Source organism: Streptomyces sp. NPDC006174, from assembly GCF_040614075.1.
Lineage (GTDB): Bacteria > Actinomycetota > Actinomycetes > Streptomycetales > Streptomycetaceae > Streptomyces.
The window spans coordinates 60,643-116,900 of the sequence record NZ_JBEXTJ010000019.1 but is presented as its reverse complement, the minus strand read 5'-3'; the positions used below and the strand labels follow the sequence as shown (position 1 = coordinate 116,900).

At 70.6% G+C, this 56,258-nt stretch carries 53 protein-coding genes, 1 tRNA gene, 1 other RNA gene and 2 pseudogenes (1 of these 57 running past the window's edge); 17 read left to right on the top strand and 40 right to left on the bottom strand.

What is annotated here, in order from left to right:
- On the bottom strand, nt 1-220 hold the 5' end (the start) of the coding sequence (locus tag ABZ267_RS31840; protein ID WP_356754067.1) for an FAD-linked oxidase C-terminal domain-containing protein. It extends 1,148 nt beyond the left edge of the window; only the first 220 of its 1,368 coding nucleotides appear in the window; the start codon lies at nt 218-220; the stop codon falls past the left edge of the window.
- A 98-nt stretch (nt 221-318) separates the two neighbouring features.
- Between ABZ267_RS31840 and ABZ267_RS31835 the strand changes: the two genes are divergently transcribed.
- On the top strand, nt 319-2,010 hold the full coding sequence (locus tag ABZ267_RS31835; protein ID WP_356754065.1) for a tetratricopeptide repeat protein: 1,692 nt from the start codon (nt 319-321) through the stop codon (nt 2,008-2,010).
- A 117-nt stretch (nt 2,011-2,127) separates the two neighbouring features.
- Here the strand turns inward: ABZ267_RS31835 and hppD are convergent, their stop codons facing one another.
- A complete protein-coding gene (hppD, locus tag ABZ267_RS31830) occupies nt 2,128-3,273 on the bottom strand; it encodes a 4-hydroxyphenylpyruvate dioxygenase (RefSeq protein WP_356754063.1) in 1,146 nt (381 codons plus the stop codon).
- A gap of 122 nt (nt 3,274-3,395) precedes the next feature.
- On the opposite strand from hppD, the gene ABZ267_RS31825 reads away from it, so the two are divergent.
- The 8 genes from ABZ267_RS31825 (at nt 3,396) to ABZ267_RS31790 (ending at nt 9,932) form a co-directional block, all read left to right on the top strand.
- Nucleotides 3,396-3,869 carry an Lrp/AsnC family transcriptional regulator gene (locus ABZ267_RS31825; protein ID WP_356754061.1) on the top strand — a complete coding sequence of 158 codons (474 nt, stop codon included), beginning with the start codon at nt 3,396-3,398 and terminating at the stop codon, nt 3,867-3,869.
- 66 nt (nt 3,870-3,935) lie between these two features.
- Nucleotides 3,936-4,583: an ABC transporter permease gene (locus ABZ267_RS31820; protein ID WP_356754059.1), complete on the top strand. Its 648-nt coding sequence runs from the start codon at nt 3,936-3,938 to the stop codon at nt 4,581-4,583.
- Nucleotides 4,576-5,835, top strand: a complete 1,260-nt coding sequence (locus ABZ267_RS31815) for a betaine/proline/choline family ABC transporter ATP-binding protein (protein ID WP_356754057.1) — start codon at nt 4,576-4,578, stop codon at nt 5,833-5,835. Before ABZ267_RS31820 ends, ABZ267_RS31815 begins: the two co-directional genes overlap by 8 nt.
- Nucleotides 5,832-6,701 carry an ABC transporter permease gene (locus ABZ267_RS31810; RefSeq protein WP_356754055.1) on the top strand — a complete coding sequence of 290 codons (870 nt, stop codon included), beginning with the start codon at nt 5,832-5,834 and terminating at the stop codon, nt 6,699-6,701. Before ABZ267_RS31815 ends, ABZ267_RS31810 begins: the two co-directional genes overlap by 4 nt.
- An 86-nt stretch (nt 6,702-6,787) precedes the next feature.
- Entirely contained in the window at nt 6,788-7,678 is an 891-nt protein-coding gene (locus ABZ267_RS31805; protein WP_356754137.1) for a glycine betaine ABC transporter substrate-binding protein, read from the top strand.
- 71 nt (nt 7,679-7,749) lie between these two features.
- Nucleotides 7,750-8,355 (top strand): metalloregulator ArsR/SmtB family transcription factor, encoded by a 606-nt coding sequence (locus ABZ267_RS31800; protein WP_356754053.1) that lies wholly within the window; start codon nt 7,750-7,752, stop codon nt 8,353-8,355.
- Complete coding sequence (locus ABZ267_RS31795) at nt 8,352-8,585, top strand: hypothetical protein (protein WP_356754051.1); 234 nt, start codon at nt 8,352-8,354, stop codon at nt 8,583-8,585. Before ABZ267_RS31800 ends, ABZ267_RS31795 begins: the two co-directional genes overlap by 4 nt.
- A 27-nt stretch (nt 8,586-8,612) precedes the next feature.
- Nucleotides 8,613-9,932 carry an MFS transporter gene (locus tag ABZ267_RS31790; protein WP_356754049.1) on the top strand — a complete coding sequence of 440 codons (1,320 nt, stop codon included), beginning with the start codon at nt 8,613-8,615 and terminating at the stop codon, nt 9,930-9,932.
- On the opposite strand, the gene ABZ267_RS31785 is transcribed toward ABZ267_RS31790, so the two are convergent.
- From ABZ267_RS31785 to ABZ267_RS31760, 6 genes are all read right to left on the bottom strand, one after another.
- Nucleotides 9,892-10,680 (bottom strand): S16 family serine protease, encoded by a 789-nt coding sequence (locus ABZ267_RS31785; protein ID WP_356754048.1) that lies wholly within the window; start codon nt 10,678-10,680, stop codon nt 9,892-9,894. The two genes, ABZ267_RS31790 and ABZ267_RS31785, sit on opposite strands and share 41 nt — an antisense overlap.
- Before the next feature lie 155 nt (nt 10,681-10,835).
- Nucleotides 10,836-11,480 (bottom strand): helix-turn-helix domain-containing protein, encoded by a 645-nt coding sequence (locus ABZ267_RS31780; protein WP_356754046.1) that lies wholly within the window; start codon nt 11,478-11,480, stop codon nt 10,836-10,838.
- Between the two features lie 464 nt (nt 11,481-11,944).
- On the bottom strand, nt 11,945-13,729 hold the full coding sequence (locus tag ABZ267_RS31775; protein ID WP_356754044.1) for a DEAD/DEAH box helicase: 1,785 nt from the start codon (nt 13,727-13,729) through the stop codon (nt 11,945-11,947).
- Nucleotides 13,730-13,884: 155 nt separating this feature from the next.
- Nucleotides 13,885-14,274 carry a type II toxin-antitoxin system death-on-curing family toxin gene (locus ABZ267_RS31770; RefSeq protein ID WP_356754042.1) on the bottom strand — a complete coding sequence of 130 codons (390 nt, stop codon included), beginning with the start codon at nt 14,272-14,274 and terminating at the stop codon, nt 13,885-13,887.
- Nucleotides 14,271-14,471, bottom strand: a complete 201-nt coding sequence (locus ABZ267_RS31765) for a ribbon-helix-helix protein, CopG family (RefSeq protein ID WP_026290595.1) — start codon at nt 14,469-14,471, stop codon at nt 14,271-14,273. Before ABZ267_RS31765 ends, ABZ267_RS31770 begins: the two co-directional genes overlap by 4 nt.
- Nucleotides 14,472-14,509: 38 nt before the next feature.
- Complete coding sequence (locus ABZ267_RS31760) at nt 14,510-15,955, bottom strand: MFS transporter (protein ID WP_356754135.1); 1,446 nt, start codon at nt 15,953-15,955, stop codon at nt 14,510-14,512.
- Between the two features lie 400 nt (nt 15,956-16,355).
- On the opposite strand from ABZ267_RS31760, the gene ABZ267_RS31755 reads away from it, so the two are divergent.
- Nucleotides 16,356-16,430: transfer RNA gene (locus ABZ267_RS31755), tRNA-Cys, on the top strand.
- Between the two features lie 68 nt (nt 16,431-16,498).
- On the opposite strand, the gene ABZ267_RS31750 is transcribed toward ABZ267_RS31755, so the two are convergent.
- From ABZ267_RS31750 to ABZ267_RS31685, 14 genes are all read right to left on the bottom strand, one after another.
- The gene (locus tag ABZ267_RS31750; RefSeq protein WP_356754040.1) at nt 16,499-17,023 is read right to left on the bottom strand and encodes a hypothetical protein; all 525 of its coding nucleotides are present in this window, start codon (nt 17,021-17,023) and stop codon (nt 16,499-16,501) included.
- Nucleotides 17,024-17,304: 281 nt separating this feature from the next.
- Nucleotides 17,305-17,961, bottom strand: a complete 657-nt coding sequence (locus tag ABZ267_RS31745; RefSeq protein WP_356754038.1) for a hypothetical protein — start codon at nt 17,959-17,961, stop codon at nt 17,305-17,307.
- Nucleotides 17,958-20,276, bottom strand: coding sequence for a hypothetical protein (locus ABZ267_RS31740; protein WP_356754036.1), 2,319 nt, complete (start codon nt 20,274-20,276; stop codon nt 17,958-17,960). The genes ABZ267_RS31745 and ABZ267_RS31740 overlap by 4 nt, the downstream gene beginning before the upstream one ends.
- 18 nt (nt 20,277-20,294) lie before the next feature.
- A complete protein-coding gene (locus ABZ267_RS31735; RefSeq protein WP_356754034.1) occupies nt 20,295-20,714 on the bottom strand; it encodes a hypothetical protein in 420 nt (139 codons plus the stop codon).
- 41 nt (nt 20,715-20,755) lie between these two features.
- Complete coding sequence (locus ABZ267_RS31730) at nt 20,756-21,514, bottom strand: hypothetical protein (RefSeq protein ID WP_356754032.1); 759 nt, start codon at nt 21,512-21,514, stop codon at nt 20,756-20,758.
- A 49-nt stretch (nt 21,515-21,563) separates the two neighbouring features.
- Complete coding sequence (locus tag ABZ267_RS31725; protein WP_356754030.1) at nt 21,564-23,915, bottom strand: molybdopterin cofactor-binding domain-containing protein; 2,352 nt, start codon at nt 23,913-23,915, stop codon at nt 21,564-21,566.
- 109 nt (nt 23,916-24,024) lie between these two features.
- Entirely contained in the window at nt 24,025-25,818 is a 1,794-nt protein-coding gene (locus ABZ267_RS31720; protein ID WP_356754028.1) for a 2Fe-2S iron-sulfur cluster-binding protein, read from the bottom strand.
- Nucleotides 25,815-26,711 (bottom strand): FAD binding domain-containing protein, encoded by an 897-nt coding sequence (locus ABZ267_RS31715; protein WP_356754026.1) that lies wholly within the window; start codon nt 26,709-26,711, stop codon nt 25,815-25,817. Before ABZ267_RS31715 ends, ABZ267_RS31720 begins: the two co-directional genes overlap by 4 nt.
- 299 nt (nt 26,712-27,010) lie before the next feature.
- Nucleotides 27,011-28,660, bottom strand: coding sequence for a beta-N-acetylhexosaminidase (locus ABZ267_RS31710; protein ID WP_356754024.1), 1,650 nt, complete (start codon nt 28,658-28,660; stop codon nt 27,011-27,013).
- Nucleotides 28,661-28,666: 6 nt separating this feature from the next.
- On the bottom strand, nt 28,667-29,500 hold the full coding sequence (locus ABZ267_RS31705; protein ID WP_356754133.1) for a carbohydrate ABC transporter permease: 834 nt from the start codon (nt 29,498-29,500) through the stop codon (nt 28,667-28,669).
- 74 nt (nt 29,501-29,574) lie between these two features.
- Nucleotides 29,575-30,561, bottom strand: coding sequence for a sugar ABC transporter permease (locus ABZ267_RS31700; RefSeq protein WP_356754022.1), 987 nt, complete (start codon nt 30,559-30,561; stop codon nt 29,575-29,577).
- Between the two features lie 2 nt (nt 30,562-30,563).
- Nucleotides 30,564-31,868, bottom strand: a complete 1,305-nt coding sequence (locus ABZ267_RS31695; RefSeq protein ID WP_356754020.1) for an extracellular solute-binding protein — start codon at nt 31,866-31,868, stop codon at nt 30,564-30,566.
- 270 nt (nt 31,869-32,138) lie between these two features.
- Nucleotides 32,139-32,432, bottom strand: coding sequence for a DUF3039 domain-containing protein (locus tag ABZ267_RS31690; protein ID WP_356754018.1), 294 nt, complete (start codon nt 32,430-32,432; stop codon nt 32,139-32,141).
- Nucleotides 32,433-32,462: 30 nt separating this feature from the next.
- The gene (locus tag ABZ267_RS31685; RefSeq protein ID WP_018512335.1) at nt 32,463-33,023 is read right to left on the bottom strand and encodes a YqgE/AlgH family protein; all 561 of its coding nucleotides are present in this window, start codon (nt 33,021-33,023) and stop codon (nt 32,463-32,465) included.
- Between the two features lie 286 nt (nt 33,024-33,309).
- Between ABZ267_RS31685 and murA the strand changes: the two genes are divergently transcribed.
- Complete coding sequence (murA, locus tag ABZ267_RS31680) at nt 33,310-34,650, top strand: UDP-N-acetylglucosamine 1-carboxyvinyltransferase (protein WP_007450559.1); 1,341 nt, start codon at nt 33,310-33,312, stop codon at nt 34,648-34,650.
- A 51-nt stretch (nt 34,651-34,701) separates the two neighbouring features.
- On the opposite strand, the gene ABZ267_RS31675 is transcribed toward murA, so the two are convergent.
- Nucleotides 34,702-35,571, bottom strand: a complete 870-nt coding sequence (locus tag ABZ267_RS31675; RefSeq protein WP_356754131.1) for an AraC family transcriptional regulator — start codon at nt 35,569-35,571, stop codon at nt 34,702-34,704.
- A 55-nt stretch (nt 35,572-35,626) separates the two neighbouring features.
- Here ABZ267_RS31675 and ABZ267_RS31670 point away from each other — a divergent pair, with 55 nt between their 5' ends.
- Entirely contained in the window at nt 35,627-36,058 is a 432-nt protein-coding gene (locus ABZ267_RS31670) for a DUF2000 domain-containing protein (RefSeq protein WP_356754015.1), read from the top strand.
- 83 nt (nt 36,059-36,141) lie between these two features.
- Here the strand turns inward: ABZ267_RS31670 and ABZ267_RS31665 are convergent, their stop codons facing one another.
- The 6 genes from ABZ267_RS31665 to ABZ267_RS31640 form a co-directional block, all read right to left on the bottom strand.
- A complete protein-coding gene (locus tag ABZ267_RS31665; RefSeq protein ID WP_003968811.1) occupies nt 36,142-36,423 on the bottom strand; it encodes an HU family DNA-binding protein in 282 nt (93 codons plus the stop codon).
- A gap of 377 nt (nt 36,424-36,800) precedes the next feature.
- A complete protein-coding gene (locus tag ABZ267_RS31660; protein ID WP_356754013.1) occupies nt 36,801-38,237 on the bottom strand; it encodes an NAD-dependent malic enzyme in 1,437 nt (478 codons plus the stop codon).
- Nucleotides 38,238-38,654: 417 nt separating this feature from the next.
- Complete coding sequence (locus ABZ267_RS31655; protein ID WP_356754012.1) at nt 38,655-41,030, bottom strand: UvrD-helicase domain-containing protein; 2,376 nt, start codon at nt 41,028-41,030, stop codon at nt 38,655-38,657.
- Nucleotides 41,031-41,149: 119 nt separating this feature from the next.
- On the bottom strand, nt 41,150-42,112 hold the full coding sequence (locus ABZ267_RS31650) for a zf-HC2 domain-containing protein (protein WP_356754010.1): 963 nt from the start codon (nt 42,110-42,112) through the stop codon (nt 41,150-41,152).
- Complete coding sequence (locus ABZ267_RS31645; RefSeq protein ID WP_076966337.1) at nt 42,109-42,696, bottom strand: sigma-70 family RNA polymerase sigma factor; 588 nt, start codon at nt 42,694-42,696, stop codon at nt 42,109-42,111. The genes ABZ267_RS31650 and ABZ267_RS31645 overlap by 4 nt, the downstream gene beginning before the upstream one ends.
- Nucleotides 42,697-42,776: 80 nt before the next feature.
- Entirely contained in the window at nt 42,777-43,463 is a 687-nt protein-coding gene (locus tag ABZ267_RS31640) for a CGNR zinc finger domain-containing protein (protein WP_356754008.1), read from the bottom strand.
- A 92-nt stretch (nt 43,464-43,555) separates the two neighbouring features.
- On the opposite strand from ABZ267_RS31640, the pseudogene ABZ267_RS31635 reads away from it, so the two are divergent.
- Nucleotides 43,556-44,116, top strand: a pseudogene (locus ABZ267_RS31635) (GNAT family N-acetyltransferase); the annotation flags it as partial.
- A gap of 155 nt (nt 44,117-44,271) precedes the next feature.
- Here the strand turns inward: ABZ267_RS31635 and ABZ267_RS31630 are convergent.
- From ABZ267_RS31630 to ABZ267_RS31620, 3 genes are all read right to left on the bottom strand, one after another.
- The gene (locus tag ABZ267_RS31630; protein WP_356754006.1) at nt 44,272-45,423 is read right to left on the bottom strand and encodes a uroporphyrinogen-III synthase; all 1,152 of its coding nucleotides are present in this window, start codon (nt 45,421-45,423) and stop codon (nt 44,272-44,274) included.
- A gap of 143 nt (nt 45,424-45,566) precedes the next feature.
- Nucleotides 45,567-46,898 carry a nitrate/nitrite transporter gene (locus ABZ267_RS31625; RefSeq protein WP_356754004.1) on the bottom strand — a complete coding sequence of 444 codons (1,332 nt, stop codon included), beginning with the start codon at nt 46,896-46,898 and terminating at the stop codon, nt 45,567-45,569.
- A gap of 157 nt (nt 46,899-47,055) precedes the next feature.
- On the bottom strand, nt 47,056-48,027 hold the full coding sequence (locus tag ABZ267_RS31620; protein WP_356754002.1) for a LysR family transcriptional regulator: 972 nt from the start codon (nt 48,025-48,027) through the stop codon (nt 47,056-47,058).
- 102 nt (nt 48,028-48,129) lie between these two features.
- On the opposite strand from ABZ267_RS31620, the gene ABZ267_RS31615 reads away from it, so the two are divergent.
- Nucleotides 48,130-49,422 carry an MFS transporter gene (locus ABZ267_RS31615; protein WP_356754000.1) on the top strand — a complete coding sequence of 431 codons (1,293 nt, stop codon included), beginning with the start codon at nt 48,130-48,132 and terminating at the stop codon, nt 49,420-49,422.
- On the opposite strand, the gene ABZ267_RS31610 is transcribed toward ABZ267_RS31615, so the two are convergent.
- Complete coding sequence (locus ABZ267_RS31610) at nt 49,400-49,747, bottom strand: VOC family protein (RefSeq protein ID WP_356753998.1); 348 nt, start codon at nt 49,745-49,747, stop codon at nt 49,400-49,402. The two genes, ABZ267_RS31615 and ABZ267_RS31610, sit on opposite strands and share 23 nt — an antisense overlap.
- Before the next feature lie 76 nt (nt 49,748-49,823).
- Nucleotides 49,824-50,033 carry a hypothetical protein gene (locus ABZ267_RS31605; protein ID WP_356753996.1) on the bottom strand — a complete coding sequence of 70 codons (210 nt, stop codon included), beginning with the start codon at nt 50,031-50,033 and terminating at the stop codon, nt 49,824-49,826.
- Between the two features lie 70 nt (nt 50,034-50,103).
- On the opposite strand from ABZ267_RS31605, the gene ABZ267_RS31600 reads away from it, so the two are divergent.
- Nucleotides 50,104-50,718 (top strand): DUF5753 domain-containing protein, encoded by a 615-nt coding sequence (locus ABZ267_RS31600; RefSeq protein ID WP_356754129.1) that lies wholly within the window; start codon nt 50,104-50,106, stop codon nt 50,716-50,718.
- The gene (locus tag ABZ267_RS31595; protein WP_356753994.1) at nt 50,715-50,924 is read left to right on the top strand and encodes a DUF397 domain-containing protein; all 210 of its coding nucleotides are present in this window, start codon (nt 50,715-50,717) and stop codon (nt 50,922-50,924) included. The genes ABZ267_RS31600 and ABZ267_RS31595 overlap by 4 nt, the downstream gene beginning before the upstream one ends.
- A 73-nt stretch (nt 50,925-50,997) precedes the next feature.
- Here the strand turns inward: ABZ267_RS31595 and ssrA are convergent.
- The 5 genes from ssrA to ftsE all read right to left on the bottom strand — a co-directional run bounded on the left by ssrA (nt 50,998) and on the right by ftsE (nt 54,937).
- Nucleotides 50,998-51,385: a transfer-messenger RNA gene (gene ssrA, locus ABZ267_RS31590) on the bottom strand.
- A gap of 121 nt (nt 51,386-51,506) precedes the next feature.
- The gene (gene smpB, locus ABZ267_RS31585) at nt 51,507-51,995 is read right to left on the bottom strand and encodes an SsrA-binding protein SmpB (protein WP_356753992.1); all 489 of its coding nucleotides are present in this window, start codon (nt 51,993-51,995) and stop codon (nt 51,507-51,509) included.
- A gap of 18 nt (nt 51,996-52,013) precedes the next feature.
- Nucleotides 52,014-53,201, bottom strand: a complete 1,188-nt coding sequence (locus tag ABZ267_RS31580; RefSeq protein ID WP_356753990.1) for a S41 family peptidase — start codon at nt 53,199-53,201, stop codon at nt 52,014-52,016.
- Nucleotides 53,202-53,269: 68 nt separating this feature from the next.
- Nucleotides 53,270-54,190, bottom strand: coding sequence for a permease-like cell division protein FtsX (gene ftsX, locus ABZ267_RS31575; RefSeq protein WP_018512317.1), 921 nt, complete (start codon nt 54,188-54,190; stop codon nt 53,270-53,272).
- A 57-nt stretch (nt 54,191-54,247) separates the two neighbouring features.
- Nucleotides 54,248-54,937: a cell division ATP-binding protein FtsE gene (gene ftsE / locus ABZ267_RS31570; RefSeq protein WP_015608884.1), complete on the bottom strand. Its 690-nt coding sequence runs from the start codon at nt 54,935-54,937 to the stop codon at nt 54,248-54,250.
- 259 nt (nt 54,938-55,196) lie between these two features.
- Here ftsE and ABZ267_RS31565 point away from each other — a divergent pair, with 259 nt between their 5' ends.
- Nucleotides 55,197-55,397, top strand: coding sequence for a hypothetical protein (locus tag ABZ267_RS31565; protein WP_356753987.1), 201 nt, complete (start codon nt 55,197-55,199; stop codon nt 55,395-55,397).
- A 199-nt stretch (nt 55,398-55,596) separates the two neighbouring features.
- Here the strand turns inward: ABZ267_RS31565 and ABZ267_RS31560 are convergent.
- Nucleotides 55,597-56,258 (bottom strand): annotated as a pseudogene (locus ABZ267_RS31560) (hypothetical protein); the annotation flags it as partial.

Here is a 56,258-nt window from a genome sequence, read left to right as displayed (position 1 = left end):
CGGTCCGGGCGCCTTGCGGGACGACCGGGACGCGCAGTTCGGTGGCGGTGCGCATCACGTGCTGGACCTGCTCGACCGTGCGCGGGAGCACGACGACGGCCGGGGTGCCGGCCTCGCAGAAGCTCGCCATGTCGTGGGCGTAGGACGCGGTGACGTCCGGATCGGTGATCAGGGCCTCGGCCGGAAGCCCGGTGCGCAGGCGTTCGAGAAGATCGCTCATGGTTCCAGCGTGGCACTCGGGGGCCAATGGTGTGAACCCGTCGGCGGGAGTGATCCCAAGGCGCGGTGTGCTCGTATGACTGACGCACAGTGATGGCCATGGATGTCATGCCCCAGCAGGATCCCGAGTCCCGCCGGCCGCCCGAGCCGTCCCCGCAGGACCCGCACGACCCCTACGTGATGCCCGCCGAAGGCGCCACCGCCGTACCTCCTCCGCCGCCGACGCTGCGGACGACCCTGCGCCGGGCCGCGTTCGGGGCGCTGGCGGCGGGTGTGCTGCTGGCCGGTGCGGTGGTGGCCGTGCCGGACGGGAAGGACGACCGGGCGAAGGAGCCAGGTCCGGTGGAGCGGGCCGAGGCGGCGGCGACCGCGGGCTCTCCTGCCTCGCTCTCCGACCTGACCGCGCTGATCGGGGACCGGCAGAAGTGGGTGGAGGCGCATCCGGAGGACGCGCCGTCGTGGGCGACGCTCGGTTCGGCGTACGTGGAGTGGGGGCGGCGCTCGGCGGACGCGGCGTACTTCGGGCGCGCGGAGGAGGCGCTGAAGCGGTCGCTGGCGGCGGAGCCGGGTGAGCGCGGCAACGGCGAGGCGTGGGTCGGGATGGCGGCGCTGGCCAACGCGCGGCACGACTTCCTGGCGGCGAAGCGGTGGGGCGAGACGGTACAGAAGCAGGAGCCGAAGGCCTGGCGCGTGTATCCGGTCCTCATCGACGCGTACACCGGTCTCGGGGACGTCAAGGCGGCGACCGAGGCGACGGAGAAGTTCGGCGAGCTGCGCAAGGGCGTGCCGGCGCTGGCCCGGACCGCCGACCTCTACCGGGGCCAGGGCTGGCGCGAGGACGCGCTGGCCACCGCCCGCGAGGCCGCCGACCGGGCGGTGACGCCGGCCGAGAAGGCCGAGGCGCTGCACCGGCTCGGTGAGCTGGCCTGGGAGCGTGGTGAGGCGGAGGAGGCGGTGGCGCAGTTCGACGCGGCGCTGCGCACGGACGCCGGCCACCACGCCTCGCTCGCCGGCAAGGCCCGGGCCCTGGTGGCGCTGGACCGCACGGACGAGGCGGTGGCCGCGTACCAGAGCGCCGTCACCAAGCTCCCGCGCCCGGCGTACGTCCTCGAACTCGGCGAGCTGTACGCGTCGCTGGAGCTCGACGGCGACGCGAAGAGCCAGTACGAGGAGCTGGCCGAGCTGCTGGAGCGGGCGAAGGCGGCCGGGGTCGACGAGTCCGTGATCCAGGCCCGGTACGAGAGCGACCACGGCGACCCGGCGGTGGCGGTGGAGCTGCTGCGTGGCCAGTGGAGGAAGCAGCACCGCAACGCGGCGGTGGCGGACGCGCTGGGCTGGGCGCTGCACCGGTCGGGGCGGTCGGAGGAAGGGCTGACGTACGCGCGGCAGGCGGTGGAGACCGGTGTGCGGAACGCCTCGTACGCGTACCACCTCGGCGTGATCGAACGGGAGCTGGCACAGTACGGTCCGGCCCGCCGCCACCTTCAGGAGGCGCTGCGCACCAACCCGGCCTTCTCGCCGCTGGACGCGCCGAAGGCCCGGGAGGCGCTGGAGACGCTCGGTGAGCCGCCGCCGGGCGGGCCTGGGGACATGCAGCCGCCACCTCCGGCGCCTGAGCCGAGGCGGGAGGCCGAGCCGGAGCCGAAGCCCGAACCGAAGAAGGAGCCGAAGCGGGAGTCACCGAAGCCCGAGGCTCCGGCGCCCGCTCCTTCGCAGTCGGTTCCGGCACCGTCGAAGGCGGCCCCGAGCAGCCCGGCGGCGGTGGAGGCCGACGCGGCGAAGTCTCCGTAACCTTTCGCCGGAAACGGCGTACGCCACCGCGGTCCGGGGTGCTGCCCCGGGCCGCGGTGGCGTGTGTATCCGTGAAAAGACCGGGCTCAGAGGTCTGTACCCGTGGGAAGGCCGGGCTCAGAGGTTGCCGCGCTTCTCCTGCTCGCGCTCGATCGCCTCGAAGAGGGCCTTGAAGTTGCCCTTGCCGAAGCCCATGGAGCCGTGGCGCTCGATCATCTCGAAGAAGACGGTCGGGCGGTCCTGGACCGGCTTGGTGAAGATCTGCAGCAGGTAGCCGTCCTCGTCGCGGTCGACCAGGATCTTCAGCTCGCGCAGCGTCTCGACCGGCACGCGGGTCTCGCCGGCCCACTCGCCGAGCGTGTCGTAGTACGAGTCGGGGGTGTCCAGGAACTGCACACCGGCCGCGCGCATCGAGCGGACCGTGGCGACGATGTCGTTGGTGGCGAGCGCGATGTGCTGGACGCCGGCGCCGCCGTAGAACTCCAGGTACTCGTCGATCTGCGACTTCTTCTTCGCGATCGCCGGCTCGTTGATCGGGAACTTCACCTTCAGCGTGCCGTCGGCGACGACCTTCGACATGAGGGCGGAGTACTCGGTGGCGATGTCGTCGCCGACGAACTCCTTCATGTTGGTGAAGCCCATAACCTCGTTGTAGAAGCCGACCCACTCGTTCATCCGGCCGAGCTCGACGTTGCCGACGCAGTGGTCGATGGCCTGGAAGGTCCGCTTGGCCGGCGGCTCCACGATCGGCTTGGCGGCGGCGAAGCCGGGAAGGTACGGGCCGTCGTAGCCGGAGCGCTCCACCAGGGTGTGGCGGGTCTTGCCGTAGGTGGCGATGGCGGCGAGGACGACCGTGCCGTGCTCGTCCTTGACCTCGTGCGGCTCGGTGAGGCCACGGGCGCCGTGCTCGACGGCGTACGCGTAGGCGGCGCGGGCGTCCGGGACCTCGATGGCGAGGTCGACGACGCCGTCACCGTGCTCGGCGACATGGTCGGCGAGGAAGGTGCCCCGCTCGGTGGAGGCCTTGATCACGGAGGTGAAGACGAAGCGGGCGGCGCCGTTGGTGAGGACGTAACTCGCGGTCTCGCGGCTGCCGTTCTCCGGTCCGGAGTAGGCCACCAGTTTCATGCCGAAGGCGGTCGAGTAGTAGTGCGCGGCCTGCTTGGCGTTGCCCACGGCGAAGACGACCGCGTCCATTCCCTTGACCGGGAAGCGGTCGGCCTGCGCGGCGGTGTCAGGGCTGGTGTGCAGAGTCTCAGTCATGTTCGAAGGCTCTCCCCGCATCGCAAGGTGCGCAATAGTTTGCGCATTCACTGGTCAATGTGTGCAGCAGATCGCCATGATGGCCGGACTATCTGTACAGGGTGACCACCGGAGGCGGGCTCATGGCGATCGATCATCTGGACGGCCGGCTCATCGTGCTGCTCGCGCGTGAGCCGCGGATCGGCGTCCTCGAAGCATCCCGGCGGCTCGGCGTGGCGCGCGGGACCGTACAGGCGCGGCTGGACCGCCTTCAGTCGAATGGCGTCATCCGCGGGTTCGGCCCGGACGTGGACCCGGCAGCGCTCGGCTATCCGGTCACCGCGTTCGCGACGCTGGAGATCAAGCAGGGCCAAGGCGCCGACGTACGGGCCCACTTGGGCGGCGTACCGGAGGTGCTGGAGCTGCACACCACCACCGGGCACGGCGACATGTTCTGCCGGCTGGTGGCCCGTTCCAACGCCGATCTCCAGCGGGTGATCGACCGGGTTGTCGGATTTGATGGCATCGTCCGGGCCTCCACGGCGATCGTCATGGAGAACCCGGTTCCGCTGCGGATCATCCCGCTGGTGGAACAGGCGGCCCAGGACAGCGACTGAGCCAGATGAATCCGGGCAGTGGACGATCCGGAAAGACCGACCGCCGACTGAACCGAGGGAGTGCGTGTGAGCTTCTGGGAGTATCTGAACACTCGCCACCAGCAGCTCCTCACGGACGCGTTCCAGCACGTCAGCGCGGTCTTCCAGTGCATGGTCATCGCCACCGTGCTGGGTGTGGTGATCGGCGTGGTGAGCTACCGCAGCGGCTGGGGCGGCTCGCTGGCGATCACCTCCACGGCGACGGTCCTCACCATCCCGTCGCTCGCCGCGATCGGTCTGCTGATCCCGCTGGTCGGCCTCGGTGTGGCGCCGACCGTGATCACGCTGACGCTGTACGGGCTGCTGCCGATCGTCCGGAACTCCATCGTGGGACTGCGCGGCGTCGATCCGGCGCTGGTCGACGCGGCGACGGGCATCGGGATGTCACGGGTGGCGCGGCTCTGCCGGGTGGAGCTGCCGCTGGCCTGGCCGCCGATCCTGACCGGCATCCGGGTCTCCACCCAGATGCTGATGGGGATCGCCGCCATCGCCGCGTACGCCTCCGGGCCCGGCCTCGGCAACGAGATCTTCCGGGGCATCGCCTCGCTGGGCAGCGCCAACGCGATCAACCAGGTCCTCGCGGGCACGCTCGGCATCGTCGTGCTCGCTCTGCTCTTCGACGCCGCGTACGTCCTGCTGGGACGGCTGACCATCCCGAGGGGGATCCGTGCCTGAGACCGAGACCGTTCCGGCGAGCGGGAGCACCGCCACCTCCGGGGCCACGATCCAGCTGGAGAACCTGACCAAGAAGTACCAGGGCAGCCCGAACCCGGCCGTCGACAACGTCTCGATGGAGATCAAGGCCGGTGAGACGGTGATCTTCGTCGGCCCGTCCGGCTGCGGGAAGTCCACCACGCTGAAGATGATCAACCGGCTGATCGAGCCGACCTCGGGCCGGATCCGGATCGGCGACGAGGACGTCACCGACATCGACCCGGTGAAGCTGCGCCGCAAGATCGGTTACGCGATCCAGTCCTCCGGCCTCTTCCCGCACATGACGGTCGCCGACAACATCGCGCTGGTGCCGAAGATGGTCGGCTGGTCCAAGTCCCGGGTGAAGGACCGGGTCGAGGAGATGCTGGACCTGGTGGGCCTGGACCCGCGCGAGTTCCACGGCCGCTATCCGCGCCAGCTCTCCGGCGGCCAGCAGCAGCGGGTGGGCGTGGCGCGGGCGCTGGCCGCCGATCCTCCCGTACTCCTGATGGACGAGCCGTTCGGAGCGGTCGACCCGATCACCCGCGACCACCTCCAGGACGAGCTGATCCGGCTCCAGCACGAGCTGCACAAGACGATCGTGTTCGTCACGCACGACTTCGACGAGGCGATCAAGCTCGGCGACCGGATCGCCGTACTGCGGGAGCGGTCGCACATCGCGCAGTTCGACACACCCGAGGCGATCCTCACCAACCCGACGGACGACTTCGTCTCCGGTTTCGTTGGCGCGGGCGCGGCGCTCAAGCGGCTCAACCTCACTCGCGTACGGGATGTGGGCATCGCGGACTTCCCGACGGTGACGGTCGAGGACCCGCTCCAGACGATCTTCAACAAGCTGCGCAACGGCCCGCACAACGAGCTGCTGATGCTGGACCGGCAGAACCGCCCGTACAAGTGGCTGCGGCGCGGCGACCTGATGCGGGCGCGCGGTTCGCTGGCGCGGGCCGGGCAGCTGGTCCACGACACGGTGACCCGGGACGCGACACTGCACGACGCGCTGGAGGCGGTGCTCACCGACAGCGGCGGGCGGGTCGCGGTGACCGGGCGGCGCGGCGAGTTCATCGGGGTCGTCGACATGAAGACGCTGATGGACAACGTGCAGGAGCTGCTGGAGGCCGACCGGCTGACCGCGATGGAGCACCAGCACGAGCTGGCGGAGCAGCGCTTCCACCGGACCGAACAGGAGCTGGAGGGAGGTGGCGGCGGAGTATGAGCCCCAGCCACCGGTCCGGCTCCTCCAAAGGCCCGGCGACTCCGACCCGGCCGCCGGGCGAGCACGACGTCAAGGGCCACGCCTTCCACGACGAGGAGAGCGACCCCTCCCCCGCTCCGGCCGCTCCGGCGCGCCGGATCACCTGGCGCAAACTGATCGTCCTGCCGGCGGTGCTGGTGGTCGTCCTGGTCATCACGTACGTGTGGATCACCAACATCCACCTGGACTCGATCGCGGAGAACTCGCTGACCGGCGGCAATGTGCAGCTGCGCTGGTGGCAGCATGTGCGGCTGACGGCGATCTCCACGTTCTGGGTGCTGATCATCGCGATCCCGCTCGGCATCGCGCTGACCCGGCGGCGGCTGCGGAAGGCGGCTCCGGCGTTCACGGCGCTGGCCAACATCGGCCAGGCGACGCCGGCGATCGGCCTGCTGGCGCTGCTGGTGATCTGGCTCGGCATCGGGCCGCGGACCGCGATCATCGGCATCGTGATCTACGCGGTGCTGCCGGTGCTCTCCAACACGGTGGCGGGTCTGCGCGCGATCGAGCCGAACATGATCGAGGCGGCGCGCGGGATGGGGATGTCCGGGCGGGGCGTGCTGCTGAAGGTGGAGCTGCCGCTGGCGGTGCCGCTGATCCTGGCGGGTGTACGGACGGCACTGGTCCTGAACGTCGGTGCGGCGACGCTGGCCACGTTCGGCGGAGGCGGCGGGCTCGGCGACCTGATCACCTCGGGGATCCAGACGCAGCGGATGCCGGTGCTGATCATCGGCTCGGTGCTGACGGTGGTGCTGGCGCTGCTGGTGGACTGGCTGGCCTCGCTGGCCGAACTGGCGCTGACGCCGCGCGGGTTGGAGGAACGGTGAGGTCGGTGACGTACGGTATCCGGGTCCTGGCGGCCGCGTCCTTGGTGCTGCTGGTGGGCGGCTGCGGGCTCAAGAGCGGTTCGCCGATGGTGGACGACGTGTCGCCGGGCTCGGTCGGGCAGGGCGAGCCGCTCAAGGGCGCGACGCTGACGGTGACGTCGAAGAACTTCAGCGAGAACATCATCCTCGGCCAGATGACCGGCCTGGTCTTCAAGGCAGCCGGCGCGGAGGTGCTGGACCGTACGAACCTGCCGGGCTCGATCAGCGCCCGCGAGGCCATCATCAACGGCGACGCCGACGCGCAGTGGGACTACACCGGCACCGGCTGGATCACCTTCCTCGGCCACGCCGACCCGATCGTCGACCCGCAGAAGCAGTACGAGGCGGTACGGGACGAGGACCGCGGCAACGGGGTCGTCTGGCTGCCGCCGGCCCCGCTCGACAACACGTACGCGCTGGCCATCAGCAAGAAGAACAACGCCCGGTACAAGCTCAAGACCTTGTCGGACGTGGCGGCGCTGGCGAAGAAGGACCCGTCCGCGGTGACGATCTGCGTGGAGAACGAGTTCGCCTCGCGGGACGACGGGCTGCCCGGCATGGAGAAGCGGTACGGGATGAAGATCCCGGCCGCCAACATCCAGAAGATGGACGCCGGGATCATCTACACGCAGGTCTCCGAGTCCGACTCCTGCCTGCTCGGCGAGGTGTTCACCACCGACGGCCGGATCGAGGCGATGGACCTGGACGTGCTGCAGGACGACAAGGACTTCTTCCCCAACTACAACGCCTCCCCGGTCGTCCACCTGGCCACCTTCGAGAAGTACCCGGTGATCGCGGAGCTGCTGGACCCGCTGGCGAAGAAGCTGACGACCGAGGTCGCGCGGACGCTGAACGCCAAGGTGGACGTGGACGGCGAGGACCCGCACGAGGTGGCGAAGGAGTGGCTGGTGGCGGAGGGGTTCATCGAGGAGGGGTGAGGGGCCGGGGGCCGGGGCGCGTTGCAAAGGTTCCGTTGCAAAGAAAGCTTTGCAATACTACGGTCATGAACATGACGGAGAGCGAGCCCGGCGCCGCCCCGGCCGGCACCCGAAACATCCACAACATCAACGCCCGCACGCTGCGCACCCTCGGGCACCCGTTGCGCATCCAACTGCTCAGCGCCCTGCGGGAGTTCGGCCCCGCCACCGCCTCCGGGCTCGGCGAGCGGCTGGGCGAGTCGAGCGGCGCGACCAGCTACCACCTGCGCCAACTGGCGGAGGGCGGCCTGGTCGAGGACGCGCCGGATCTGGGCAAGGGCCGCGAGCGCTGGTGGCGGGCGGTGCACGACGGGACGATGTTCGAGGCCTCCGAATTCCGGACGCACGCCGACCCGGTGGTACGCGGAGCGATCGACGTCGTCCTGCACGAGACGGCCACGACCCACGCCCAGGAGCTGAACACCTGGCTCGGCACGATGGGCGGGTGGCCGGAGGAGTGGCAACGGGGCTGGGACTTGAGCGACTTCAAGATCCGGCTCACTCCCGAGCTGGCCCAGGAGCTGTACAAGGAGCTCCACGCCGTCGTGGAGAGCTACCGCGACCGCGTCCCGGAGGACACCGAGGGATCGGCGGCCGTACGGACCCATCTGCACGTGTTCCCGAGGCCCTCCGAATGATCAGCGCATCCCGACACTTGACGCCACGAAGGGAATTACTCAAGCACGCCGACATCCATCTGGCCCTGCACGCCACCCGCACTGCCGAACTGCGGTATGAGGCACGTGAGTTCAGCCTCCCGCGGCCCAGCCTCCGCACCCGGATCGGTTGGACGATGGTCGAGATCGGTCTCCGGCTGGCCCGGAGCGGCCCGACGACGGCCGGCGCCCGCCCGTTCCGTACCGCTTAGCCGGCCGCCTCCGGGGGAAGCACGGCCATGCAACGCCACCGCCTACCGCTCGCCGCCACGCTCGCGGCCAACTCCGTCTCCACCGCCGGCACTTCGCTCACACTGATCGGCGTCCCGTGGTTCGTCCTGGAGACCACCGGCAGCGCGGGCCGGGCGGGCGTCGTCGCCTTCTGCGCCACCTTGCCGATCGTCCTCGCCGCGCTGATCGGCGGGCCGTTCATCGACCGGATCGGCCGTCGCCGGGTCGCCGTCGCCTCGGACACGGTCTGCGGCCTCGCCATCGCCGCGATCCCGCTGCTGCACCACGTGGCCGCGCTGGAGTTCTGGATGCTCTGCGCGCTGATGGCGCTGAACGGCTTCGCACACACACCGGGCAACACCGCCCGGTACGTGCTGATCCCGGACCTCGCCGAGCACGCCGGCACCACGCTCCCGCGCGCCGCCAGCCTCTTCGACGCGGTCTCGCGCGGGGCCAGGATGGTCGGCGCGGCGCTGGCCGGCGTGCTCATCGCCTTCGCGGGCTCGGAGACCGTACTCCTCCTGGACGCAGCGACGTTCGGGCTGTCCGTGCTGCTGGTCGCCGTCGGGATACGGGGATTGGGCTCGGCCGAGCCGCGCAAGGGCGGCGCGCCCGTCTCACTGCGGACGTACGGCACCGAACTCCGCGAAGGCTACGGCTACTTGCTCGGCAACCGGCTGCTGCTGGCGGTCGTGGTGATGGTGATGTTCATGAACGGCACCGACCAGGGCTGGAACGCCGTCCTGCTCCCGGTGCACGCCGAGACGGAGTTGGGCGGTGCGCGGGACATCGGGCTGCTCACCGCGCTGTTCGGAGCGGGCGGGCTGACGGGGGCGCTGCTGTACGGGGCGGTGGGGCACCGGTTCTCGCGGCGGGCGGTGTTCACGGTGTGCGTGATCCTGTGCGGCGCGCCGCGGTTCCTGGTGGCGGCGGTGACCGGGACGGTGCTGCCGCTGGCGGTGACCATGCTGCTCGGCGGGATCGCGGGCGGGGTGCTGAACCCGATCCTGACGACGGTGATCTACGAGCGGGTCCCGGACCGGCTGCGCAGCCGGGTGTCGGGGGCGCTGACGGCCGGGTGCGAGTTCGCGATGCCGCTGGGCGGTCTGGCGGCCGGGCTGCTGGTGGAGGGGATGGGCTCGTCGGGGGCGCTGCTGGCGATGGGCGGGGTGTACTTCCTGGCGACGCTGAGCCCGCTGGTGCTCCCGTCGTGGCGGACGATGGAGGGACCGGCGAAGGAGATGGACGCGGAGCCGGTCCGGGAGGAGGCCGTACCGTCGCGGGAGCTCAGCAGCTCGGAACCTTCCCGCCGTGCTCCAGCGCCTTGAGCGCGTCCACCGCGCCGCCGAGGGTGGTGACCGGGATCAGCCGCAGCCCGTCGGGCCGCTCGGCCTCCGCCTCGCGGCACTCGGCCTTCGGGACGAGGAAGACGGTGGCCCCGTCGCGGTGGGCGGCCTGGGTCTTCATGGAGACGCCGCCGACCGCGCCGACCTTGCCGTCCGCGCCGATCGTTCCCGTACCGGCGATGGTGCGGCCGCCGGTGAGGTCGCCGCCTCTGCCGTCGCCGTCGAGCTTGTCGATGATGCCGAGCGAGAGGAAGAGGCCGGCGCTGGGCCCGCCGATGTCGCCGAGGTCCACGTTCACGCGCATCGAGCCGGGCTCGCGCCTCAGCTGGTTGAGGGCCGCGTCGACGGCGACGTTCTGGGACTGCTTCATGTCGTTCAGGTTGTGCCGCTCGATCTCCTGCTCGGAGCCGCCGGTCGGGTAGACGGAGTCGCGGGGCATGACCGCCCGGTCCGTACGGAACCAGCCGTCCAGCACGCTGCCGATCCGGATGTCCGCCGTGGGGCCGGTGGCGACGATGGTGGTCATCCGCAGCTGGCCGTCGGTGGGCCGGGTCTCCGCGCCGGTGATGGTGATCACCGGCTTGCCGCGGTCCTCGCCGAGCACATCGGCGGTCACGCCGGGCTGCGCCACGGTGAACGGGAGCGGCGCGAGGGCCGCCGTACCGAACAGGGCGAGGACGGGCAGCGCGCAGAGGGCGAGCGCGCGGGGGCGCGAGAGACGAGTGAGCACGCGTCCAATCTAACCGCCGCGCGGAAACGGGAACGCGCCAGGCGTACGCCCCCGACGTACCACTGCCGCAGGGGCGCCGCCGGCGCGAAGGCCGGAACCCGCGCCCCGGCCTCCCGTTCCCGCCGCGCCCCGCGTACGTACGGAACAGGCGCCGCCTACCGCAGCGCGTCCGCCACTTCCCGGGCGGCGTCGAGCACGCGCGGCCCGACCCGCTCCGGTACGGCGTCGGCGAGCATGACCACGCCGACGCTCCCCTCCACCCCCGACACCCCGACCAGCGGCGCGGCCGCCCCACTGGCACCGGCTTCGAGCTCGCCGTGGGTGAGGGTGTAGCCAGGATGTCCGGCGGTGGTGTGCTGGCGGGCGGAGAGGATGGCCCGCCCGGCGGCACCGCGGTCCAGCGGGTGCCGGAAACCGGCCCGGTAGGCCACGTGGTAGTCGGTCCAGGTCGGCTCGACGACGGCGACCGCGAGGGCGTCATGGCCGTCGACGAGCGTGAGGTGGGCGGTGGCCCCTATGTCCTCGGCCAGCGAGCGCAGCGCGGGCAGCGCGGCCTCCCGGACGAGCGGGTGCACCTGACGGCCCAGGCGCAGCACACCGAGTCCGACCCGGGCGCGGCCGCCCAGATCACGGCGGACCAGGGCGTGCTGCTCCAGGGTGGCGAGCAGCCGGTAGACGACGGTCCGGTTGACGCCGAGTTTGTTGGACAACTCGGTGACGGTCAGACCGTGGTCGGTATCGGCGAGCAGTTTGAGGACGCGCAGTCCTCGGTCGAGCGTCTGGGAAGTCTCCGCTGTCACGACGCCCTCTCCTCTTCGGGTGAGCGACGGCGGCCCTGCTCCGGGGGTTGCGGCACCGGTCCCAGCGGCGACGCACGGAGAGGCCGCCGGTCTGGCCATAGGCACCGGCTGCGCTCCGCGGCGGCTCTGCCACGGGGCGTTCATATGGCGGGGACAGTAGCGAGCCAGTCCGCTCAGCGGAAGCCCTCGTCCAGAATCCGGGCGCTCACCGGAGCCGGCGCTCGACCGTACGGCATAACCGCCGGTCAGCGCGGTGGCGTCCGGAACGCGAACATCTACGCGCGTCCAGGTCGGCAGACGCCGGAGGTGACCCTTCGTGTACCTCGTGTGAACTGGCGTTAACTCATCGTGAATTGGAGCGTGCACAATTTTCCGGCCGGACGGCGGAGCATGGCCGGAAACGGGCGTGCGGCCCGTCCCGGACGGACCGGAACGAGCCGCACGGAGTACAGGGAGGCCTCGCCTCACGTCATGCGGGTGGCCCACTCCTGGACCTTGGCGATCCGCGTCTGGATCTGGTGGGCCGTCGCCTCGGCGCTCGGCGGGCCGCCGCAGACGCGGCGCAGTTCGTTGTGGATCACGCCGTGGGGCTTGCCGCTCTGGTGGGTGTAGGCGGAGACCATCGTGTTGAGCTGCTTGCGCAGGCTCAGCAGCTGCTTGTGCGTGACGACGGGCCGCGCGTCGGCGGGCTTCTCCAGGAGGTCGGCCTCATCGGCCGGCTTCTGGCGGCTGTGCGCGATCTGGCGGCTCTGGCGCTTCTGGAGGAGGAGCTGGACCTGGTCGGGTTCGAGGAGGCCCGGGATGCCGAGGTAGTCCTGCTCCTCCTCGGAGCCGGGGTGGGCCTGCATGCCGAACTCGGCGCCGTCGTACAGCACCCGGTCGAAGACCGCGTCCGACTCCAGCGCCTCCCACGGCAGTTGGTCCTCGGTCTCCTCGTCCTCCAGCCGCTCGGCGTCGGCGAGGAGCTGGTCCTCCTCCGCGAACGGGTTCTCCTCGTCGCTGCCCTTCTTCGGCTTGTCGAGGACGTGGTCGCGCTCGACCTCCATCTCGTTGGCGAAGTCGAGGAGCATCGGGATCGTCGGTACGAAGACGGAGGCCGTCTCACCGCGCCTGCGGGAACGCACGAAGCGGCCGACGGCCTGGGCGAAGAAGAGAGGCGTCGAGATGGTGGTCGCGTACACGCCGACGGCGAGCCGCGGCACGTCGACGCCTTCCGACACCATGCGGACCGCGACCATCCAGCGCGACTCGTCCGCGCTGAACTTGTCGATCTTCTTCGAGGCCGCCTTCTCGTCGGAGAGGACGACGGTCGGCGTCTCGCCGGTGACCTTCTTCAGGATCTTGGCGTACGCGCGGGCCGAGTCCTGGTCCGTCGCGATGACGAGCCCGCCGGCGTCCGGGATGCCCTTGCGGACCTCGGTGAGCCGCTTGTCGGCGGCGCTCAGCACGTTGGGGATCCACTCGCCGGTGGGCGCGAGCGCGGTGCGCCAGGCCTGGCCGATGGCGTCCTTGGTCATCGGCTCGCCGAGCCGGGCCGCGATCTCGTCGCCGGCCTTGGTGCGCCAGCGCATGTTGCCGCTGTAGCTGAGGAAGATGACCGGCCGGACGACGCCGTCGGCGAGCGCGTTGCCGTAGCCGTAGGTGTAGTCGGCGGAGGAGCGGCGGATGCCGTCGTTGCCCTCCTCGTACTGGACGAAGGGGATCGGGTTGGTGTCCGACCGGAACGGCGTGCCGGTCAGCGCGAGCCGCCGGGTCGCCGGGTCGAACGCCTCCTGGCAGGCCTCGCCCCACGACTTGGAGTCACCGGCGTGGTGGATCTCGTCGAGGATGACCAGGGTCTTGCGCTGCTCGCACCGGTTGCGGTGCAGCATGGGCCGGACGCCGACACCGGCGTACGTCACGGCGACGCCGTGGTACTCCTTGCTCAGCGGACCGGCGCTGTACTCCGGGTCGAGCTTGATCCCTATCCGGGCGGCCGCCTCCGCCCACTGCTTCTTGAGGTGCTCGGTCGGGGCGACCACGGTGATCTGCTGGACGACGTGGTGGTGCAGCAGCCACGACGCGAGGGTCAGCGCGAAGGTGGTCTTGCCGGCGCCGGGCGTGGCGACGGCGAGGAAGTCGCGCGGCTGCTCCTGGATGTACCTCTCCATGGCCCCCTGCTGCCAGGCTCGCAGCTTGTTGGCGGTGCCCCAGGGGGCGCGGCCGGGAAAGGCGGGAGAGAGGTGGTGGGAGGCGGTGGTAGTAGTCACGGTCTCCGGTTCGGGGCGCTCGGGTACGTGGATCGCTGCCGCTACCGCACCGGCCGGAAGGACCCGGCCCGCGATACGACAACCGGGCCACCCTACCGGGGGCCCGGTGGAAACCCGGTACGAACGAGCCGCGCCGAGAGCCGACGAGACCGTGCTCACACCTCGCCGTCGACCAGGTCCCGCAGCCCCTGGGAGATGACCTCGATCTCGTCCGTCGCACCCGTGGCGACGTCGATGACCAGGCGTTCCGCCGCGTCGATGTCCGGGCGCAGGTCGACGCCGTTCATGGCCAGGAAGGTGACGCAGGAGAGCCAGGCCGTCCTTTTGTTGCCGTCGAAGAGAGGATGGTTGACCGCCAGGGACTGGAGGAGCGCCGCCGTCTTGTCGATCTGGTCGGGGTAGGCCTCCTCGCCGAACATGGCGGCCGAAGGGCGATGGACCGCCGACTCCAGGAGACCGGCGTCCCGGACGACGATCTGCATGTCGTCGCAGGCGTGCTCGGCGATCACGAGCACGTCCTCGGAGCTCAGATAGACACAGCTCACTTCAGCCGCTCCATCAGCTCACTCCACTTGGCCGCCTGCTCCTTCGCCGTCTTGCGGACGATGGCCTGCTGCGCCGTTCTGGCGAGGTAGTCGTCCACGGCCTGGAGCAGTATGGCGTGCATGCTGGTGCCCTCCTGCTCGGCACGCTGCTTGAGGGCCTCGGTCTGGTCGTCGCGGAGACGCAGGTTCATAGCCATACCAGAACGGTACCACCGTGGGGCCAGAGTGGTACTGCCTACTTCTCCCGCACCCGCGTGGCCACCCAAGCCCCCACCACAGCCACCACCGCCATCGGCACGAACACCGCCGCGAAGGCCGCCGGGTGCGAGCTGGTGGCCGCGCCGGCCACCGTGCCGTGCGCCGCCGCGCCCAGGGCTTCGCCGCCGAGGGCCGCGAAGGCCGCGCCGCCGATGGCCAGCAGCAGGACGTTGGAGAGGCCGTCGGAGATCTGGAGCGCTGCGGAGTTGGAGCCCGCCTCCTCCGGGGCCGAGAGCTTCAGGAGCAGGACGCTGGTGGAGGCGATCACCATGCCCATGCCGAAGCAACCGAAGGCCCAGGCCACGGCGACGATCCAGACCGGGACGGCCGGGACGAGGACGGTCGGGGCGAGAGCGATGGACGCGGCCACGAGCACCATCCCGCTCACCATCAGCCTCTCCCGGTACGGCTCCAGGCGCGGCCGGGACTGGACGTACGAGCCGAGCGCCCAGGTCGCGCCGCCCACCGCCAGGGAGAGGCCCGCCATGGTCGGGGTCAGGCCGCGCTGGGTGACCAGCATCAGCGGTACGAAGGACTCCGCGGCGATGAACGAACCGGCTGCCACTCCGCGCAGCAGGATCACCGACGGCAGCCCGCGCGCCGCCCGTACGGTGCCGGTGGGCAGCAGGCCCCGTACGGCGGGCACCAGCAGCGCGACGCCCGCGGCGGCGGGGAGCACGGCGAGCCAGTTCAGCTCCTGGCCCGCGTACTGGAGCAGCCCGGCACCCGCCGAGATTCCCAGCGCGAGCCGGATGCGCCGGCGGTCGTACGGCGGCGCCGGCGCGTCCGGGTCCGCCGGGCCCGAGGCCATCCGGCGGATCTGCGGGAGGGCCAGGGCCAGCGGGATCACGATCAGTGCGGGGATGCCGACGAAGACCCAGCGCCAGCCGAGGTGCTCGGTCACCGTGCCGGCGGCCAGCGGCCCGACCACGGACGGGATCACCCAGCTCGCGGCGAAGGCGGCCATGATGGCGGGCCGGATGCGTTCGGGATAGGCGCGCCCGATGACCACGTACAGCGCGACGATCACCAGCCCGCCGCCGAGCCCCTGGACCGCCCGGCCCGCGATGAAGACCCACATGGAGCCCGCCGCTCCGGAGAGCAGCAGTCCCGCGCCGAAGGCGGTGATCCCGGTGGCGAGCGGCTGGAGCGGTCCGCGCCGGTCGGCCCACTGGCCGGAGAGCACCATGGCGAAGAGGCTGGTGGTGAAGTACGCGGAGAAGGCGAACGCGTAGAGCGGAATGCCGTGGAGTTCACGTGCGGCGACCGGCATCGCCGTACCGACCGCCGTCGCCTCGAACGCGATGAGGAACACCACGGAGACGATGCCGATGCTCAGCGCCCGGAAGGTACGCCCGAGCACTCCCTCGGCGGCCGCCTCGGTGACCGCCCCGGCCAGATCGTCGGGCAGCGCGTCCGGCATCCCCGGCCGAAGGTCCCCGGGTATGCCGGTCTTCAGGTCGGTGGGAAGATCCGCCGGCAGCCCGGTCGCCGGATCGGTGGGCCCGCCCGGCAGCTCCTGCGGCCGGTGGGCCCCGCGGCGGTCGTGAGGCAGGCCGGCCTGGCGGTGGTCGAACGGCGGATCGGTCGGCGCGGGGCGCGCGGCGTCGGTGCCGTCGCGCTGTTCGGGGGCGGTCATGGCCCCAGAGTAAGGGGCGTGGAGCGGTTTGAGCCCTGTCCCCGGACCTGCCCGGGGTCGTCCCTTGGTCGTAGGCCGCAGGGCCGGGCGTGAACGGCGTATGGCAGTCGTATTGCGTACCGGCCGCCGCCCTTGTGACCGGTACGCCGCGCCCCTAACGTCAAGGGCACAGCAACAAACGCACGGCCGTGTGCCCGAGAGGCTCAGGGGCTCGACTGCAACTCGAGTTACACCGGTTCGATTCCGGTCACGGCCTCCAGAGGAAGCAAGCTCACCGGAAGGGCCGCCCCCGCAGAACGGGGGCGGCCCTTCCGCGTACGTCCGGAATCACCGGGGCACCGGGTCCAGCGACGGCCGGGATTCCAGCCCTGCGTCGTCCTCACAGCCCAGCTCCCCCGCCATGGTCAGCGCGAAGGAATGGGCCACGGTCGCGTAGGCGTCCTTCAACTCATCGGGGTCGCCCTCCGGTGTCGTCGGCGTGCCACCAGGCTCCACACCGATGTCGACGTGGGCCGGTCCGGCGCCAGTCAGTTTCCCGCTCCGGCAGGCGAACCGGAGGAACGCACCGTCCGTAGCCGTCAGGGCCCGCTCCCCCATCGGGAGCACGGTGAACTTCGGGGCCGGGTCGCTCGGTGGCACACTGCCGGACCGCCGCCAGGTGATCCTCAGCTCGGCTTCCGCCGTACCGTCAGGTGTGTAGATACGGCAGACATCTCCGTCACCCGTGCCTGAGGCCCCGGCGCCCTCGCTCAGGTCCTGAGCAGCACGGGCGACGGTGGACTTCTCGCCCGATGCCTCCAACCGCGACGATCCCATGAGTACCTGCAGCGCCTGAGCAGCACCCTCGGTCACGGCATCACCTCCGCACAGCTGCGTCCCCGCCACTGTCGTATCGCTCGGCTTTCCGGCCTCGTCACCCCCGCCTCCACAGCCGGTGGCCCCGAGAACGAGTGAGCCGTCACGGCCACACCGAGGTATCCACCGTGACGCACCTGACGGCTGATCTCCATTCACTTTCCTTTACTGGGACTGTTCCAAGACATCCCCGATGACCTGCTTCGCAGGCAGAGAGGCGATACCGGCCACGCTCCTCGCCGCCGCAGGCCGATCGCTCCGGTGGCGGACGACGCCGTCTACCCGGCAGCGGGCAGCGCGGCGGGGATCACAGGCGGCTCCGCGCAATCCATCTCTGCCACGACTGACCGAGCGAACGCACTGAGCAGCTCCCACCGAAGCTCGGTTCCCAGACTCACTCCGGCAACGTCGAACTGGAGCGGCAGATCGGACGGCTGGGAGGCGATGGTGCCGGGTACGGCGCATGCCGCGATCAACCGCATTCGGGCTGGGCCAGGTTCCGGTTCCACGTACACCGATTCGTTCGCCTGACGCCATGCCCGTCTGTTCTCCGGGCTGTCCATCACCCCTAGTGAGAGGACGGACCACTTCACCGACACATCGACAGTGCCGCTGATCCGGTCGTCCTCGAAAGCGTCCATTCTGCAACCGGTGTAGCGGGAGTGCTGCAGATCCGACTCCTGCCACTGCTTCGCCTCCCGCACGAGGCGATCCGCCAGTACATCAGCCTGAGGCGTTCCGCCCACCTCGACATCGCTGCCGCCCGTCGTCTTGAGAGCCGCCTCCACGTTCGTGGCGCCGAGCAACGTCTCGCACTGCCCGAGCTTCGGCGATTCCGCACGTTCCTCACCCCCGGAACAGCCCGAGAGCAGACCGCCGATGACCAGCCCCAGAATTGCCGTCACCCGCGTCCCGTAGCTGCGCAGCATCATCACTTGACCCTCCCCTGATCGCCGATCGCGGTCTTGCCGTTCCCGTAATAGGTCTCGATGTCCAGGCCGAGCTGCCGCTTCTCGTCAGCCGACAGCCCGATCTCGTCCGCGTAGTTGAGCAGGGGCGTAACAGCTCCGCGCTCCCCCTCATTCCTGAACTTGTCAATCCCCGTCAATGCGTCGTCGTTGTTGTCGTACTCGCGCTGCTTCAGGTAATACATCGTCTCGCCGGCGTATCCGGTGTCGATTGCCGCAGTCGCGGTATCCATGACGAGAGGAACTGCTGTGGCGGCCACGACTCCCGCAGCGGGACCCAGAACCACTGCAGTGCCAACCCCCACCACAGCTCCTACGCCGGAACTGACGCCGAATTTCCTCCACTCGGCATCCTTTTCCATCTCCAGTATCTTGGCTTCCTCTTCGCCCTTGAACTGCTGATGAATTCCCTCGATACGCGCCTCGTCGAGGATTCCATGAACCTTCGCCCCGCCGTATCCGAAGTGCAGTCCGAGCTCCTGGCGCTCGGCCCCGAATGCCTTCAGCCCACTTGCCTCGTAGACCTGCTGCGCCGACGACAACGCCTTCCAGCCATCTTCGTCGGCGGCCACCACACCCATGAACCGGCGCGTTGCCGCTTCGCCGAAGTCGGTCCGCTCGGAACCGTCACTACTGTTCGCGAACAGCTCGTCACGCCCGAGTTCGTCGCCCGCCGACCCGAAGTTGTAGGTGGAGTAGTTGAGGTCGTCGATGTACGCGGCCCCCATACGGCCCAAGTTGTCCTTCAGCGCTTCATGCCGACTGAGCAGACCCGAATCCGAACCGTAGCTGTCGATGACTTCCTTCATGATGCCCGCCGTCACCCCGTCACGCTTCAACGTGGGTGAGGGGTCGTCCCAGGCATGTCCGGTGGTCGCCGCCTCCAGAGCCTTCCCAAGAGCATCAGGCATGTACTCCATGGACTTTTTCATGTCATCGCGGTCGTGGCCCGTGATGTCGTAGAACGAGTCGTAATCCTCGTTCTGAAAGAAGTCCAGGTAGCTGGTGATCTTCTCCCCGTCCTTGCTCTTCCCGAGATCGGCAGCCTCGCCTTTCAGGGTGCCGTCCTCGTTGTACGCGACCGGTTCGGCGGAGAAGAACTGCTTCGCGGCTTCCGGACTGTGGCCCAAGGCTTCCAGCATGCTGTTCACCGGGTCGTAGCCGGAGCCGTTGACACCCGAGGGGTTCAGCGGATTCTCCGGACCGCCCGGCAAGCCCTTCGATCCGTAGAAGAAGTCGTGGTCCTTCTGCCTCAACTGGATCACGTGCTCGGCGATGGGATTCAGGAACTTCGGGTCGTAGCTTCCGTACCGCATGATCCCACCGAGCAGCTGGTACCCGAACGGTCCACTGCTGTCGTACTTGGAGAGCGGGATACGTTCCGTGCCGAGCCTGCGCAGCTCCGGCCCCCACTCCGCCGAGAACGCCTTGTCGTACGAGGCGGTGGCCAGGTTGAGCCCGAGGTTCTTCTGGAGCGCCTGGACGTCCTTGAGCCGCTCCTTGTCGACCTTCAGCCCCCGGTGCGTGTCCGTGGCCAGTTGCCCGAAGAAGGACAGGGATTTCTCCGGGCCGAGCTTCTCGTAGAAGTTCTTCGAGAACTCCACCGACTTGCTGTTGTCCCTCAGCAGTTCGTTGAGCGCCTGGAGTTCGGTGTGCGTGAGGTCGCGGCCCTTGGCGGCCAGCGCGGCGGCCCTGGCGGCTTCCTCGTGGTCCAGTTTCGTGTACGTGGGGGCGGTGAAGTCCTTGCGGTCGGTGACGTTCGCTTCGAGGGCGTTCTTCAACGACAGGTCGACGTCGTTGCAGTTGTCCACGATCAGGTCGATCTTCTTCTGCCAGGCGGCGATGTTCTCCTTCTCCTGCCGCACCAACTGGGGGTAGTCGGGGTCGCGGCGCTGCGCGGGAGGCGCGTCCTCGAGCGGTCGTCGCGCGAACACCTTGCCGTCCGCGTCGACCCGGATGCCGGCGGCCGGACCTTCGTGATCCCGGATGCCGGTCAGATCGTCCTTGGCCTTCTTGATGGCCGCGTGGCCGTCCTCAAGGATCATCCTCACGCCCTTGGCCTGGGTCGCCGCGTCCGTGCACTCCTTGGCCGTCTTGCCGATGAAGGCCTTGGTGACCCCGGCGTTGAGCCCCTCCCAGTCGGCCTTGTCCGCCTTCGTCTTCATCCCGTCGGCGGCCTGGGTGGCCAGTTTCTCCAGCTTCTGCGCCATCTCCGACCAGTCGTCGGCCGCGGCCTTCAGCTTTCCCACGGGCGCGTCGACGATGTCCCGGTAACTCAGCACGTGCGTTCCCCCCGCGTCCTACTGCAGATACTCCGTGAGCTTGGAGATCGGCGTCAGGTCCCCCACGATCTTCACCTCGCCCTTGGCGTGCTGAGCCTTCGTGTAGTCCAGGTGGTTCGAGATGTGCGCGCAGGAGTCGAGCAGTGTCTTCAGCTGGGTCTGCCAGCGGTCGTGCACCTTGAGCACCGCCGCGCCGCTCGTGAAATTGCCGTTGGTGAGCGCGATCGCCGCGTCGAAGGTGGCGGGGCGGGCGTGGTCGCCCTCCTTCGACAGTCTCGTCCTCAGGTCATAGGCGTCGTTCCCGATGGCGCCGAGGTCGTCCCGGTTCACCACCAGGTCGGCTGCGCCGCCGCCTTCGGCCGGAACGCCGTTGATCCGCATGGCGCCTCGTTCGGCCGCCGCCGTACGCAGTTCGGCCCGTTCCTCGTCGAACGTCATGAACTTCCCCCTGGTTTCCGCTGAACGTTCCTCGGCCCTGCTCAGGCCGCCGTCTTCAGCGCCTTCATCACGTCGCGCATGTCACTGATCAGGTCGGCGTGGTACGGCTCAACCTTGGGAGTCTCCTCGGGCTCGTCGGACGACGGCTCCGTCCCGTCCTCAAAGCCCTGGTGGTCCCAGCTCGCGGAGATGGAGAGCATGATGACGGCGCCGCCCTCGACCACTTTCAGCTCCGAGGTCCGCTCACTCGCGACCAGGAGATAGGCGCGGTCCCCGAGACCGGGTACCAGCTCCGAACGCACTGCATCCTCTCCCCATTCGGACGCCGTGTTCCTGCGGGCCTCGAACTCGGGCAAGGGGTCGGTCTCCTTGTGGAGTTCGACCGACATCCCCACGTAGACGCTGTAGGTCCACTCTTCGTCCGGGCCCGTTCCCTTGGGAGCCGTGATGGCCATGGAGCACGAGATGCTGTCGAAGGCCGGATGTCCGATCCTGTCGGGGCCGAGGCTCGGTGCCTCGTACCGCTTTCCCACCGATGCGGTCAGCGCCTTCATCCGCATTGCGGAACACGAGCGTCCGCCCAGCTCGTAGCCGTGCATGTCCGGCTTCCGTTCGGGGCCGTCCCCGTACGCGAAGACGGCCGCCGCCCATATCGCGGACGCGGTCAGCGCTCCCGCCACGGCCCACAGCAGGCCGTGGCCGCGCCGGTGGCCGGGTGGCGGCCTGTGGTCGAAGCCACCCACCGCCTCCGGTCTGTGCTCCGGTCCGAACTCCCCCACCAACTCCGGCTCAGAAATCATGTCCGGTACTCCCCCTGGTCAAGAAAACGACGCACCCGCGTGCGCCCTGTCAGCCTTTCGTCGCTGCCACCGCCGCCTGCGGCCGTACCGGCAGGCGGTTCACCGGGCGGCCGGTGGCCGATCGGATCGCCGAGGCCACCGCCGCCGGGGCCGTCACGACCGGGACGGCCGAGGCGGGCTTGGCGCCGAAGGGGGCCACCACGTCCCGTTCCTCGACCAGCTTGACGATACGGATGTCCGGGGCGTCCAGCGAGGTCGGCAGTGCGTATCCGGTCAGGTCGGGGTGGCGGATGATGCCGCGGGCGGTGCGGAGGTTCTCGGTGAGGGCCGCGCCGATGCCCTGGGTGATGCCCGCCTCGATACGGATCGCCAGCTGCTTCGGGTTCAGGACGCGGCCGACGTCCTGGGCCACCGCCATCTCGACCACGCGGATCGAGCCGAGCTCGATGTCGACGTCGACCACCGCCCGTACCGCGCAGAAGGCCAGGCCCACGAACGCGTCGCCCTGGCCGGAGTCGTCCAGCGGCTCGGTCGGGTGAGGGCGGCACTGGGCGGTGGCCCAGAGTTCCTTGCCGTCCATCGCCTCCATGACGGTGGTGGAGAGGACACCGTCGTACGAGGTGATCTTGCCGTCGGCGATCTGGAGCAGCTCCGTGGACATGCCGAACTTGTGCGCCAGCGGCTGGAGGAGCTGCGTGCGGACCATCTTCGCCGCCCGCTCCACCGCTCCGCCGGAGACCCAGGTGTGGCGGCCGTGCGTCGCCGGGCCGGCTGGCGGCTGGTCGGTGTCGACCGCCGCCACATGGACCTCGTCCACGCCCAGGACCTCCTGGACGATCTGGCGGGCGAGGGTCGTGAAGCCTTGGCCTGTTTCGACCGCAGCGCAGATCACCGTGGCCACGCCGTCGTGGACCCGGACCGTGGCCGTGGAGACCTCGTCCGCGCCCTCGGCGCCGAGCATGTGGACCATGCCGACCCCGTACCCCACGCCCCGGCGCACCGCGCCGGGTTCGCCCGCGCCCTCGGGACCGCCGGGCAGCAGCCAGTCGTCCTCCGGAGTGTCCTTCGGGAGTGCCGGGAGAGGCGCGTCGCGGACGGCGCGGAGCAGTTCGGCCACCGGGGCCGGGCAGGTCACCGTCTGGCCGGTGGGCAGGATGTCGCCGGTCGACAAGGCGTTCCGGAGGCGGAGTTCGGCCGGGTCGATGCCGATCTTCGCGGCCAGCTTGTCCATCTGGCCCTCGTACGCCGCGCACACCTGCATGGCGCCTTCGCCGCGTACGTGGCCGGAGGGCGGGTTGTTCGTCCGGACCGCCCAGCCCTCGATGAAGGCGTGCGGGACGACGTACGGGCCGCAGGCGAACGCCACGGCCGCCGCGAGTGATTCCGAGGAGGCGTCCGCGTACGCGCCGGCGTCCAGCAGGATCTGGGCCTCCACCTTGACCAGCCGGCCGTCCGCGTCCGCGTGGTGGCGGTAGCGCAGCAGGGTCGGGTGGCGGTGGGCGTGGCCGAGGAAGGACTCCTCGCGCGTCGCGGCCAGTTTGACCGGGCAGCCGGTGCGCAGGGCGAGGAGGCCCAGCGGGATCTGGAAGCCCGGGTCCTCGCGGTCGCCGGTCGCGCCGGGGACGCCGGTGACGACGACCTTGACCCGGTCCGGCTCCAGGCCGAAGCAGGCGGCGGCCAGGTCGCGGTCGGTGTGCGGGTCGGTGGAGGCGGTGTAGATCTCGACGCCGCCGTCGGGCCTCGGCACGGCGAGGCCGGCCTCCGCGCCGATCGGGGCCGGGTCCTGGCGGCCGATGCGGTAGAGGCCCTCCACGATGACCTCGCCGGTCGCCTCGGCGTCGCCGTACCGGAGCGGGATGTGCCGGATCAGGTTGCCGTCGGGGTGCAGGGGCTCGGCGGCGAACGCCTTCTCCGGGTCCGTGACCGGCTCCAGCACCTCGTACTCGACCGCGATTGCGGCGGCCGCGAGACGCGCGGTGTCCGGGTGGTCGGCGGCGACGGCGGCGATCGGCTCACCGTGGTGGCGGACCAGCTCGGCGGCGAAGACCGGACGGTCGACCACGCGCCGGCCGTAGTTGCTGTCGCCGGGCACGTCCTCGTGCGTGACGACCGCGCGCACGCCGGGCATCGCGGCGGCGGCCGAGGTGTCGATGGAGAGGATGCGGGCGTGCGGGTGCGGCGAGCGGAGCACGGAGGCCCAGAGCAGCCCCTCGGCCCAGAGGTCGGCGGCGTACGGGAAGGTGCCCTCGGTCTTCGCACGGGTGTCGGCGGGCGGCAGCGAGGCGCCCAGGCCCATCAGCGGTGGCTCCTGGCCGGGACCGTCGCCGGAGCCGGCTGCCGCGTCGATCCTGGGCAGGCTGGTGCTGGTCGCGTTGGCCGCAGTGGCTGCGTCGCCGCTCACGCCGCCTCCTTGTCGTTCGCCCCGCCGCGCCGACGGCGGCGGGTGACCTGTGGTGTCGCGTGGTGCTGGTCGGACCGGTTGCCGTGGGCCGCGGGTCTGCGCGCGTCGATCACTGCGCGCCTCCCTCGTGCGGGTGGTGCTGGTGCGGCTGGTGTACGCCGCCGGCGCCGGGCTCGGCCTGGTGCGGGATGCGGGGCTCGTCCTGGGCGGTGGCGGACGCCCCCGCGCTCGCCTCACGGGCCGCCACGACGTCCGCGACCGCGTCGAGCACGCCCCGGTAGCCGGAACAGCGGCAGAGGTTGCCGCAGAGGGCCTGGCGGGTCTCCAGCTCGCTCGGGGCGTGGTTGCCCTCCAGCAGGTCGTGGACGGTCATCGCCATGCCGGGGATGCAGAAGCCGCACTGGACGGCTCCGCAGGCGGAGAGCGCGCGCTGGACGTCGGAGGGTTCGCCGTCGACGGCCAGCCCCTCGACCGTACGGACCTCGCTGCCGGCCGCGGTGGCCGCGGGCACCAGGCAGGAGGCGACGAGGCGGCCGTCGACCTGGACGTTGCACGCCCCGCACTCGCCCTGCGAGCAGCCGTCCTTGGCTCCGGCGAGGCCGAGGCGCTCGCGGAGCACGTAGAGCAGGGACTCGCCGATCCAGGCGTCGGACACCGGGCGGTCCGCGCCGTTGACGTGGAGGACGTAGGAGGCGGCGGGGTGCTCGCTCGGTACGTCCAGGGGTGCGGCGACCGGGTCGTGGGACGGGTCGAACGCGGGGTCGTGCGCGGGGTCGAACGCGGGGTCGTGGGACGGGTCCGGCTCGGGTTCCGCTTCGGAGGGCTGTTCCGCGTCGGCCTCGGGAGCGCTTGCTGCTTCGGGGTCGGTGGGCGCTTCCGAGGCGGTGTCGGCCGGGGGTTCCGCTTCTGCTTCCGGTTCCGGTGCTGTGTCTGCCGTGCCCGCTGTGGCGTGAGGTTCCGTCGGCGGCGCTTCCGCTTCCGGTTCGTTGCCGGGGAGCGGGTGGCCGTCGGTCTCGGGGTCGGCGGCCGGGTGGTCCGCCGCGTGCTCCTCGTCCGGGCCGGGACGCACGGGTGCCGGGGATTCCCCGGGCTGCGGCTGGGTGGCCCACGGCGCGGGGGCGCCGCCGGGGAGCGTTGCCGGGCGCGTGTCGTCCGCGTACCACTGCTGCGAGGCCGCCGCCGAGGCCAGGAACTCGCCCGACTCGTCCGGAAGATCCCCGTCCGCGACCGGAATCGTCCACTGGCCGGTGTGGCCGGAGGAGGCGTTGTGCCCGGTGTGCGTGGAGGTGTCGGTGTGGTCCGGGTGAGCGGAGGTGTCGAAGTGGCCGGTGTGGTCCGAGTGGTCACCGTGGCCGGTGTGGTCCGCGTAGTCACCGTGGCCGCTGTGGTCCGAGTGACCCGCGTGGTCGCTGTGACCTGCCTGGTCGCCGTGACCCGAGTGGTCGCCGTGACCCGCTTGGTCCGCGTACTCCGCAGCGCCCGCCCCGGCACCGCCCGGCTGCCCCGCGCGCTCCCCGACCGCCTCCGTGAAGTTCCACTGCGCCGTGGAGTGCGACGTGTCCTGGTACGGCTGCCGCGCGTAGCCGCCGCCCTGGTCGTTCGGGTCCGGCCAGTGCACCGCGCCGGGCGGCTGCTCCTGGGCGCGGCGGTCGGCCTCGCCCTGCTGCTGGCTCTGCGTCCGCACGACCCAGCTGCCCGTCGCGGCAGGGTCCAGACCGGCGGCCGGGGTCAGCGGCACGATCATCGGCGGTACGTATCCGTGGCCGGGCGCGGCCAGCGGGACGGCCGCCAGGTCCTCCGGCGGGAGCTGGACGAAGGCCGTGGCGTCGGAGTCGTACTCACCGCTCTGCGGCGTCGGCTCCCAGCCCTCGTACCGGGGGTCGGGGTGTTCCTCATTGCTCACGACAGTGCCCTCCCCAGTGCGCGTCGGGCGAGCGCGGCGACGGTGCGCCGCAGGTGCAGGACGGCCGGGGACAGCGGCGGGGCCTCTGATCCGTCGGCCGGCGGTTCGTGGTCCGGGATGCAGGCGGCGGCGACGTACTCGCCGAAGGCGGCCAGCGCGTCGGGTGCCAGGCCGCGTTCGCCGTCCCAGTCGATCAGCGAGGCGATCCAGCGCTCCGCCTCCAGCGGCCGCAGCGGCATCGGAGCGATGGCGCCGACCGCGCAGCGCACTCCGCGCCGGGCCGGGTCGAGCACGATGGCGACCGAGCCGGTGGCGCGGCCGGGACCGGTGCGGCCGGTGGCCTTCAGGAACACCTGCGGGGCGTGCAGCAGCGGGACCCGGACGAAGCCGATCAGCTCGGCCGGGCCGAGCATCTCGCGGCCGGCCAGCAGGTGCGAGACGGGGATCTCGCGGCGCGTGCCACCGGGTCCCGCGACGACCAGTTCGGCCTCCAGCGCGGCCAGCACCGGCAGCGCGTCGCCGGTCGGCGCGGAGGTGGCGATGTTGCCGCCGAGGGTTCCGGCGTTACGGATTTGGGGCGGGCCGGCGGCGCGCGCGGAGGCGGCGAGGGCGGGGATCAGGGCGGCGAAGTCGGGCCGTCCCATGCGGGCGTGGGTGAGGCCGGCGCCGAGCAGGGCGTGGCCGTCCTGGTAGTGCCAGCCGCGCAGCTCGCTGATCCTGCCGAGGCCGACCAGTCCCGAGGGGCGCAGGAGCCCCTTGTTCACGGCCGCCATCAGGTCCGTTCCGCCCGCCACGGGGACGGCGGCGGGCATGGCTTCCAGCGCCGCCACGGCCTCGTCGAGCGAGGCCGGCAGCGTCACCGACTGCAGCGCCTGCGGTGCGTGCGTGGTCAACCCAGCTGCCCCTTCCCGGTCTCCCGGCTGGTCCGCCTGTTCCGCCGTACGGTACGTGTTCACAGGCCGGACGTGGCAACTCTGGCACATCTTCCGATGGGACCGGCGCGAGGGTCCGCGAAGGGTGGATCCGTCCCTGACCTGGGGGATGATCCGATTTCGCACCTCTTCGGAGTGGAGGGTGAATTGCCACTCTTCAGCGATGCTTGTACGACTTATTCCGTTCATTCCGGGGGCTGTTCGTCCACGGCCCGTTCGGTCCGCGCCGGTACACGCTCCGGCGCGGACCGATCCGGAGCTCACACCACCGGCGGCGCTCCCTCGATCGGGCGACCGAGGATGCCGGGCCGGCGCTGCCACGGCAACGGGCCACCGGGCCTGCGGTAGTCGACGCCGAGGGCGTCGAGCCGGGCGTAGTGGTCGGTCATCCGCGCGTCGAATCCGGCGAAGTCCCGGTCGGCGGGGGCCGGCAGGGAGCTCCAGGCGACCTCGGCGAAGGCGGCGAGGCGCGGGAAGACCTGGTAGTCGACGCGTGACCTGTTCTGCATGACCTCGGACCACACGTTGGCCTGCGTGCCCAGGATGTGACGGGCCGCCTCCTCGCTCAGCCCCGGCGGAACGGGTTCGAAGCGGTAGACGTCCTCCAGGGTGCGTACGTATCCGATGGGCATCGGCTCGTCGGGGCCGCCGTCCTGACGGTGGTCCAGATACACCTGCTGCTCCGGGCACATCACCACGTCGTGCCCGGCCTCGGCGGCCGCGATGCCTCCGGCGTAACCACGCCAGGAGGAGACCGCGGCGCCTTCGGCGAGGCCGCCTTCGAGGATCTCGTCCCAGCCGATGAGGCGGCGGCCGCGTGCGGTGAGCCAGCCGTCGAAGTGGCGGATGAACCAGGACTGGAGCTCGTCCTCGTCCTTCAGGCCGAGTTCGGCGATCCGGGCCTGCGCGGTCGGGGACTCCTTCCACTGGTCCTTGAGGCACTCGTCGCCGCCGACGTGGATGAACGGCGAGGTGGCGGCCGGGAAGAGGTCGAGCAGCTCCTCGAAGACGCCTTCGAAGAAGCGCAGGGTGTTGTCAGTGGGGGCGAGTACGTTCGGGTTGATGCCCCAGGTGTCCCAGACGGAGAGGGTGGTGGTGTCGATGACGTCGGTGTTGCCCAGCTCGGGGTACGCGCTGATGGCGGCCTGCGAGTGGCCCGGGATGTCGATCTCCGGGACGACGCGGATATGCCGCTCGGCGGCGTAGGCGACGATCTCGCGGATGTCGTCCTGCGTGTAGTGACCGCCGTACGGGGTCTCGTCCCACAGCTCGGAGGCCCGGTGGCCGTATTTGGTGCGCGCGCGCCAGGAGCCGACCTCGGTGAGGCGCGGGTAGCGCTTGATCTCGATGCGCCAGCCCTGGTCGTCGGTGAGGTGGAAGTGGAAGACGTTGAGCTTGTGCGCGGCGAGGAGGTCCAGGTAGCGCAGCACGTCGTCCTTGGGCAGGAAGTGCCGTGAGACGTCGAGCATCAGGCCGCGCCAGGAGAAGCGCGGTTCGTCCGCGATGACCACCGCCGGCACCTCCCAGGTGCGCTCCGGAGCGATCGGCGCGCGCCGGAAGGCTTCCGGCCCGAGGAGCTGACGGAAGGTCTGCGCGCCGTGCAGGAGCCCGGTCGCGCTGCCGCCGGTGATGCGTACGGTGTCGCCGTCGACCACGAGTCCGTACGCCTCCGGAGCCAGCGCCGCGTCGAGCGCCAGCTCCACACGGTGGCCGTCCGTGCCGTCGGCGAGCGGCAGTCCGGTGGCGGCGCCGACGGTGGCGCGCAGCAGCCGTGCGACGCCTTCGGTGCCCGGTGGAGCGGTGAGCACGGTCGCCGCGTCCAGCCGGAACGGCTCCGCTCCCGGTGCGCCCCAGGTCACCTCGCGCGGCGCGGGAATCAGGCCGGGAGCCGTCGTGTCGTCGGATGTCATGAGACGTCAGTCCTTAACCGCGCCGCCCAGTCCGGAGACCAGGCGCCGCTGTACGAGTACGAAGAAGACGAGGACGGGAATGGTCATCACGGTCGAGGCTGCCATGATCCCGCCCCAGTCGTTCTCGTCCGGTTTGAAGAAGACCAGCAGCGCCATCGGCAGCGTCGACTGCGAGGTGTCGCTGATGATGAACGACTTCGCGAAGAGGAAGTCGTTCCAGGTGGTGATGAAGGAGAAGACGCTGGTCGCCACCAGGCCCGGGAAGACCAGTGGGAAGAGGATCTGCCAGAGGAAGCGGGTGCGGCTGGCGCCGTCGATGTAGGCGGCCTCCTCCAGAGCTTCCGGGACGGCTCTGACGAAGCCGCGCAGCATCCAGATGGCGAACGGCAGCGAGAAGGCCAGGTGCGGCAGGATCAGCGAGCCGAGCGTGTTGAGCTGGCCGAAGTCCCGCATCAGGAAGAAGAGCGGGATGGTCAGCGCCTCCACCGGCACCATCTGCGCCACCAGGAACATGATCAGCAGCGTGGTGCGGAACTTGAAGCGGAACCGGGTCACGGCGGTGGCGGCCAGGAAGGCGACCAGCGCCGAGAGGATGACCACCGTGCCGGCCACCAGCAGGCTGTTGAGGAAGTAGCGGCCGAAGTCCTGCTGTTCGAAGACCCGGCGGAACGAGTCGAGCGACGGAGCGAGCGTCCACGGGCGGGGGCTGGTCGACTGGACCTCTCCGGCCGGTTTGAAGGCGGAGAGCACCATCCAGTAGAGCGGGAAGGCGACCGCCACGGCGATCAGCAGGGCCGCGACCTCGGCCGCCAGCCTGCCGGGCCGCTTGACGCGGAGCAGTGTACGTACGCGACCACCGCCTTCAGGACGCTCGCGTACGGGACGGTCGCGTACGGCATTCTCGGTCGTCGCGCTCACAGTTCCTCCCCCTGGCGCCGCACCAGGCGCAGATAGACCAGCGTGACCGCCAGCAGGATCACCAGCATCACGACGCCGATCGCCGAGCCGAGGCTGTACTGCGAGGACGCGAACGCCTTCTGGTACGCGTACACGTTGAGCACCAGGTTCTGGCCGGCGATGCCGCCGCCGTTGGTCATGACGTAGATCTGGGTGAAGACCTTGAAGTCCCAGATGATCGACTGGATGGTGACGACGATCAGGATCGGCTTGAGCATCGGCGCCATGATGGTCCGCCAGATCCGCCACTGGGACGCGCCGTCCAGCGAGGCGGCCTCCAGCACCTCGGTCGGGATGGCCCGGATGCCGGCGTACACGGTGACCATGACGAACGGGAACGAGCACCACAGGACTTCGAGGAGCACGAGTGCGAAGGCGCTGTAGCGCCCGTACGTCCAGGAGAAGTCACCGAGGCCGAGCACCTTGTTCACGGGTCCGAAGTCCGGGTCGAAGAGGAAGACCCAGACCGTCGAGCCGGTGATCGCGGGAGTGGCCCAGGCGCCGAGCGCGGCCATCATCAGCACCAGGCGCGGCAGGGCGCGGATGCGGGTGAGCAGGACGGCCAGCGCGCAGCCGACGAAGAGCGTGGAGACCACGCAGGCCGTGGCGAAGAGGACGGTGGCGAGGAGGACCTGCCAGAACTGGCCGTCGTTGAAGAGGGTCGCGTAGTTGTCGAAGCCCTTGAAGGTGGTCGGTTCGCCGCCGCTGACCTGGGCCTGGGTGTACTCCAGGAACGAGATCAGGCCGAGCTGGTAGATCGGGTAGACCAGCAGTCCGGCGAGCAGGACGAGAGCGGGCAGGAGGTAGAGCCAGGGGGTCCAGCCGGAGTGGCCCTTGGGCGACACCGTGCGGCCGCGCCGGGGCGGGCGGCCGGCGGCGGTGCCGGTGCCCGCCCCGGCCGCACCGGGAGTCGGGGCCTTGAGAGCGGTGGTGGGCGTGGTCATGGTCAGCCCGCGTCGGTGAAGGCGGTGTCCATCTTCTTCGCCGCGTCGTCCGAGGCCTGCGCCACGTCCTTACGGCCGGAGACGATCTCCTGGAACATCGTCGGCAGGACCAGCGAGGCGTCGATCTGGCCCCAGGCCGGCGAGGCGGGGACGAACTTGGCGCCGGCGCCGAGGGTCTGGACGAACGGTGCGACGAAGGGCTGCTTCTTCGCGGCGTTGTCCAGGACGTCGGTGTAGGTGGGCAGGAAGCCCATCGCGTCGAACATCTCGGCCTGGGTCTTCTTGCCGGTGAGCGACTTCATCAGGTCGACGGCGAGCGTGCGGTGCGAACTGCTCTTGAGTACGCCGATGTTGTTGCCGCCCGCGAAGGCCGGAGCGATGGAGTCCGGCGCGATGCCGGGCAGCGGGACGACCGCGTACTTGCCCTTGACCGGGCTCGCCTCGACCGCCGCGTGGCTGAAGTCGCCGCCGATCGCCATGGCGGCCTTGCCGGAGGCGAAGGCGGTGATGGTGGCGTTGCCGGTCATGGAGGCGCACTTGGCGGCCGGACAGTTGTCGTCGCCGAAGAGCGAGGTGTAGGCCTCGATGCCCTTGCGGGCCTTCTCGCTGTTGATGGCCGACTTGTACGTACCGCCGCTCTCGCCCGCGATCTCGCCGCCGTGCGACCAGATGAAGGGCATCGCGCCGTAGGTGTAGGCGCCGCCGACCGCGAGGCCGTAGAGGTCGGGCTTCGCCTTGTGGATCTTCTTGGCCGTCGCGATCAGTTCGGCCTGGGACTTGGGAGGCTGGATGCCGAGGTCCTTGAGGATGTCGGTGCGGTAGTAGAGGGCCCGGACGCCGACGAAGAACGGGGCGCCGTAGACCTTGTCGCCGACGGTGACGGACTGCTTGGCGATCGGGTCGGTGTCCTTGGCCTCCTCCCAGGCGCCGAACTCCTTCGTCACGTCCGCGAGTCCGCCGTCCTTGACGTAGCCGGCGGTGTCGCTGTTGCCGTACTCGATGAGGTCCGGCGCGCTCTTGGGGTCGTTGAAGGCGGCCTTGATGCGCTGGGCGCGGGTGTCGACAGGTATGTACTCGACCTCGACCTTCGCGCCGTCGTGGCTCTTCTCGAACGCGGCGACCGCGTCGTCGACGACCTTCTCCTTGGGCTTGTTGCCGACCTCCTGGAAGAGCCAGACACGGAGAGTCCCACTCTTCTCGTCACCCTTCGCACTGGTGTCGGAGGTCTGCGGCGCGCAGGCGGTGGCGGTGAGGCCCGCCAGCACAAGCGCCGCAACCGGGGCGGCAATTCGGGCAGAAAGCTTCATCCGGGAACCCCTACCGGTCCATCGTTGCATCATGTGCAACGTGCGTTTCGTTCTGCACAACTGGCAGGAGAGTAAGTCCGGTTCCGGCGCCCGACAAGTGGTCTCCACCACTCTGTGACCAGCCGACGCACCCCGCGCAACGCGAGCACGACCGGTCACGTTCCGTCACCGGTGGCGCGGAGAGCCGACGCTCAGGCATGCCAAAGGCCCCCGGCACGCGCAACGACCGCGCGTGCCGGGGGCCCTGGAAGACGGAGTGGGAGCCTGGCCCTACTTCTTGCCCTTGTCCTTGCCGCCCTTGCCCTTGTCGCCGCCGGCGCCCATGGACTCGTAGATCTCCTTGCACATGGGACAGACCGGGTACTTCTTGGGGTCGCGCCCCGGCACCCAGACCTTGCCGCACAGCGCGACCACGGGAGTGCCCTCCAGGGCGCTCGCCATGATCTTGTCCTTCTGGACGTAATGGGCGTAGCGCTCGTGGTCGCCGTCGCCCCTCGACACCTGTGGCGTCGGCTCTACGAGGGTCCCCGTACCTGCCCCGCGATCGGGCTCAAGAGTGCTCATAACCGCCAAGGGTACTGAAGAAGAGGGGCTTCAGTTGAGCGAAGGGTCGTCCGGATACGTGGCGATCATCGCCAGCTCGCTGCGCTGCCGCCGGAGCACCGCGCGCCAGAGGTTCTCCGGGCGCGGGGAGGAGACGTCACCGGGCTCCGACTCGACCACGTACCACGCGCCCTCGGTCAGCTCGCCCTCCAACTGACCCGGCCCCCACCCCGCGTACCCGGCGAAGATCCGCAGCGACCCGAGCGCCGGTCCGAGCAGCTCCGGCGGGGTCTCCAGGTCGACCAGGCCGATCGCTCCGTGCACCCGGCGCCAGCCGAGCGGGCCCTCGTCGCCCGGGATCACCGCCACGCCGAGCGCCGAGTCCAGCGAGACCGGGCCGCCCTGGAAGACGACGTCCGGCTCGCCGGTGAGTCCGGCCCAGGAGCCGAGGATGTCACCGACGCCGACCGGGGTCGGGCGGTTGAGGACCACGCCGAGGGAGCCCTCCTCGTCGTGGTCGAGAAGGAGCACCACCGCGCGGTCGAAATTCGGGTCCGCGAGGGCGGGTGTGGCCACGAGCAGTCGACCTGTGAGCGAGGACACCTCCGTCATGGCAGAAATGATCCCGCATCTTCGCCCTCCGCGGGGGTGCGGCGGCCGTGATGACCACCTCAGGAGAGCGAGCGCAGCTCAGGGCGCACGGAGGCACGGGGAGCGCACCTCGCGGGCGGGATCCGGCGGCCATCCGGACGGTGACCCTCCGCAAGATCGGGTGCGCGGAGGGTGTTGTGGCGGATTCATGACGTTCGTACACCCCCCTTCGCCTTACGGAACGGGGGTAGGAGGCCATTACCCTTTTCGTTGGCCCCCTGCCCGACCACTCCGGAACGCGAGATACATGACCGGCACAGACGATGTCCTGCTTGTCCACGGCGGCACCCCGCTGGAGGGCGAGATCCGCGTCCGAGGCGCCAAGAACCTGGTGCCGAAGGCCATGGTCGCCGCGCTGCTCGGCAGCGGGCCCAGCCGCCTCCGCAACGTTCCCGACATCCGTGACGTGCGGGTGGTCCGAGGACTGCTCCAGCTGCACGGCGTCACCGTCCGCCCGGGCGACGAGCCGGGCGAACTGATCCTCGACCCCTCGCACGTCGAGTCGGCCAACGTCGCCGACATCGATGCCCACGCGGGTTCGTCGCGCATCCCGATCCTGTTCTGCGGCCCGCTGCTGCACCGCCTCGGCCACGCCTTCATCCCGGGCCTCGGCGGCTGTGACATCGGCGGCCGGCCGATCGACTTCCACTTCGAGGTGCTCCGCCAGTTCGGCGCGACCATCGAGAAGCGGGCGGACGGCCAGTACCTGGAGGCCCCGCAGCGGCTGCGCGGCACCAAGATCCGGCTGCCGTACCCCTCGGTGGGCTCCACCGAGCAGGTGCTGCTCACCGCCGTCCTCGCCGAGGGCGTCACCGAGCTGTCCAACGCGGCCGTCGAGCCGGAGATCGAGGACCTCATCTGCGTACTGCAGAAGATGGGCGCGATCATCTCCATGGACACCGACCGGACCATCCGGATCACCGGTGTCGACAAGCTCGACGGATACACCCACCGGGCCATCCCGGACCGGCTGGAGGCGGCCTCCTGGGCGTCGGCGGCGCTGGCGACCGAAGGCAACATCTACGTACGCGGCGCCCAGCAGCGTTCGATGATGACCTTCCTGAACACCTTCCGCCGGGTCGGCGGCGCCTTCGAGATCGACGACGAGGGCATCCGCTTCTGGCACCCGGGCGGCGCGCTCAACGCCATCGCGCTGGAGACCGACGTCCATCCCGGCTTCCAGACCGACTGGCAGCAGCCGCTGGTGGTGGCGCTGACGCAGGCCGCGGGCCTGTCCATCGTCCACGAGACGGTCTACGAGTCGCGGCTCGGCTTCACCTCCGCGCTCAACCAGATGGGTGCGCACATCCAGCTGTACCGCGAGTGCCTGGGCGGCTCGGACTGCCGCTTCGGCCAGCGCAACTTCCTGCACTCGGCGGTCGTCTCCGGGCCGACGAAGCTCCAGGGCGCCGATCTGGTCATTCCCGACCTGCGCGGCGGCTTCTCGTACCTGATCGCGGCGCTGGCGGCGCAGGGCACCTCCCGGGTGCACGGCATCGACCTGATCAACCGCGGTTACGAGAACTTCATGGAGAAGCTGGAGAAGCTCGGCGCCAAGGTGGAGCTGCCGGGCGGTTCCCTGGTCTGACCCCGCACAGCGCTGCCGCACACAGCACTGCGCATCCGGTGCCCCGGACCCTCACAGGGTCCGGGGCACCGGGCTTTCCCGGGAGCGCGCGAACCGGCCCGGTGTCATGCCGGCGATCCGCTTGAAGTGGCGGGTCAGGTGGGACTGGTCGTGGAAGCCGACGGCGGCCGCCGCCTCACCGGCCGGCATCCCGTCCAGCAGCAGCCGGCGGGCCCGGTCGACCCGGCGGGCCGTCAGGTACTGGTGCGGCGCGATCGCGTACGCCGCGCTGAACGCCCGTACGAGATGGGCGGGGTGCGCGTGGAGCAGCCCGGCGGCCTCGGCCAGGGTCACGCCCGTGCCCAGCCGCTCGTCCAGGAGCTCGCGCAGGTCCCGCGCGACGCCCGGACCCGGCGGCGGGCCCACCGGCGCCTCCACAGGCCTCAGGTGGCCCCTCAGCCGCTCGCCGACGAACGCCAGGCGGCTCTCCGCCTCGAAGGCCCCGCCCGGGTCCGCCAGCGCCGTGTGGAGCCGGCCGACGCGGGCGCGCAGGAGCGGGTCGGCGAGGTCCGGGGTGTCCACGGCGGGCCCGATGTAGCGGGCGTCGAGGTGCGTCATGTCCAGGTAGAGCACCCGTTTGCGGAAGCCGTCGGAGGTGGCGGGCGAACCGTTGTGCGGGACCTGCGGCGGCAACAGGCTCACCGTGCCGCCCGGCGTACCGCGCTCGTGGCGGTCCAGGTCGTAGCGGACGGCGCCGTCGTCGACGATCAGGAGCGTCCAGGCGTCGTGCACGTGCATGGGATAGGCGTGCTCGGTGAAGCGGGCGTGGAAGACCTCCACGACGCCCTGGACCGCCGGACGCCAGGCCGAGATCTCCTGCCGTGCCACCACGCTTAGAACGTACAAGACCGGGTCCGGGGCCAGCGGCCAGTCTCGAACCATGAGAAACACGCACGAGACCGAGACCGAGACCGAGACCGAATCCAGAAGCGGAACCATGGCCTCCGGCGAGGCACCCGTCCGCTTCGACACCAAGGTCGCGGTGCTGCTCCGCGACGACCTGGAGACCTGGCAGCGCCTGAACGTGACCGCGTTCCTGGTCAGCGGCCTGGGGTCGGCGGTGCCCGAGGTGATCGGCGAGCCGTACGAGGACGCCGACTCCACCGCGTACCTGGCGATGATCCGGCAGCCGGTGCTGGTCTTCGAAGGGTCGAAGGAGACTCTGACCGCCGCGCACACGAAGGCGCTCTCCCGGTCCTTGACGACGGCCGTGTTCACCTCGGACCTGTTCGGCACGGGCAACGACCGGGACAACCGGGCGGCGGTACGGGCCGTGGGACGGGACGCGCTGGATCTGGTGGGGCTGCTCGTCCACGGGCCCCGCAACGCCGTGGACAAGGCCCTCAAGGGCGCGCGGATGCATTCCTGACCACAGCGCGCGCATGTGCCTCTGGCATGCGCGAGGGCGGCCACCCCTGGTCGGGGATGGCCGCCCTCCTTGCGCCTGGTGGGTTACTTACCCTTGGCGGCTTCCTTGAGCTTCGAGCCCGCGGAGACCTTCACGCTGTAGCCGGCGGGGATGTTGATCGGGTCGCCGGTCTGCGGGTTGCGCGCGGTGCGAGCGGCACGGTGGGTGCGCTCGAAGGTCAGGAAGCCGGGGATGGTGACCTTCTCGTCGCCCTTGGCGACGATCTCACCGACGGTCTCGGCGAGCGCGGCCAGCACGGCGTCGGCGTCCTTGCGAGTCACCTCGGCGCGGTCGGCCAGGGCGGCCACCAGCTCACTGCGGTTCATGTTGTTACTCCCGTGTTCTTCTTGCCTGTGAGGCGTGAGATCGAAGCCGATGCTGCCAGGGCCCTCTGACAGTCCCCGGACCCGGGTCTGATGTCAGACCCTCGCGCCCGATTACGCATCCTGCCCCCACCTGCGGCGGGAAAGCCAATCCGGAACCCTTCAGGGTCAACGAAAAGCGCCACTGCCTGCTCGTGGTGACGTTCCGTCGGCTTCCCTTAGCGGTCCGCAGCGGATGCCGGGCCCTACAGGGCCCACTGCCCGCCCACCCTAAAGGGGCGTTTGGGGCGCCGCGACCCGCGACGCGCCGTACGGCACGGGCGGGTGCGGCCCGGGGTCTTCGGCGCGTACCCCTGATGGACCCCGCGAAACCGTGTGGTCTAGAGCGCGTCGGAAGGTGCGGCTCCGGTGCCGGCGGCGGCCTTGGCGGCCGCGCGGACGGCTCCGGCGACCGCACCGGCCACCTTGTCGTTGAAGACCGACGGGATGATGTAGTTCGCGTTGACCTCGTCCTCGGCGACCACGTCGGCGAGGGCTCCGGCGGCGGCGAGCATCATCTCCGTGTTGACGGTGCGGGACTGAGCGTCCAGCAGACCGCGGAAGACACCCGGGAAGACCAGCACGTTGTTGATCTGGTTGGGGAAGTCGGAGCGGCCGGTGGCCACGACGGCGGCCGTCTCGCGGGCGATCGTCGGGTCGACCTCCGGGTCCGGGTTCGCGAGCGCGAACACGATCGCGCCGTCCGCCATCGCCGCGACGTCGTCGCCGTTCAGGACGTTCGGTGCGGAGACGCCGATGAAGACGTCGGCGCCCACGACGGCTTCCTTGAGGGTGCCGGTGATGTTCTCCGGGTTGGTGTTGTCGGCGATCCAGCACAGCGGCGACTCGGGGTCGGCGGCGACCAGGTCCTCGCGTCCGGAGTGGACGACGCCGTGGATGTCGGCGACCACGGCGTGCTTGACACCGGCGGCGATCAGCAGCTTCAGGATGGCCGTACCGGCGGCTCCGGCACCGGACATGACGACCCGTACGTCCCCGATGCTCTTGCCGACCACGCGCAGCGCGTTGGTCAGCGCGGCCAGGACGACGATGGCGGTGCCGTGCTGGTCGTCGTGGAAGACCGGGATGTCCAGCGCCTCGCGCAGCCGGGCCTCGATCTCGAAGCAGCGGGGCGCCGAGATGTCCTCCAGGTTGATGCCCGCGAAGCCCGGGGCGATCGCACGGACGATCGCGACGATTTCATCGGTGTCCTGGGTGTCCAGGCAGATCGGCCAGGCGTCGATGCCGGCGAAGCGCTTGAAGAGGGCCGCCTTGCCCTCCATGACGGGCAGCGCGGCCATCGGGCCGATGTTGCCGAGGCCGAGCACCGCGGAGCCGTCCGTCACGACTGCGACGGAGTTGCGCTTGATGGTGAGGCGGCGCGCGTCCTCGGGGTTCTCGGCGATGGCCATGCAGACCCGGGCGACGCCGGGCGTGTAGATCATCGAGAGGTCGTCACGGTTGCGGATGGGGTGCTTGGACGCCATCTCGATCTTGCCGCCGAGGTGCATGAGGAACGTACGGTCGGAGACCTTGCCCAGCACGACGCCTTCGACCTCGCGCAGGTTTTCGACGATCTCGTCCGCGTGCGAGGTGGAGCTGGCCGCGATCGTGACGTCGATCCGCAGCTTCTCGTGGCCGGACGCGGTGACGTCGAGGCCGGTGACCGAACCCCCCGACGACTCCACGGCCGTGGTGAGCTGGGAGACCGCGGTGCCGCTCGCGGGCACCTCCAGCCTGACCGTCATCGAGTACGAGACGCTGGGCGCCGTTGCCATGGCCGAGTCCTTCACTTTCCTCAAGCTTCATTGCTTCGCATCCGGAACCCTCGTTCCGGTCACGCTTCCCGATCGTCGCACCTACCGACTGGTAGCCGGTAATGAGTGCCATCTTTCGGAAAGTGTTTTCCACCATACGAGAAGTAACCCGTTCGGCGGAACCCCCAAGAGCCCTCGAGAGTCCCGTCAACGAAGACAGACCCGCGCCACCATCAGGTGACACGGGTCTGTCTTCTTCACTTAGGTGGCACCGACCCGCCATGCTCGCCTCGCGGCAAGTGGTCGCTCGAAGCGACGAAGGTTGGGCCCGGGGGCTTGGATCGAGCCGGTGCCAGTACCACGGTAACAAAGACCCCGGAAAAGTGATTCCCGTGCGCCGGGTTGACTCGCCTCACGGGAGCCGGCAGCCCGTACGGGTCACTCCCGCAGCAGGTCCGGCACCCCGTTCTCGTCCGGCATGTCCCGCTCGCCGGACACCACCGTCAGCTGCTGCGTGGCCCTCGTCAGCGCCACGTACAGCACCCGCAGCCCGGCCGGTGACTCGTCCGCGACCTCCGCCGGAGAGACGACCACCGTGGCGTCGTACTCCAGCCCCTTCGCCTCCAGGCTGCCCAGCGCCACCACCCGCTCCCCCAGCTCCGCGAGCCACTCGCGGGCCTGGGCGCGCCGGTCCATCGCCACGACCACGCCGACCGTGCCGTCCACCTCGGCCAGCAGCCGGCGCGCCTCCTCGCGGACCGTGGCGGCCAGGTCGCCGCCCGCCACCGGCACGAAGCGCGGCACCACACCGGTCGAACGCACCGCCGACGGCGACTCCATGCCCGGCATGGCGAGCGCCAGCACCTTGGCGGCCAGCTCGGCGATCTCGGCCGGGTTGCGGTAGTTGACGGTGAGGGTGAAGCGGCGGCGCGGCCGGGAGCCGAGCGCCTCGTCCCGGGCCGCGGACGCCTCGTCCGGGTCGGACCAGGAGGACTGCGCCGGGTCGCCGACGATCGTCCAGGTCGCGTGGCGGCCCCGGCGGCCCACCATCCGCCACTGCATCGGCGTCAGGTCCTGCGCCTCGTCGACGATGACGTGCGCGTACTCCGTCCGTTCCGCCGCGAGACGCTCGGCCCGCTCCCACTGGGTCTCCTCGCGCTGCGGCATCAGCTCCTCCAGGCCGGAGAGCTGGTCCAGCGGGTCCATCTCGCGCTTGCGCTTGGGCCGGGCCGGCGTGCCGAGCAGCGCCTGGAGCTCGTCCAGGAGCGCCACATCGTGTACGGAGACGGGGCCGCTGCCGTCCGCCGCGTCCAGCCGCCTCAGCGAGCGGGCCAGGCGGCGCGCCTCACCTTGGTTGAGGATGCGCCGGGACCAGCGGGCCAGCCGCTTCTCGTCGGCCATCGCGGCCAGGACGCGGCGCGGGGTCAGCTCGGGCCACCAGGCGTTCAGGAACTCCAGGAACGGCGTCTCGGTGGAGACGTCCTCGTCGAAGGAGGACCGCAACTCCGCCACCAGCTGCGGATCGGTGTAGCGGCCGCGTCCGGAGGACTTGCTCCACAGCGCGTCGAGCAGCAGCTTGCGGGCGCGCGGACGCAGCAGGTTGACCGGGGCGGTGCCGCTGAGCACGTTGTGCCGGATGCGCTGGAGCTCGTCGGCCTCCAGCTCGACGCGGGCGCCGAAGGCGACGACGCGCAGCCGGGTCGGAGTGGTCGCCGTGCCGTTCCGCACGGGCTCGTCGCCGAAGGAGAGCTGGCCGTTCCCGGCCGGCGGCTTGGGCACCTCCAGCGCGCCTCGGGCCGCCTTGCGCAGCACGTGGAGCATCCGCGAGGAGCCCTTGATCCGGGCGATGGCCGGTTCGTCGTACGCCGTGGCGCCTTCCACGCCGACGGCCTCCTCGGACAGCGAGCCGATCGCGCGGATCGCGACCTGGCCCTCCTCGCCGAGCGAAGGCAGCACGCCTTCGGTGTACGCGACCAGGAGCGGCGTCGGCGAGACGATCAGGATGCCGCCCGCGTACCGCCGCCGGTCCTGGTAGAGGAGGTAGGCGGCCCGGTGCAGCGCGACGGCAGTCTTGCCGGTGCCGGGGCCGCCGGTGACCTCGGTGACCGAGGCGGCGGGTGCGCGGATGACCAGGTCCTGTTCGGCCTGGATGGAGGCGACGATGTCCCGCATGGTGTGGCTGCGGGCCTGGCCGAGCGCGGCCATCAGCGCGCCGTCGCCGATCACCGGCAGCTTCTCGCCGTCCAGGTACGCCGTCAGCTCCGGGCGCATCAGGTCGTCCTCGACGCCGAGGACCTTGCGGCCCTTGGAGCGGATGACCCGGCGGCGTACGACGCGGCCCGGCTCCTTCGGCGTGGAGCGGTAGAACGGCGCGGCGGCCGGGGCCCGCCAGTCGATCACCAGCGGCGCGTAGTCGGAGTCCAGGACCCCGATCCGGCCGATGTGGAGCGTCTCGGCGATGTCGGCGGTGGCACCGTCGCTTACGGCGTCGTCAGCCGGCTCGACGGAGGTGAACGCGCCGTCCGGGCCGCGTTCACCGTCCTTGCCGAGGAGCAGGTCGATCCGGCCGAAGAGGAAGTCCTCGAACTCGCTGTTCAGCCGGTTGAGGTGCACACCGGCCCGGAAGACCTGCGCGTCCCGTTCGGCGAGGGCGCCGGGCGTGCCGACCTGCCCGCGTTTGACGGCGTCGTGCATGAGAAATTCCGCCTCGTCGATCTTCTCTTCGAGACGGTGGTAAACGCGGTCCAGATGATCCTGCTCGACACCGGTTTCCCGGTCCCGCAGCGAATCGACAGCGGCATCCTGCGCGGCCACCGAGGCCCCCTTCTGACGTGCATCGGGCAGCCGTCAACCCTATGCGAAGGGGGGCCCGGGCGCACCTGCCGCCCACGGTCACGCGTGTTGCGATTACGCGTCGGAACAGCCGGGTCCGCTCAGGTGCCGATCTCCACCAGCCGCTCCCCGTCGAACGTGCGCACCTCGAAGCGGTCGATGTCCGCACGGTCCATCGCCGCGCCGCCGTGCACGTACAGCGGGTTCTTCGCCGACTCGTGCGTCGACCCCTCGATGCCGTATCCCCAGTTCGGCACGGACCAGGAGGTGACGATCTCCTCCTCGCCGGTCTTGGAGACGGCGACGAGCGTGCACTTCTGCGGCCCTTTGACGTTCTTCAGCTCCAGGACCGTGTGCGTGCCCCACGCCTTCTCCTCCATGCCGACCGTCGCGCCGACCCGGGTGGTGGGGTCGGTCGCGGAGACCTTCTCCGTCATGTGCTGGAAGAAGGCGTCCTCGGCCGGGCTGGTGGGGTGCGGGTCGACGGCGGCGACGCTGCGGCCGCCTTCGTCGCCCGCCGTGACGGCGACGGCCGCGACCGGCCCACCGATGATCAGCGCGGCGGCCGCGGCAATGAGATACCGGCTCCGCTTCGTACGCCGGTGCCGTCGGTGCGCGACCTCGTCCATCAGCCCGCCGAGCACCTTCGGCGCGGGCCGCTCGGGCACGTGCGGTACGGGACGGGCTCCGGGCGAGGCCGCCGGCGCCTCGGCCAGCATCGCGAGCATGGGCTCCATCCCGGCGAACTCGTCCAGATGTACGGAGCACCGGGCGCAGCCGGCGAGATGGGCCTCGAAGGCGCTCGCCTGCGCGTCGTCCAGGATGCCCAGGACATAGGCGGCGGCCGCGTCGTGCTCGCCGCCTTCGGGCTCACCGCCGAACGACGGCCCGGGGTCGGCGGGGCCGCCGGGATGGCCGTGGCCGGAGAGGTACGCGGGCCCTGAGGGGTGTGCAGGACCCGCGGGATACGGGGTGTTGGAGGGGTACGGGACGTTCGAGGGACCGGTGGGCATACGGGGTTCCGGAGGCCGGGGCCCGAAGGGCTGCCACTGCTGGTCGCTCATGCCGTGATCCCCCTCTCTTCGAGTGCGAGCTTCATCGAGCGGAGTGCGTAGAAGACCCGGGACCGCACCGTGCCGCTGGGGATGCCGAGCACCTCGGCCGCCTCGTTCACCGTACGTCCCCTGAAGTAGGTCTCGACCAATGCTTCCCGGTGCGCGGGCGTCAAATCGTCGAGCGCGTCCGACAACGTCATCAGCCACAGCGCCTTGTCGATCTCGTCCTCCGCGGGAATGACCTCCAGCGGCGACGGATCGACCTCGCGCGGCCGGGCCTGCCGGCTGCGGTGGCCGTCGATGACGATGCGCCGGGCGACCGTCACCAGCCAGGGGCGGACGGAGCCGGTGGCCCGGTTGAGCCGGCCGGCGTTCTTCCAGGCACGGATGAGCGTCTCCTGCACCACGTCCTCGGCCCGTTGGCGGTCGCCCGCCACGAGCCGGAGGACGTACGCGAGCAGCGGCCCGGCGTGTTCGCGGTAGAGCGCCCGCATCAGCTCCTCGTCGGGTATCCCGTCAGGGGGCGTGGGCGGCTCACTGCGATGTCGAGCCCTGTGCGGACGGTCATCGGCCACGGCCGCATCCTTGCGCACCCGAACCTCCTGGTCGAGACCCTGAATGGAGCTCTTCGGGCATGGATACGGGAGCGGGCGGCGGATCGTTCAACGCCGGGTCATATTTCTTTCGCTGAACCGTCCGAGGAGCTCTCCGCCGCCGCCGCTGCGGGTGCGGCGGCGGTACGGCGGCGGTGCCGGGCGACCCGTTCGCGGTTGCCGCAGACTTCGCCGGAGCACCAGCGGCGGCGGCCGCCGCGCGAGGTGTCCAGGTAGAGCCGGTGGCAGGCGCCGCCAGCGCACCGGCGCAGCGCTCCGCACGCCACCGGGTCGGTGAGCAGGTCCACCGCGTCCCGCGCCACGACCGCGAGGAGCCCCGCGCAGTCGGGTTCGGCGCTCAGGGTCCGTACCAGCGCACCGCCTTCACCACGCACCGCACGCGGTCCCGGCGGGGCGTGCGCGGCAAGGGAGTTGACGCGGTCCAGGGCCCGACCGTAGGCGGCGCAGGTGAGTTGAGGCGACGGCGGGCCGATCCTGCTTCGCTCGTACGCCAGTTGGGCCGACATCAGCCGGTCCACGTCCGTCCGCAGCTCCCGGAACCGGGACAGCCAGCCGGCGTCCAGCGAGGTCAGTACGGTGCCGGGCGGGACGAGCCGGACGGCTGTCAGCCAGTCGGCGAGCCGCGCCGGTCCTTCCAGTTGTTCCCGCGCGCGAGGTGTCCCGCCGGCGGGCCCGGTGGCCACCAGGTCGAGACAGATCCGGCCGGAGTCGAACCGCCACACGTACGCGCCCCTGCCCGCTGCCATGTGCCTGTCACCGCCTCGGGTCACCGGTCGGATGCCACCCTCCAGAGTGCCCCCGCCGGGCCCCGGCCGTAACCCCCGCTACCGTGACGGCCATGAACGATCACGGCGGAACGGCCGCGGAGACGCTCACGCTCACCGCCGGCGCGCTGCTGCTGCGGCCCTGGCGCGAGGAGGACGTCCCGGCGCTGCTGGAGGCGTACGACGATCCGGTGATGCGGCGGTGGGTGCGGCTGCCCGTGTCCACGCCCGAGGAGGCGGCCCGCCGGATGGAGTCGCAGCGCGAGGGATGGCGGTCCGGGACCCGGTTCAGCTTCGCCGTGATCGACACCGGCCGGGACGGCGAGCTGGTCGGCAACCTCGTGCTGAAGCGGCCGGACCCGGACGCCGGGCGGGCCGAGGTCGGCTACTGGACGGCGGCGCGGGCGCGCGGACGCGGTGTGGCGTCCCGGGCCCTGGAGGCGCTCACCGCCTGGGCGTTCACGGCCTTCGCGGCCGATGGGCTGGTCCGGCTGGAGCTGCTGCACCAGGTGGACAACGTGGCGTCGTGCCGGGTGGCGGAGAAGAGCGGTTACGCGTTCGCGGAGCTGCTGAGCGCGCGGCCGCCGGAGTTCCCGCTCGACGGCCACCTGCACGTGCGCCGGGCGCCTGCGGCCTCGGACGGACGGATCAGCGCTCAGCCCGGTGACGTGCCGACGGCCTCGGACGGACGGGTCAGCGCTAAGCGCGGTGATGTGCCGGCGGCCTCGGCCGGACGGATCAGCACTCGGCGCGGTGATGTGCCGGCGGCCTCGACCGGGAGGATCGCCGCTCAGCGTGGCGAAGCCGAGCCCGGTGTGTCGCCGGTCGGGTCCAGCGAGAGCCGGTAGCCGCGTTTGACGACGGTCTGGATCAGGCGCGGCGCTCCGAGCGCGGAGCGCAGCCGGGCCATCGCCGTCTCCACCGCGTGCTCGTCGGTGCCGCTGCCGGGCAGGGCCCGCAGCAGGTCGGCGCGGGCCACCACCCAGCCGGGACGGCGGGCCAAGGTGTGCAGGAGGGCCATGCCGGCGGGCGGGACCGCGCGGAGTTCGTCGTCGACCAGCACGGCGTGGCCGCGGATCTCGACGCGGTGGCCGGCGATGGGCAGGACTCGTGCGGTGGTGGGAAGTTGGGTGCAGACCAGCTGGACGAGCGGGCCAAGGCGGAAGCGTTCGGGCTGGACGGTGGGAATGGACCGGGCCTGGAGCGGAAGCGCGGTGACCGGTCCGACGCAGGCGGCCAGGACGTCGTCGCGCAGCGCTCCGAGGATCTCCGGCAGCAGTCCGCGTACCTCCGCGCGGCCCAGGAACGAGGCGGCGGCGGGAGCGCTGGTGAAGGTGATGGCGTCCAGGGCCCGGGCGGCGGTGGCGTCGAGCATCCGGTCGAGCGGCGCGATGTCCTGCGGCGGCATCCAGCGGTAGACGGGAACGCCGACGACCTCGGCGCCCGCCGCCTGGAGCGACTCGATGAATCCGGGCAGCGGTTCGCCGTGCAGCTGGAGTGCGATGCGGCGGCCCGCGACGCCTTCGCCGAGGAGCCGGTCGAGGACTTCGGCCATCGATTCGGACCCGGGTGACCAGGCCTCGGTGAGTCCGGCGGCCCGGACCGCGCCCTTGACCTTGGGTCCGCGGGCGAGGAGTTCGACGCCGCGCAGCCGCTCCAGGAGCGCGTCGCCGATGCCCCAGCCGTCGGCCGCCTCCACCCAGCCGCGGAAGCCGATCGCGGTGGTGGCGACCACCACATCGGGCGCGTGGTCGATCAACTCCGCGGTCGCGTCGAGGAGTTCGCTGTCGTCGGCGAGCGGAACGATCCGCAGGGCCGGCGCGTGCTGGACGGCGGCGCCGCGCCGCTTGAGGAGCGTGGCGAGCTCCTCGGCGCGGCGGGCGGCGGTCACTCCGACCGTGAAGCCCGCGAGAGGGCCGTGCGTGGTCTCGTCGTCCTGCATGGCGTGTTCCCGGCTCTCGTGGTCCTGCTGGTACGCGATGTGCGGAAGCCCGAGACTGCCAACGGTCCGTGACGGTCTCGGTTCCCCCGTATTTCCCGGCCGTTACGTCAGCCGTGGCCGGATCGTCGCCTTCCTGGTGGCTGCTACACCTCTGCGTAACCGACCTGGGCCTTCGCGGGTACGGGCGCGGGTCGGCGAAGGTATACCGCCCAGGTGAGTGCGGAGCACACGGCGTAGAAGGCGAGGAAGCACCAGAAGGCGGCGGTGCCGGTGCCGGAGGTCTGGAAGGACTGGCGGAACGCGAGGTTGATCGCGAGGCCGCCGAGCGCGCCGACGGCACCGATGAAGCCCATCGCGGCGCCGGAGAGCCGCCGTCCGTGCGCGGCGGCCGCCTCGCCGTCGAGCCCTTTCTCGACCGCCTGCGCGTGGAAGATGCCCGGGATCATCTTGTACGTCGACCCGTTGCCGAGCCCCGTCAGGACGAAGAGCGCGGTGAAGCCGACGAGGAAGACCGGCAAGGACGCGGTGGCGGAGGCGTGGATGACGATGGCGGTGGCGGCGCCCATCGCGGTGAAGGCGGCCAGCGTGATCCGGGCACCGCCGTGCCGGTCGGCGAGGCGTCCGCCGAAGGGCCGGATCAGTGAGCCGAGGAGCGGGCCCATGAAGGTGAGCGAGGCGGCCTGGAGCGGAGTGCGGCCGAACTGGGTCTGGAGGACCAGGCCGAAGGCGAAGCTGTAGCCGATGAACGAGCCGAACGTGCCGATGTAGAGCGTCGACATGATCCAGGTGTGCGGGTCCCTGGCGGCCTGCCGCGCGGCGCCGGTGTCGTTGCGTACGGGCCGGAGGTTGTCCATGTACAGCGCGGCGCAGACGGCGGCCGCCACGATCAGCGGGATGTAGACGCCGAGGACCAGCCGAGGATGGGCGGCGCCGAGCGTGCCGATGACGAGGAGGCCGATGAGCTGGACGACGGGGACGCCGATGTTGCCGCCGCCCGCGTTGAGGCCGAGCGCCCAGCCCTTCTCCCGGAGCGGGAAGAAGGCGTTGATGTTGGTCATCGAGGAGGCGAAGTTGCCGCCGCCGATCCCGGTGAGCGCGGCGACCGCCACAAACGTGCCGTACGAGGTCCCGGGCTCCATCACCCAGAACGCGGCGAGCGTCGGAGCGAGCAGGCTCACCGCGGTGAAGATCGTCCAGTTGCGGCCGCCGAACCGGGCGACGGCGAAGGTGTACGGCACCCGTACCAGTGCTCCGACCAGCGTGGCGGTGGAGATCAGGAAGAACTTGCCGGCCGGGTCGACGCCGTACTCCGGTCCCATGAACAGGACCATCACCGACCAGAGCGTCCAGACGGAGAATCCGATGTGCTCGGAGAGCACGGAGAACCACAGGTTGCGGCGGGCCACCCGCTCGCCCTTCTCCCGCCAGAACGTCTCGTCCTCCGGCTCCCAGGTCTCGATCCAACGGCCTGCCATCACGCGCCTCCACAGGGTGGTCGGGGTGGTGTCCCCGTCGCTGCGGGGTGTTGGTCCCGACGCTAGGGAGCGCGCGTTTCGGTGCGGTGCCGCGAGGTGACCGGTGGGCAACCTTGCTCTCACCGGGCCGGAGGCGGCCCGGTGAGGTGGCCCGTGGTCAGGAAGGGTTGCGCATCAGCGCCAGGTCGCCTTCCGGCAGCCAGCTGCCGGAGGGCCGCTCGAGCCACCGGTTCCGCAGGGCCAACTGCTCAGCAGCGGTACGCAGAGCGTCGACGCCGGGATGGTGCAGTCCTTTGCGCCGGACCAGCGCCAGCGGCGACAGCGGAACGGGATCGACGAGCGGACGCACCACCGCGCCCGGCAGCGGCGGGAAGTCCACCACGGCCAGGACCGGGTGGCCGGCCTTGGCCATGACCCGCTGGAATTCGGCCACGCCGACGGCGAGCGGAACGGGCGGTGCCAGCTGGATGTCCCACTCGGCGAAGAGCAGCGCCGCGAGCTCCGTCCACTCCCGCGTCCGCTCGTTGCCCGCTCCCGCGTAGACGGTCGTCCCGGACAGTTCGGACAGCGGGATGGTCGCGCGCCCGGCGAGCGGATGCGCGGCGGGCAGCATCAGCGCCATCGGCTCGTACCGCACCGGCTGTACGGAGAGTCCGGCCCGCACCGCCGGAGCGAGCCCGGCGGCCCGGCCGAAGGAGACGTCCAGCCGGCCCGCCAGGATCTCGGAGGCGGCCCAGGTCAGCCCGGACTCGAACCGCGCCATCAGCTCGCACTCCGGAGCGAGCTGCCGGGCCCGCTCCAGCACGCGAGCGGCGGTCATCCCGTCCGAGTTCAGGTCGACGAGCAGCGGCCGCGCGGCCCCGCCGCCGAAGGCCGCGGCGAGCCCTGCGTGGGCGTCGAGCACGCGGCGCGCGTACGGCAGCAGCCGCTCACCGTCCGGCGTGAGCGTGACCTGCCGGGTGGTGCGGACGAACAACTCCGCGCCGAGCTCGCGCTCCAGCCGCCGGATGTCCCGGCTCAGCGCCTGCTGCGCGACGAAGAGGCGAGCGGCGGCGCGGGTGAAGTGCAGCTCCTCGGCGACGGCGAGGAAGGCACGCAGGAGTCGCGGAGCGGTGTCGGGGACGGGCACGCGGTGAATCTACAACGCGGCGGACCATTCACAACAGTGGTGCGTGAATGAGCGGCGAGAAGGTGTTGGACCGGAGAGGCGGAGCGCGGCGAGGCTGGCCTCATGCCGAGATCACCCGCGCCCGCTCCGCCTGCCCGTACGACGTCCACGCCGCTGCTGACGGTCGCCGGGGGCCAACTGGTGGCGGCTCCGCGCGCGGCACCCAAGGCCGCACGTCGGCCGCCGTCCGCCAACCCCTACCTCCGCCTGCTCGCCACGCCCGGCGCCCGTGCCTTCACCACCGGCAATCTGATCGCGCGGCTCCCGATGGGGATGCTCGGCGTCAGCGCGATCATCATGATCGCCGGCTCCCGGGACTCGTACGCGCTCGCCGGAGCCGTCACCGCGACCGGCCTCGCCGCGACGGCTCTCGTCGCGCCGTTCACCGCACGGCTGGTGGACCGCTACGGCCAGGCCAGGATCGCCGTGCCCGCCACCGCGCTCGCCGTGCTGGGATCGCTCGCGCTGGTGCTCTGCGTACGGTACGAGGCTCCGGCCTGGACGCTCTTCATCGCGTACGCCGCCACCGCGACCACGCCCAACACCGGCGGGATGTCGCGGGCCCGCTGGGCGCACCTGCACCGAGGCGATCCGGCGGCGCTGCACACCGCGAACTCCTTCGAGCAGTCCGCCGACGAACTCTGCTTCATGCTCGGCCCGGTGCTCGCGGCGACGCTCTGCGGGACGCTGTTCCCGGAGGCCGGCACGCTGGTGGGCGCGTTCCTGCTGATGACCGGCGTCCTGATCTTCGCGGCCCAGCGCGCGACGGAACCGCCGCCGACGCCACGTACGCGCACGGCCGTCTCACCGCTCCGCATACCCGGCATGCCCGCGCTGCTGGCGGTCTTCCTCGCCACCGGCGCGGTGTTCGGTGCGCTGGAGGTCGTCTCGATCGCACACGCCGGAGGCGCGATCCTGGCGCTCCAGGCGGCGGGATCCGGTGCGGCCGGGCTGGTCTACGGCTCGCTGCGGCCCGCGCGGAACGTCCACGGCAGGCTGCTGCTCTGCCTGGCCGCCATGACCGCGCTGATGTCCCTGCCGCTGCTCGCCGCCACCTCCACCGCCTCGCTGCCGGTCCTGGCGCTCTGCCTGCTGCTGGCAGGTGCGGCGACGGCGCCCACCATGGTCACGGGTATGACGCTGGTCCAACGCGCGACGCCGGCAGGCCAGTTGAACGAAGGCATGACGCTCTCGGTCACCGCACTGCTGGGCGGAGTGGCGGCCGGTGCGGCGACGGGCGGCTGGCTGGTGGAACACGCCGGCACGGCCGCCGGCTACGCGGCCCCGATGGGAGCGGCGGCGCTGGCCCTGGCCGTCGCGTGGGCGGCGCGGGTCAGCGGTGGCTCAGCACGTTGACCACGTGGCCGTCGGGGTCGCGGACCATGAACCGCCGTACGCCCCACTCCTCGTCCCGCAACGGATGGACGATCTCCGCACCGCTCGCCCGGACGACCTCGTACGCCGCGTCCACGTCGTCGACCTCCACGCTCATATCGGGTGTGACCGGGGCCGTCGCGTCGCTGGTGATGATGCTGAGCTGCGCGGCCGGGTTGGACGGCGGAGCGAGCGTCATGATCCAGCCGTGGTTCATCACTTCCTCGAAGCCGAGCAGACCGTAGAACTCCCGGCTCTCCCGCACGGCTTCGGACTGGACGAGGGGCATGACACGGCGGACGGTCATCGACAGCTCCTGGCGAGGGGGACGGGGATCACGGCACGTCAACGATTACCAGAACCCACCGGCAGGAACCGGCACTTCAGGCCCGTTGCCGGATCCACGCGGCCAGCTCACGGACGTGTTCGGCGGAGGCGCGGCCGAGGTGGACGAGCGCCTTGTCGGTGATGGTGGGGATGTCGCCGTAGAGCGACGGCAGCGAGAAGCCGGCCGGCTTCAGCGCCTCGGCGAGGTCGTGAGCGGCCTGGTTGCCTTCCGCGAGGGCGGCGGCGTACTGCGGTCGGGGCAGCATGGAGGATCAGCCTTCCGACGGTAAAAGGGTTACGCGGTATCCGAGTTGAGCCAAGTCCCGTGGCTGGTGGATCGCTTACGAGGACGCGCTGCCGCGCGAGTACCGCGACTTCATCGCGCTGGAAGGTTCGGCGCCCGGCATCCGGACGTTCGAGGGCATGATCGTGCCGGGCCTGATGCAGACGCCGGAGTACACGCGCCACATCATCACGGCGGGACCTGCGGTGCTGCCGCCCGGCCACGTGGACTCGCCGATCAAGGTGCGGATGGAGCGCCAGTCCATCCTGGACGCCGAACAGCCGCCGAAGATCTGGGCGATCGTGACGGAGGGCGCGCTGCGCCAGGTGGTCGGCGGCTACGCGGTGATGCTGGACCAGCTCCACCACCTCACCCGCCTCACGGAGCGCAGCAACATCACGTTGCAGGTGCTGCCGTTCGAGGCGGGCGCGCACGCGGGTGTTCAGTCGTCCTTCTGGCTCTTCGACTTCCCAGCCGACCCCAGCGTCGCCTGCGTGGCGAACCTGACCGGAACGCTGTTCATGGACCAGGCCGGACAGCTCAACGCGTTCTCCGACGCGTTCGACAACCTCCGGGCCAGCGCGCTGAGCCCGGCAGATTCACTGACGCGCATCACCGACATCATGGACTTGATGCGCCGCGAACGAGACACGAGGAACCCATCATGACCAGCGCCACCCCCACCGTCGTCGGCCCGTTCGTCAAGGCCACCGCCAGCGGCCAGCAGGATGCGTGCGTGGAGGTGGCCCCGCTCTCCGACGGCGGCCGAGCAGTCCGCGACAGCAAGAACCAGCACGGCCCGCGCCTCCACTTCGCCGCCGCGCAGTGGACGGCCTTCACCGACGGCGTGAAGAGCGACGCGTACGGGGTCTGACCGACGCCCGGAACGGAACGCGAAAAAACCTCTGCCCCGCGAGCGAACTCGCGGGGCAGAGGTTTACATGGGGTGGTGGAGATGGCGGGAATCGAACCCGCGTCCAACGGTGCGGAACCAGGGCTTCTCCGAGTGCAGTTCGCTACGCTTTTCTCAGCCCCGGAGGTCACGCGAACAAGCCTCCGACAGGCTCAGCCACTGTTTGATTTCCTTCTGGGCCCCGTGGCCGGGCCTAGAAGTTTAGATCCCTAGTTGATGCCAGGATCCGGGTCGGGATCACCCCCGGGCTGACACTCCGCAGAGTCTTCGCTTAGCTGCTAATTAGGCAGCGAGGGCGAAGGCGGAGGAATCGCGCTTGGAATTGGCGATTATTGTTTGCGACATATGGTTTACGAGATCATTGCCGCTTCCTCGACTCGCTTCCCCTGCTTCGACATCCGCTGTCGAAACCGATCATCCCCATGTTGATTTTTCAAAACGCGCACCTTCGCTGAGGTGCACGGCCCATCGTACGTGACCAACGCGGGACGATGCCAGCCTATTCCTCCGGGCGGGCCCCGGGCAGGGCCCGGACAGACCTGCTCAGGCGCTGCGCTGCCGCCGGCGGGCCGCCGAGATGGCGCGGTTCGTCTCCCTCGTGTCCTGCTTCTCGCGGAGCGTCTGCCGCTTGTCGTACTCCTTCTTGCCCTTCGCCAGCGCGATCTCGACCTTCACTCGGCCGTCCTTGAAGTACAGGGCCAGCGGCACGACCGTGTGGCCGGTCTCCTGGGACTTGGACTCCAGCTTGTCGATCTCGGCGCGGTGGAGGAGCAGCTTGCGCTTGCGCTTGGCCGCGTGGTTGGTCCAGGTGCCCTGGACGTACTCGGGTACGTGGATGTTGTGCAGCCACGCCTCGTGGTCGTCGATCTGGACGAACCCGTCGACCAGGGAGGCCCGGCCCATGCGCAGGGACTTCACCTCCGTGCCCATGAGGACGAGACCGCACTCGTAGGTGTCGAGGATGGTGTAGTCGTGCCGCGCCTTCTTGTTCTGCGCGATCATCTTGCGCCCGGTGTCTTTTTCCTTAGCCATAGTGCGGTCATTTTCGCACTACGACCCACCCCCGAGGCCACTCAATACCGTCTCGGCCCGCTGCTGGGCCCGCTCGCGCACCACCAGGTCCGGTGTGATGCCCCGTCCTTCGACGCTGCGGCCGGCCGGTGTGCGGTAGTGGCCGACGGTCAGCTCGGCCACCGAACCGCCCGGCAGCTCGCTGGGCATCTGGACGGAGCCCTTGCCGAAGGTGCGCGCGCCGACGGTGACCGCGCGGCCGCGGTCCTGGAGCGCGCCGGTCAGCAGCTCAGCCGCGCTCATCGTGCCGCCGTCGACCAGGACCACCACGGGCCGCTCGGTGTCGCCGCCCGGATCGGCGTACAGGGCCTGCTCCTCGCCGCGTACGTCGTACGTGGCGACCAGGCCGCCGTCCAGGAAGGCGGAGGCGGCGGTGACGGCCTCGGTGACCAGGCCTCCGGAGTTGGCACGGAGGTCCAGGAGTATCCCGGCGTCGTCGGGCGCTTCACGGACCGCGTCCCGTACGTCCTGGCCGGCGCCCTTGGTGAAGGCGGCGACCTTGACGAGGAGCGCCGAGGAGCGGCCGGTGCCCAGGCGGCTCACGGTGACCGCCTCCGGGGTCAGCCGGGCGCGCTTCAGCGTCTGTGTGGTGGGTTCTCCGTCCCGTACGAGACCGAGGACGACGCGGGTGCCTTCCTCGGCTCCCGTACCGTCACCGCGGAGTAAGGCGACGACCTCCGGGACGGGCCGCTTGTCGACGCGGCGGCCGTCGATCGTGCGGAGCAGGTCGCCGGCGCGGATGCCGGCCCGGTCGGCCGGACCGCCGGGCTGGACCCGGGAGACGGCGACGCCGCCGTTCGCGGTGCGGCGGGCGGAGAGGCCGACGCCGAGGTACGAGCCGTCGAGGGCCTGCTCGAACTCCTCGTACTCGCGCTCGTCGTACACCGCGCCCCACCGGTCCCCGCTGCGGCTGACGACCTCGCCGACCGCCTCCTTCACGGACTTCCCGTCCGCCTCAGCCTTCGCCGCCGCGTCCTGAACCGCCTCGCGGTCGACCGGAGCGAGCGTGGAGGCGACGGCACGCGCCGGGAGTTCGGGTACGGGGTCGGGGTCCTGCGGCAGCGAACCGGTCGCCGCGCCGGTGGCGAGGACACAGCCGAAGACCAAAGTCAGGGTCACCCCGCGGCAGAGGCCGCGGGACCGGAAGCGGTGCGAACAACCCGACATGGCGCCGAGTCTAGGACAAGCCTCCTGGGGCGCACGAGTGATCGACCGTGCGCCCCGGGAGGCGTATGTCATACCTTCAGATACTTGCGCAGTGCGAAGAGAGCGGCGACGGCCGGCATCAACAGGCCGATCGCGAGCACCAGCGGAAGCTTGGTGAGAACCGCGTCCCAGCCGATGAAGTTGATCAGGTTCAGCTTCTCCTGGAGCGCGAGACCGCCGTCGATCAGGAAGTACCGGCCGCCGAGCAGCATCGCGCAGGCCAGCAGACCACCGATGAGGCCGGCGACGGCCGCCTCCATGATGAAGGGGGCCTGGATGTAGAAGCCGGAGGCTCCGACCAGGCGCATGATGCCTGTTTCACGTCTCCGGCTGAACGCGGAGACGCGCACGGTGTTGACGATCAGGATCAGCGCGATGACGAGCATGAGGATCATCACGTAGATCGCGACGACGTTCATGCCGTTCATCAGCTCGAAGAGGTTGTCCAGGATGGACCGCTGGTCCTGGACGGACTGCACGCCGTCCCGTCCCGCGAAGGCCGTCGCGACGACCTTGTACTTCTGCGGGTCCTTGAGCTTGACGCGGAACGACTCCTGCATCTGGTCGGGCGTGATGTTGCCCGCCATCGGAGAGTCGCCGAACTGCTCCTGGTAGTGCTTGTACGCCTCGTCGACCGTCTCGAAGTGGACCGGCTTCTGCACCGCCTCCATCTTCTCCAGGTCGGCCTTGATCTGGGCCTTCTGCTCCGCCGTGACCGCGCCCTTCGCACACTTGGGCATGTCCTTGGCGTCGTTCTTGTTGCAGAGGAAGATGGAGACGTTGACCTTGTCGTACCAGTAGTCCTTCATCGTGCTGACCTGTTCGCGCATCAGCAGCGCGCCGCCGAACAGGGCGAGCGAGAGGGCGACGGAGACCACGACGGCGAAGGTCATCGTGAGGTTGCGACGGAGACCGACGCCGATCTCCGACAGGACGAACTGGGCGCGCATGGCGTCCTTTCAGTACTCGATGCTCGACATGCACGAGGGGCCCGGAGGCGCCCTCGGTCAGTGCTGGTAGCCGTAGACGCCGCGTGCCTGGTCGCGTACGAGACGGCCCGATTCGAGCTCGATGACGCGCTTGCGCATCTGGTCGACGATGTTCTGGTCGTGGGTCGCCATGATCACGGTGGTGCCGGTCCGGTTGATCCGGTCCAGCAGCTTCATGATGCCGACGGAGGTCTGCGGGTCGAGGTTGCCGGTCGGCTCGTCCGCGATCAGCAGCATCGGACGGTTGACGAAGGCCCGGGCGATCGCCACGCGCTGCTGCTCACCACCGGAGAGCTCACCGGGCATCCGCTCCTCCTTGCCGCCGAGGCCGACGAGGTCGAGCACCTGCGGCACGGCCTTGCGGATCTCGCCGCGCGGCTTGCCGATGACCTCCTGCGCGAAGGCCACGTTCTGCGCGACGGTCTTGTTGGGCAGCAGGCGGAAGTCCTGGAAGACCGTCCCCAACTGGCGGCGCATCTGCGGCACCTTCCAGTTGGAGAGCCGCGCGAGGTCCTTGCCGAGCACATGGACCATGCCCGTGCTGGCGCGCTCCTCGCGCAGGATCAGCCGCATGAAGGTCGACTTGCCGGAGCCGGAGGAGCCCACCAGGAAGACGAACTCACCCTTCTCGATGTCCAGCGAGACATCGCGCAGAGCCGGTCGGGTCTGCTTCGGGTAGGTCTTGGAGACGTTGTCGAATCGGATCACGGATGCACCACGGTCGGCCGGGAGTAGGTGAGCGTGACCATACGCGAACCGGGCTCACGCGTGCAGGCGGCGTCCGGCAATGGGCGATTTATGGCAGATCGTCGTACGGAACGCATCGGGTCGGACCCTCCCTTGTCCGGCGGGCCGCGCCGAAACCGGCCGGAGCTGGCACAGTGGTGGGGGGAACGGTTGCGTTTCCCGGAGCGTTGTGCGGAGAGAGAGCAGTCAGCGGCTCCGCCGCGCGGGAGGAGGAATGCGCATGACCTATGACCGACTGGTGTGCGCGAACTGCGCGTCCCCCGTCAGCGAGGGGCGCTGCCGCGTCTGCCGTGCGGTCCGGCAGCAGATGCTGGAGGAGCAGGGCCAGGGCCCGCTGGCCGGGATGAATCCGGCCATGCTGATCGCGCTGATGGTCGTGCTGCTGGCGGCGCTCGCGCTGCTGGCCCACCAGACCGCCTGAGCCGCCTCCGACCCGATGAGGGCCGCCGCGCCTGGATAGGCGCCACAGAACGTCCGCGTACGCCGCCGGAGCGGTTCGTACGCGCAGAAGGGCCCGGAAGGCTTTGTACGGCCTTCCGGGCCCTTCTGTGCGTCACGCCGAGCCGTGTACGGGGTTCAGCTGCGCCCGTACGCGATGTTCAGCGGTCCCTGGCGAGAACCTAGGCGACCGTGCGGCCGCCGCCGACCAGACGCGGCAGGATGCGGAAGCCGATGCCGCCGGCGATCATCGTCGCGGCACCGATGACCAGGAAGCCGGTCTCGGCCGCACCGGTCTCGGCGAGCTCTTCCTTGCCCTTGCTCTGCTCGACCGGCTGGTTGCCGAGGCTGTTGGGACCGGTGTTGTCGTCGCACTCGACGACCCCGGACTCGACGGTGCAGGCGTCGTCGCCACCACCGGTCGCGGACCCGGTGGTGCCGGCACCGGTGGTGCCGGTGTCGCCGCCAGTGGAGCCGGTCGAGCCCGTGGAGCCGGTGTTACCACCGGAGTTGCCGCCCTCGGACGCACCGCCCTGGTCGCCACCCTCAGAGGCACCGCCCTGGTCGCCACCCTCAGAGGCACCGCCCTGGTCGCCACCCTCAGAGGCACCGCCCTGGTCGCCACCCTCGGACGCACCGCCCTGGTCGCCACCCTCGGACGCACCGCCCTGGTCGCCACCCTCGGACGCACCGCCCTGGTCGCCACCCTCAGAGGCACCGCCCTGGTCGCCACCCTCAGAGGCACCACCCTGGTCGCCACCCTCAGAGGCACCACCCTGGTCGCCACCCTCAGAGGCACCACCCTGGTCGCCACCCTCAGAGGCACCACCCTGGTCGCCACCAC

Bases quoted from the DNA above. Each gene is read 5' to 3' on its own strand.
- ABZ267_RS31835 (WP_356754065.1), top strand. From the start codon at position 319: ATGGATGTCATGCCCCAGCAGGATCCCGAGTCCCGCCGGCCGCCCGAG.
- hppD (WP_356754063.1), bottom strand. From the start codon at position 3,273: ATGACTGAGACTCTGCACACCAGCCCTGACACCGCCGCGCAGGCCGAC.
- ABZ267_RS31825 (WP_356754061.1), top strand. From the start codon at position 3,396: ATGGCGATCGATCATCTGGACGGCCGGCTCATCGTGCTGCTCGCGCGT.
- ABZ267_RS31810 (WP_356754055.1), top strand. From the start codon at position 5,832: ATGAGCCCCAGCCACCGGTCCGGCTCCTCCAAAGGCCCGGCGACTCCG.
- ABZ267_RS31805 (WP_356754137.1), top strand. From the start codon at position 6,788: ATGGTGGACGACGTGTCGCCGGGCTCGGTCGGGCAGGGCGAGCCGCTC.
- ABZ267_RS31800 (WP_356754053.1), top strand. From the start codon at position 7,750: ATGACGGAGAGCGAGCCCGGCGCCGCCCCGGCCGGCACCCGAAACATC.
- ABZ267_RS31795 (WP_356754051.1), top strand. From the start codon at position 8,352: ATGATCAGCGCATCCCGACACTTGACGCCACGAAGGGAATTACTCAAG.
- ABZ267_RS31790 (WP_356754049.1), top strand. From the start codon at position 8,613: ATGCAACGCCACCGCCTACCGCTCGCCGCCACGCTCGCGGCCAACTCC.
- ABZ267_RS31765 (WP_026290595.1), bottom strand. From the start codon at position 14,471: ATGGCTATGAACCTGCGTCTCCGCGACGACCAGACCGAGGCCCTCAAG.
- ABZ267_RS31760 (WP_356754135.1), bottom strand. From the start codon at position 15,955: ATGCCGGACGCGCTGCCCGACGATCTGGCCGGGGCGGTCACCGAGGCG.
- ABZ267_RS31735 (WP_356754034.1), bottom strand. From the start codon at position 20,714: ATGACGTTCGACGAGGAACGGGCCGAACTGCGTACGGCGGCGGCCGAA.
- ABZ267_RS31730 (WP_356754032.1), bottom strand. From the start codon at position 21,514: ATGATTTCTGAGCCGGAGTTGGTGGGGGAGTTCGGACCGGAGCACAGA.
- ABZ267_RS31710 (WP_356754024.1), bottom strand. From the start codon at position 28,660: ATGACATCCGACGACACGACGGCTCCCGGCCTGATTCCCGCGCCGCGC.
- ABZ267_RS31700 (WP_356754022.1), bottom strand. From the start codon at position 30,561: ATGACCACGCCCACCACCGCTCTCAAGGCCCCGACTCCCGGTGCGGCC.
- ABZ267_RS31695 (WP_356754020.1), bottom strand. From the start codon at position 31,868: ATGAAGCTTTCTGCCCGAATTGCCGCCCCGGTTGCGGCGCTTGTGCTG.
- ABZ267_RS31690 (WP_356754018.1), bottom strand. From the start codon at position 32,432: ATGAGCACTCTTGAGCCCGATCGCGGGGCAGGTACGGGGACCCTCGTA.
- ABZ267_RS31685 (WP_018512335.1), bottom strand. From the start codon at position 33,023: ATGACGGAGGTGTCCTCGCTCACAGGTCGACTGCTCGTGGCCACACCC.
- murA (WP_007450559.1), top strand. From the start codon at position 33,310: ATGACCGGCACAGACGATGTCCTGCTTGTCCACGGCGGCACCCCGCTG.
- ABZ267_RS31675 (WP_356754131.1), bottom strand. From the start codon at position 35,571: ATGGTTCGAGACTGGCCGCTGGCCCCGGACCCGGTCTTGTACGTTCTA.
- ABZ267_RS31670 (WP_356754015.1), top strand. From the start codon at position 35,627: ATGGCCTCCGGCGAGGCACCCGTCCGCTTCGACACCAAGGTCGCGGTG.
- ABZ267_RS31665 (WP_003968811.1), bottom strand. From the start codon at position 36,423: ATGAACCGCAGTGAGCTGGTGGCCGCCCTGGCCGACCGCGCCGAGGTG.
- ABZ267_RS31660 (WP_356754013.1), bottom strand. From the start codon at position 38,237: ATGGCAACGGCGCCCAGCGTCTCGTACTCGATGACGGTCAGGCTGGAG.
- ABZ267_RS31650 (WP_356754010.1), bottom strand. From the start codon at position 42,112: ATGAGCGACCAGCAGTGGCAGCCCTTCGGGCCCCGGCCTCCGGAACCC.
- ABZ267_RS31640 (WP_356754008.1), bottom strand. From the start codon at position 43,463: ATGGCAGCGGGCAGGGGCGCGTACGTGTGGCGGTTCGACTCCGGCCGG.
- ABZ267_RS31630 (WP_356754006.1), bottom strand. From the start codon at position 45,423: ATGCAGGACGACGAGACCACGCACGGCCCTCTCGCGGGCTTCACGGTC.
- ABZ267_RS31625 (WP_356754004.1), bottom strand. From the start codon at position 46,898: ATGGCAGGCCGTTGGATCGAGACCTGGGAGCCGGAGGACGAGACGTTC.
- ABZ267_RS31615 (WP_356754000.1), top strand. From the start codon at position 48,130: ATGCCGAGATCACCCGCGCCCGCTCCGCCTGCCCGTACGACGTCCACG.
- ABZ267_RS31610 (WP_356753998.1), bottom strand. From the start codon at position 49,747: ATGACCGTCCGCCGTGTCATGCCCCTCGTCCAGTCCGAAGCCGTGCGG.
- ABZ267_RS31605 (WP_356753996.1), bottom strand. From the start codon at position 50,033: ATGCTGCCCCGACCGCAGTACGCCGCCGCCCTCGCGGAAGGCAACCAG.
- ABZ267_RS31595 (WP_356753994.1), top strand. From the start codon at position 50,715: ATGACCAGCGCCACCCCCACCGTCGTCGGCCCGTTCGTCAAGGCCACC.
- smpB (WP_356753992.1), bottom strand. From the start codon at position 51,995: ATGGCTAAGGAAAAAGACACCGGGCGCAAGATGATCGCGCAGAACAAG.
- ABZ267_RS31580 (WP_356753990.1), bottom strand. From the start codon at position 53,201: ATGTCGGGTTGTTCGCACCGCTTCCGGTCCCGCGGCCTCTGCCGCGGG.
- ftsX (WP_018512317.1), bottom strand. From the start codon at position 54,190: ATGCGCGCCCAGTTCGTCCTGTCGGAGATCGGCGTCGGTCTCCGTCGC.
- ABZ267_RS31565 (WP_356753987.1), top strand. From the start codon at position 55,197: ATGACCTATGACCGACTGGTGTGCGCGAACTGCGCGTCCCCCGTCAGC.